The sequence below is a fragment of the Prosthecobacter sp. genome (assembly GCF_044226605.1).
Taxonomy (GTDB): domain Bacteria; phylum Verrucomicrobiota; class Verrucomicrobiia; order Verrucomicrobiales; family Verrucomicrobiaceae; genus Prosthecobacter.
Map to the genome: position 1 here is coordinate 57,672 of NZ_JBGAGS010000005.1, position 57,671 is coordinate 115,342.

23 protein-coding genes and 1 tRNA gene (2 of these 24 cut by a window edge) are annotated in these 57,671 nt (G+C 62.0%); 12 read left to right on the forward strand and 12 right to left on the reverse strand.

Going from position 1 to position 57,671, the window contains the following annotated elements; genetic code table 11:
* On the reverse strand, positions 1-15,955 hold the 5' portion of the coding sequence (locus ACILSO_RS07995) for an autotransporter-associated beta strand repeat-containing protein (protein WP_395736860.1). Its footprint begins 1,520 nt before the window's first position; only the first 15,955 of its 17,475 coding nucleotides appear in the window; the start codon lies at positions 15,953-15,955; its stop codon lies beyond the left edge, outside the window.
* Between the two features lie 359 nt (positions 15,956-16,314).
* On the opposite strand from ACILSO_RS07995, the gene ACILSO_RS08000 reads away from it, so the two are divergent.
* Entirely contained in the window at positions 16,315-17,520 is a 1,206-nt protein-coding gene (locus tag ACILSO_RS08000; RefSeq protein ID WP_395736861.1) for a hypothetical protein, read from the forward strand.
* 84 nt (positions 17,521-17,604) lie between these two features.
* Here the strand turns inward: ACILSO_RS08000 and ACILSO_RS08005 are convergent, their stop codons facing one another.
* The 3 genes from ACILSO_RS08005 to ACILSO_RS08015 are packed head-to-tail and all read right to left on the reverse strand — an operon-like array spanning position 17,605 to position 21,043.
* Positions 17,605-18,294 (reverse strand): response regulator, encoded by a 690-nt coding sequence (locus ACILSO_RS08005; protein WP_395736862.1) that lies wholly within the window; start codon positions 18,292-18,294, stop codon positions 17,605-17,607.
* A gap of 23 nt (positions 18,295-18,317) precedes the next feature.
* A complete protein-coding gene (locus ACILSO_RS08010; protein WP_395736863.1) occupies positions 18,318-20,066 on the reverse strand; it encodes a histidine kinase in 1,749 nt (582 codons plus the stop codon).
* Positions 20,063-21,043 (reverse strand): ABC transporter substrate-binding protein, encoded by a 981-nt coding sequence (locus tag ACILSO_RS08015; RefSeq protein ID WP_395736864.1) that lies wholly within the window; start codon positions 21,041-21,043, stop codon positions 20,063-20,065. Before ACILSO_RS08015 ends, ACILSO_RS08010 begins: the two co-directional genes overlap by 4 nt.
* Positions 21,044-21,586: 543 nt before the next feature.
* On the opposite strand from ACILSO_RS08015, the gene ACILSO_RS08020 reads away from it, so the two are divergent.
* Positions 21,587-25,477, forward strand: coding sequence for a WD40 repeat domain-containing serine/threonine protein kinase (locus ACILSO_RS08020; protein WP_395736865.1), 3,891 nt, complete (start codon positions 21,587-21,589; stop codon positions 25,475-25,477).
* An 82-nt stretch (positions 25,478-25,559) separates the two neighbouring features.
* On the opposite strand, the gene ACILSO_RS08025 is transcribed toward ACILSO_RS08020, so the two are convergent.
* Positions 25,560-26,285, reverse strand: coding sequence for an RNA polymerase sigma factor (locus ACILSO_RS08025; RefSeq protein WP_395736866.1), 726 nt, complete (start codon positions 26,283-26,285; stop codon positions 25,560-25,562).
* A gap of 163 nt (positions 26,286-26,448) precedes the next feature.
* Between ACILSO_RS08025 and ACILSO_RS08030 the strand changes: the two genes are divergently transcribed.
* From ACILSO_RS08030 to ACILSO_RS08040, 3 genes are all read left to right on the forward strand, one after another.
* Positions 26,449-26,709, forward strand: coding sequence for a hypothetical protein (locus ACILSO_RS08030; RefSeq protein ID WP_395736867.1), 261 nt, complete (start codon positions 26,449-26,451; stop codon positions 26,707-26,709).
* 88 nt (positions 26,710-26,797) lie between these two features.
* Positions 26,798-27,232: a hypothetical protein gene (locus ACILSO_RS08035; protein WP_395736868.1), complete on the forward strand. Its 435-nt coding sequence runs from the start codon at positions 26,798-26,800 to the stop codon at positions 27,230-27,232.
* 428 nt (positions 27,233-27,660) lie between these two features.
* A complete protein-coding gene (locus ACILSO_RS08040) occupies positions 27,661-38,301 on the forward strand; it encodes a beta strand repeat-containing protein (RefSeq protein ID WP_395736869.1) in 10,641 nt (3,546 codons plus the stop codon).
* Positions 38,302-38,605: 304 nt separating this feature from the next.
* Here the strand turns inward: ACILSO_RS08040 and ACILSO_RS08045 are convergent.
* Positions 38,606-38,690: transfer RNA gene (locus ACILSO_RS08045), tRNA-Leu, on the reverse strand.
* 145 nt (positions 38,691-38,835) lie between these two features.
* Here ACILSO_RS08045 and ACILSO_RS08050 point away from each other — a divergent pair.
* Positions 38,836-41,178, forward strand: a complete 2,343-nt coding sequence (locus ACILSO_RS08050) for an alpha/beta hydrolase family protein (RefSeq protein WP_395736870.1) — start codon at positions 38,836-38,838, stop codon at positions 41,176-41,178.
* A gap of 138 nt (positions 41,179-41,316) precedes the next feature.
* Here ACILSO_RS08050 and ACILSO_RS08055 read toward each other — a convergent pair whose 3' ends face one another.
* Positions 41,317-41,880 (reverse strand): hypothetical protein, encoded by a 564-nt coding sequence (locus tag ACILSO_RS08055; protein WP_395736871.1) that lies wholly within the window; start codon positions 41,878-41,880, stop codon positions 41,317-41,319.
* A 198-nt stretch (positions 41,881-42,078) separates the two neighbouring features.
* Between ACILSO_RS08055 and ACILSO_RS08060 the strand changes: the two genes are divergently transcribed.
* From ACILSO_RS08060 to ACILSO_RS08070, 3 genes are all read left to right on the forward strand, one after another.
* The gene (locus ACILSO_RS08060; protein ID WP_395736872.1) at positions 42,079-42,369 is read left to right on the forward strand and encodes a hypothetical protein; all 291 of its coding nucleotides are present in this window, start codon (positions 42,079-42,081) and stop codon (positions 42,367-42,369) included.
* A gap of 87 nt (positions 42,370-42,456) precedes the next feature.
* Entirely contained in the window at positions 42,457-43,101 is a 645-nt protein-coding gene (locus ACILSO_RS08065) for a DUF1801 domain-containing protein (protein ID WP_395736873.1), read from the forward strand.
* 128 nt (positions 43,102-43,229) lie between these two features.
* Complete coding sequence (locus ACILSO_RS08070; RefSeq protein WP_395736874.1) at positions 43,230-44,468, forward strand: carboxypeptidase regulatory-like domain-containing protein; 1,239 nt, start codon at positions 43,230-43,232, stop codon at positions 44,466-44,468.
* A gap of 18 nt (positions 44,469-44,486) precedes the next feature.
* Here ACILSO_RS08070 and ACILSO_RS08075 read toward each other — a convergent pair whose 3' ends face one another.
* Positions 44,487-46,787, reverse strand: a complete 2,301-nt coding sequence (locus ACILSO_RS08075) for a hypothetical protein (protein WP_395736875.1) — start codon at positions 46,785-46,787, stop codon at positions 44,487-44,489.
* A gap of 389 nt (positions 46,788-47,176) precedes the next feature.
* Between ACILSO_RS08075 and ACILSO_RS08080 the strand changes: the two genes are divergently transcribed.
* Positions 47,177-47,638, forward strand: a complete 462-nt coding sequence (locus tag ACILSO_RS08080; RefSeq protein ID WP_395736876.1) for a hypothetical protein — start codon at positions 47,177-47,179, stop codon at positions 47,636-47,638.
* 56 nt (positions 47,639-47,694) lie between these two features.
* On the opposite strand, the gene ACILSO_RS08085 is transcribed toward ACILSO_RS08080, so the two are convergent.
* The gene (locus ACILSO_RS08085; protein WP_395736877.1) at positions 47,695-48,165 is read right to left on the reverse strand and encodes a hypothetical protein; all 471 of its coding nucleotides are present in this window, start codon (positions 48,163-48,165) and stop codon (positions 47,695-47,697) included.
* Positions 48,166-48,483: 318 nt separating this feature from the next.
* Between ACILSO_RS08085 and ACILSO_RS08090 the strand changes: the two genes are divergently transcribed.
* A complete protein-coding gene (locus ACILSO_RS08090) occupies positions 48,484-49,758 on the forward strand; it encodes a DUF1552 domain-containing protein (protein WP_395736878.1) in 1,275 nt (424 codons plus the stop codon).
* Positions 49,759-49,791: 33 nt separating this feature from the next.
* The gene (locus tag ACILSO_RS08095) at positions 49,792-53,175 is read left to right on the forward strand and encodes a DUF1592 domain-containing protein (protein WP_395736879.1); all 3,384 of its coding nucleotides are present in this window, start codon (positions 49,792-49,794) and stop codon (positions 53,173-53,175) included.
* Positions 53,176-53,181: 6 nt separating this feature from the next.
* On the opposite strand, the gene ACILSO_RS08100 is transcribed toward ACILSO_RS08095, so the two are convergent.
* The 3 genes in view from ACILSO_RS08100 to ACILSO_RS08110 are tightly spaced (at most 44 nt apart) and all read right to left on the reverse strand, a layout consistent with a single transcriptional unit that may run on beyond the window.
* Positions 53,182-56,622, reverse strand: coding sequence for a DPP IV N-terminal domain-containing protein (locus ACILSO_RS08100; RefSeq protein WP_395736880.1), 3,441 nt, complete (start codon positions 56,620-56,622; stop codon positions 53,182-53,184).
* A gap of 23 nt (positions 56,623-56,645) precedes the next feature.
* Positions 56,646-57,392 (reverse strand): hypothetical protein, encoded by a 747-nt coding sequence (locus ACILSO_RS08105; RefSeq protein ID WP_395736881.1) that lies wholly within the window; start codon positions 57,390-57,392, stop codon positions 56,646-56,648.
* A gap of 44 nt (positions 57,393-57,436) precedes the next feature.
* Positions 57,437-57,671, reverse strand: partial view of a bifunctional proline dehydrogenase/L-glutamate gamma-semialdehyde dehydrogenase gene (locus ACILSO_RS08110; RefSeq protein ID WP_395736882.1) — the end only. Its footprint extends 3,068 nt past the window's final position; only the last 235 of its 3,303 coding nucleotides appear in the window; its start codon lies off the right edge, out of view; it ends in the stop codon at positions 57,437-57,439.

A 57,671-nucleotide genomic window follows, 5' to 3' on the forward strand; every position in this document is an offset into this window, starting at 1 on the left:
CGATGTTCTTGGTGAGCAGGGAGCTGGTGGTGGCGAGGTAGGCGCTGTTGAGGTCATACCGCGTGTCGCCGAGTTCCACGACGGTGGAAGCGAGCGCGCTGCTGTCGAAAACACTCAGCGTACCAGCGCGGATGACGGTGCCGCCGTCAATGGCTGCCCCCGAGCTGCCGGAAATCCCGTAGCTGTTGGCAGCACGCAGCTCCACCGTGCCATCACCAATTTTCACCACGTTGGTCATGGCTGAGAAGCCACCGTTCGTAATGGCATCACCAAACCTGAAGGTGGAGGAGCCCTCGGCTTCAAAAAACACGTTGGTGGAAACGTCCTGATACAAGGAGACCGTACCGCCGGTGCCAAAGCCATAGGTGCCGCTGGTTTCACGCGTGCCGATGACCGTGATGCCCTCGTCGTTGCCGTCAAAGGTGTTCATGGAGACCGCATTGGTCACTGCCGAGGCCGTGCCAGAGAGGAGAAGCTCCACACGCGCATCGACAGGGTGCGTGCCCACAAACGGCTGCCCAGCGAGGAAGATGCCATTGGTCGGATCGCCAAAGGCCGTGTTGCTGGCGCCGATGAGGGCTCCCTTCAGCACGGAGACATCGCCCGTAAAGGTATTGGCTCCGGACAGGGTTTGCGAACCGCCGCCCACTTTCACCAGCCTGCCGTTGCCGCGGATGACGCCGGCGAAGACAGCGTCCAGTGTGGCATCCCCCCCCACGTTGAAGATGGACTGGTCAATGTTGAGCGCCGCGCCCGAACCACCCGCAAGGGAGCCGATGGTGACCTCAAAGCCGGTGCCGGCCTCCGCCCAGTAGGAGCTGAGGGTGGCGCCGTCGCTGATGATGAAACGCGAGTTAGGCGAGAAGGCATTGTTGGATCCGGCATACAAGGTGCCCTGCTGAATGAGGGTGTTGCCAGTGTAGTTGCTGAAGGAGCCCGCAATCGCGCCGCCGCCGGTGCTGGCGCCAAACACCGTCTCACCGGTGCCGGTCTTCACCACCGTCAGCGCAGCCGTGCCGCCGCCGAAGAGCCCGCTGGCCGTGCCATCGCGCAGGCCCACGCCGACATCCTGATAGGTCGGCCCAGTCTTCGCGCCCGAATCAAAGGTGATCGTGGCAGCGGTGTCAGACGCGTTTTCAATGCCCGCAGTCGTGGCCATGCCCGTGCCGCCGGTGAAGACGAAGTTCTTCGTGAACGTCATGCTGTTTCCACCGAGCTGAAGGGTGCCGTAGTTCCGGAAGGCCAGGATGTTGTTGGAGCCCAGCGCATCCACATTGCCGATCCGCAGCGTGGCATTGCGCCCGGGATTGGCGGTGGTGCCATTGTCTCCGCCGATGGTGAGGAGTCCGCTGTAACTGGAGTTGTCCCCACGCATCCACACCGTGAAGAGCGCGCCGTTCCCCAAAGTGCCGCCGGAGTTGTTTCCGTCGATGTACAAGCTGTTGCTGCCGCTGAGCTTTCCAGTGACGTCATACACCGTCTGCTGCACGTGTCCCACCAGGGCGGCGTCCAGGTTGCTGTTGTCCTCATAGTAGAGGCGCACCAGGCTGCTGGAGCCCGAGCCGAGATTGATGTCATTCGTGAAGTGAATGGTGGTGCTCGCAGGCATGTAGCCGGCGGCGATGCGAACTTCCTGTCGCAGGTTGTCGCGCACGACGATGTCACGGTTGAACGTGAGGTCGATGTTCGCGGAATCGATGCCGGTCGTGTTGTTGCCAAAGAAGCGGTTTTCGATCCGCATCTGAATGGTGGAGGTCTGCGCACCGGTGGGGTCGCCGAAGTAAACCTTGCCCGTGGGATTGAAGATGGCGCCGGAGTTCATCTGCATGCCGACGAAGCCATCCTGGATGTCGAGATTCCCGGTCCATTCATGCAGGGAGGAGTAGAAGCGCAGATTGCCGTCTCCCAGCTTGATGATGTTTCCGGAGCCGATGATGCCACCCTCATTCGCATTGATCAGGAATTCCGAGTTGCCCGTGCCACCGGCGTCCGTGTAGCGGTTCCCCTGGGTCTGGAAGGTGAGGTCTCCAATGACGTTGAGCATTCCCTCCAGCGTAGGCTGGCGCTGGGTGCTGCCGTCAAAGAGGATCTGGTCGCCGGCCTTTTCGCCGATCTGGAACCACTCGCGGAAGCGGACCTGGTTGTCGCGGCTGCCATCCCCTCTTTTCATGGAGAACTCGATGGTGACCTTGTCCTTGAGGATGGTGGCGTCCGCCCATGACTGGGTGGTGCCAAAGACGGCATACTGGTCGTTGTCGTTGCCCTGGCCCTGGATGTCCACGCGCACCGCATGGACTCCGTCGCCGATGATGGTGAGGCCGGTGTAGTTGTTGACGACGCCCAGGAGGTCTTGCGCATTGGTGGCGGCGCTGCGGTTGCCAAACTGCACGGTGCCGGAACCCACGATCTGCAGACCGCCGGCGTTCGGGTTGTTGGTGCCGTAGGCGGTGATGATGTTGTTCGTCTCCGAAGAAATCTGGTTGGAGGTGCCTGCACGAATGACCAGCACGCTGCCTGCGTCCGTCACATTGAGGATGCCGTTGCCGCCGCCAAGCGTGATGTGCTGGGTGAGGTCCGCGCTCTTGGTGCCTACCGCCGCATAATCCAGCGTACCGCCATTGAGGAAGAAGCCCGAGGTGGCGCCGAAGCGCGACAGGTCATCCACGGAGACCATGGCCGAACCGGTGATGTGGGTGGCTCCGGTGTAGTTGCTCGTGCCTCCCAGCACCAGGTGTCCTGTGCCTGTGAAGACCACATTCTCAGCGCCCGTGATGCTGGCATTCAGATTCACGAGGCCGCTGGCGTAATTGTGAATGAGAAGGTCCACGCTGGAGCTGCTTGTCGTGAGCGCCACACCGGAGCTGATCGGCGTTCCCGAAGTGTAGTTGCTGGTGATCAGCAGGCCGCCGTCATTAAGCGTGAGCGTGCCGCTGGCGATCGATCCCGCCACAGAGTTGAAGCGCACGGAGTTCGTTGCGGCCGCGGTCAGTCCTGATCCCACCACATCCGTCTGAACCCCTGCACCGAAGATGTTGTTCGAGTATCCGGTATAGGCGATGACATTGCCCGCGGCATCCGTGGCCGCCCAGTCGGTGGCGTAGGAGGTGCTGGTGCCAAAGGTGGCGTAGGAGCCGATGCGGGCCTTGCTCTTCATTCCGGCATTGGAGAAATTGATGACACCGCCATCCACGGACTGGAAGTGAATGGTGCCTGCCGCCGCGCGAGTGATGGATGCCCCGCCGATGCTGAGCGTTCCCACATTGCCGGCGCCATTGCCCAGCGCCACGAGGGCATTTCCACCCTGGTTGAGCTTCAGGCTGCCAAAGTTTTCCGTGAAGGAAGCCCCGCTGCCGTCCATGACCAGCATGCCGCCCGCAAGCGTGAGGCCCGCACCATTGCCCACGCGACGGTTGAGATTCACATCGTAGCCCGTCAGCGCCAGAATGCCGCCCATCACATTCACTCCTTCCACGCTGCTGTCTCCAGCGCTGGAACCGAGCAGATTCACCCGGCCGCCGCCCTGCTTGGTGATGGAGGTGGTCACCAATGCGCCGCCGTCCACAAAGTTCACCTTCAGATCCACCGTGCCGCCGCTTGCGGCAAACAGACCCAGGTCACGCGTATAAGCCGAAGTGGCCTGAGTGAAGATCACGCTGCCGGCGCCCGTGCCAAAGGTCACGGTGCCATCCGTGTTCACTCCGCCGAGCGTGGTGTTGCCGGTGGTGTTGCCGAGACCGTAGTTGCCATTGCCGCTCGCGTTGTTCGGGTCATGCGTTTCCACTCCGACCTCCCAGGTGCTCAAATTGAAGACAGAGCCGCCGTTCAGCAGGAAGAAGCTCAGATTTGCCGCTCCGGTGCCGTTGCCTGAAAGCACATCCCTGCCGCCCATTTGGAAGCCGATCATCGGATTTGAAGCGTAGCCGTTCACCGTGGCGGCGGCGGCATCCGTGTAGAAGTTGCCCGAGCCGCTGTAGTAAAGGCTGCCGCGAATGAGGCGGATGCGCCCCGCGGCGTCATACTGCTGGCCGAGCTGGACCGCCGACTCGTCATTGGTGGCCGTCACCTCCATGCGGAGCACCTGGCTCTGATTGTAGATGTCGACGGGACCGGTGAGCGCGCCTGCCACATTGTCACGGATCTGGCCGGTGAGATAGAGAAGGCCGAAGGCTCCCGTGTAGGTGCTGAACATGCGCGAGTCCGTCAGCGCACCGCTGCCGATGGTGGTGCTACCCCCGTAGATGTTCCCCTCGATGGTGCCAAGACCGGTGGTGTTGTTGAACACGCGCGGCACATAGCTGCGCGCATAGGCGGTGGCTCCGGCGGAGTCCACATTGTCCACGATCACATTGCCGGCCCAGACTGAATTGTTTTCAATCTGCAGCGCAGTGTTGCCACCGGAGATCTTGCCAATGTAGAGATCCGCACCCGAAATGCGAGCACCAAGGCCGATGGCAAAGCCGCCTGCACCGTTGACATTGACCTGCGTGCTGGCACCCAGGGCCTGGTCATGCCGGGCATAAAGGGTGCCCTGGTTCACATTGGTGAGCCCCGTGTAGTAGTTCACAGCATCCAGGAACAGGGAGGCGCCGCCCGTCTTCGTGAGGCCATTGGCGTTCACGATGCTGGAGTTCATGTAAAAGTAGTTGTTGTCGCCGTCGGTGGCCTTGTAGGCGTTGATGGCGTCCGTGGTGTTGTAGTGGGCCCAGAGACCGCCAATGTAGAAGCTGGCCTCCATGCCGTTGAAGTCCGTGGAGCCGCCGTTGAGAGAACTGCGGATGTCCAGGTTGAGGTTCGCATTGTAGGCCGCGCCATTCATGTTCTGCACTCCCAGGTTGGACATCTGGATCATGCCGGAATTGATCTTGAGCGTGCCGCCGTCCGCGATCATGAGGGAGGTCCAGTTACCGCCGCCATTGGTCGCGGAAACATACGATTCCGAAGCAAAGGTCAGGGAGTTGACGGCCATGTTGATGCCGCCCGGCAGCGTGCAGTCCGCGGCCACGGAGCCGAGGGTAAGGATGGAGTTTTGACGGCTGGTGAACTCCCCTGAGCCGAGGCTGTCACTGGTGACACCGACGATTTTGAGATTTTGATCGGCGCTGATATTTTGATCTTCCAGAAGGATGCTGGTGGTCAGCGCGGTGGAGGGATTCGCCACCACCTTGTATTCCGAATCCAGCAGCGGGCGCAAGAAGTGCTCTCCGGCGCTGTTGGTCACGGCGGTCACGAGGCGTGTGGCCACATAGTCTTCATTGAAGATGTTGCCGGTGCCTGCGGCATTGTACCAGTTGGGCCGGACGCCGCCATAAAAGCCGGGAAGCACTGCGGCGTTGCCATTGCTGCCGTCGCCCGTGCCTATGAGAACCGGCAGCACATCCACCTGCACCACAGCGAGGTTGGCATTGGCGTTGGAAGGCACGCTGGCATTGAAGCCTGCGCCAGCGAAGTCGAGCCCGGAATCAAGGAGGCGGAGCTGCACGCTGGTGCCAGGACTGCGCACGATTTCATTGAAATGCCAGCCGATGTACTCGCCCTTCAGCACGGGCGCGCCTCCAGCGAGGGTGGCACCCATGTCAAACTCAATGCCCAGCTGCCCTCCAAGCACTGTGGCGGTGCCAAGTTTTTCGATGCCTGAGTACACGCCTCCGGTGGACTCCATGCGGATGCGCACATAGCCGTCAGTGAAGAGGGGCATGTCATCGCCGAGGCGGCTGCGAGTTTCGTCCGAGGTGGTGCTGTCCCCATTCAGGCCCAGGAAGCTGTTGCGCTCCAGGGTCATGCTGCCCATGCCCAGCACGCGCCCGGCGTCATACACACGGGTGGTGCCGGACGCGGCGATGTAGTCGCCGGTGAAGTTCGCCGCGTTCGAGTAGAAGCGGAATTCGCCATTGCCGATTTTGATGATGTCTCCGGAGCCGTAGGTTTCTCCACCGCCGCTGTTGAGGTAGATGTTGCTGCCGTTGCGCAGATTGAAGACCGCGTCGCTTAGGATGTTGATCTGGCCGCGCAGGTAGTACGAACGCACCGTGCCGGTACCGCTGACGGCCTGGAAGGTGCCGCCGCCCTGGTAGCCCCGTCCATCCAGTGTCAGCCATTCATAGAAGCCCACATCCGCGTTGGTCACGTTCATGAGCAGCGTGCCGTTCGGGCCGATGTAGGTGCTGTCCGCCCAGCCGCCATAGGTTCCCAGCGCATTGGATGCGGAGGAGGCAAGCCCGGCGATCTTGAGGGTGCCGTTGTTGATCATCGTCAGCGAGTTGTAGCCGTTGTACATGTTTTCGCGTGCCGTGTTGTCAGGTGCGCCGGTGAGCACCAATGTGCCGCCGCCTTCCACCGTGAGCCCGCCGATCAAAGGACGGGTGAGATCGATGGGAGTATCATCCGTCGGAGGATCAGTGACGTCGCTGGTGATGTACCCGTTGATGGTGAGCGATGTGCCTGCGGCGACGTTGAAGGTGGCGCCACTGGCACCAATGAAAAGGGTGCGCGCGCCATTCAGAGTGATGTTGTCCGTCACCGCCAGGGTGCCGCCATCGATGTGGAGGTTTCCGCTGTCCAGAATGGCCCAGAGCCCGGCGTTGTTGGTGCCGGCTGCATTGGTGCTCACGTACACTCCGCTGGTATAGCCTGAGCCGCCACTGGTCAGCGATGTGGAAGTAATGTTCTGGGTGCTGTTGGAGGAGTATTTTCCAGCCGCGCCGGAGCCTGCGCCGCCGCCCAGGAAATACAGCGTTGCATTGCTCTGGCTCACTCCCGTGTTGGTGCCGTTATACTCACGCACAAGACGTGTGATGGACCCGCTGATGGCGCCCAGCGCCGACTCGCTGGAAATCTGCAGCGTGCCACCATTGATGTAGGTGTCCCCGGTGTAGCTGTTGTTTCCCGCGAGCACCGTGGTGCCCGCACCGCCAGTCACGAGGTTCACCACGCCCGCGCCGCTGTTGGTGATGGCTGCGGATACCGTGGTGATGCCCGTTCCGTAATTGTGCAGCAGGATGTCCCCTGCCCCGTTGCGTGTGAGAACGCCGTTGCTGATGTTCACCGCACCGCCTGCAGCATGACTGACGAGGATGCCGCCATTCTCCACGGTCAGCGTGTTCCCGCCGAGATCGAGATCTGCTGCCGCACCAAATTTGATGGAGTTTGTAGCCGTCGGTCCGCTGAGCGTGGCGGAGCTTGTGACCAGGGTGTTGTTCCCGCTGGCAAAGGTCGCATCGTAGGCGGTGAATGCCTTCACACCGGTGGCCCCTTCACGCGCGGCCCAGTCCGTGACCTGACCGAGCGCATTGCCATACACAGCCCAGTAACCCAGGCGTGCGCCATCCGTGGTCGTAAGGCCGGGGGCGGAGAGATTGATCACACCGCCACCGCTTTCGATGAAGGCCATGGTGACACCCGAGGCGGGATTCAGCGCGACGGAGGAATCGATGTTCACCGTGGCGCTGCCGATCGCCGCAAGGCGGGAGCCGCCCGAGTTCAAAGTCAGATCACTGAAATTCTCCTGCGCAGCGCCTGCGGTGGCATCCACAATGAGATAGCCGCCGCTGAGAGTCAGTTTTGCGCCATTGCCCACACGGCGTCCGGCATTCACATCATATCCGGTGAAGACAAGGGTGCCACCCAGCATGTTCAGCTCTTCCACGGTGCTGTCTCCTGCGGAGGATCCCAAAAGGCGCACGGTGCCCGCGCCCACCTTGGTGATCGAGGAGTTCACCAGATTCCCGCCATCGAGGAAATTCACCCGCATGTCCACGGTGCCGCCGCGTGCGACATACAGGTTCAGATTGCGGTCATAGAGCGTGGTGCCCTGGGTGAAGCGGATGCTTCCCGTGCCGGTGCCAAAAGTGATGGTGCCGCTGATGTTTTCACCACCGATGCTGGTATTGCCCGTGGTGTTGCCCAGGCCGTAGTTTCCATTGCCCAGGCTGTTGTTCGGGTCGGAGGTGTCCACTCCCACATTCCAGCTGGAAAGATTGAAGGCGGTGCCCGCATTGTGCAGGAAAAAGCTCACGTCCGAGGATCCCGTGCCGTCTCCGGAAATGATGGAGCGTCCGCCCATCTGGAAACCCGAGAAATCATTGTCCGGATTCTGCGCCAATGCGGCCGCATCCGTGTAGAAGTTGCCGGCGCCCATGTAGCGCAGCACACCGCGCACAATGCTGATCCGCCCGGCCGAGTCATACTGCTGATAGAGGTGCACATTGGCCGTGTCCGTGCTCGCAGCCACTTCCATCCGCAGCACATCATTGTAGGTGTCACCCGCGGCGAGATTGATCGCGCCAGTGGCCTTGTCCCGGATCTGACCCATGAAATCCAGCGTGGTCAAGGAGGCAGCCGTGAGCGTGCTGAAGATCCGGGCGGTGGCCTGGGAACCGGTGGCCACAGCCGTGTCACCGCCGTAGATGTTTCCGTCGACCGTGAACACCGTGTTGGAAGTTCCCGCCAGGATGCGCGGCACAAAGTTCCGCGTGTAGCCTCCAGCGCTTCCCGTGGAGTCCACGTTGTCGATGATGATGTTGCCACCCCATTCGGCGGCATCGCCTTCTCCATAGACCGCATAGTTGCTCGCGTTCATCGGGCCGACGTAAATGTCCACGCCCTTGACGAAGGAGTTGTAGCCCAGGACAAGCCCGCCTCCGCCGGTCACATTCAGCCTCGTGCTCTGGCCCAGCGCCTGATCATGGCGCACATAGAGCAGGCCGTAGTTCACGGTGGTGTCTCCGCTGTAGTAGTTCGCCGCTTCCAGCGTCACGCTGGAGGCGCCCGTCTTCGTCATGCCATTGCCGCCGGTGTTGTAGATGCTGCTGCGGATGATGGCCGTGGTGTTGTCACCGTCGGTGTTCGCGTAGGCGCTGTTGCCGGAGATGTTGTACTGCGCCCACTCGCTGCCAGCATAAATAATGGCTTCCTTGCCGTTGAAGTCGAGATTCCCGCCGATGATGTAATTGTTGATGTCGAGATTCACACCTGTGTTCGAGGAATTGCCCAGACGGTCCATCGTCCCGATGTTGGCAAACATGAGCACACCGGAGTTGATCTTCAGTGTGCCGCCCTGCGTCATCATGAGGTTCACGTTGTTGCCGGCGCCGTTCGCGTTGGTCCCCGTGGTGTCGGAAGCAAAGGTGACCGAGTTGGCCTCCAGCGTGGAGTCCAGGGTGAGGATGGAATTGATCCGGGAGGTGAAGCCAGACCCAATGGCATCGGCGGTGATGCCGACGAAACGCAGGTTCTGGTCCGCGCTCGTGCCAGCCGTGGCGAGATCGAGGGGTCCGGCGCTCGCGCTCACGCTTCCCGTGTCGCTGATGATTTTGTAATCCGTCGATCCGGGCGCGTCCGAAAGCGGGCGAAGGTAGTTCACAGCAGCACCGGTGGCAGGATCAATGCCCGCCACGGAAGTCATGAGGTAGCGTGTGGTCCGGTCTTCATCCCAGATGACGCCGGTGGTCGTGTTGAGGAAATTCGCCGGACGAGTGCCGCCGAAGAATCCGGCGATGATCGCGGTGTTGCCATTCGCGCCGTCCCCGGCGCCGATGAGCACCGGCGCATTGTCCACCAGCACCAGCGCACGGTTTGAAAGATCGGTGCTGCCGGTGGAAATGTCCGTGCCCGGGTCAAGATTGCGCACCATCACGGTGGTGCCTTGGTTGCGAACGATGTCGGTAAAGCGCCAGCCGGCGTAGTCTCCCTGCAGCTGCGGAGCTCCGCCCACGATGGTGCCGGACAGGTCATACTCGACGTTGAACACGCCGCTGTTGATCGTTACCGTTCCGACTTTCTCCACGCCGGAGAATACGCCCCCGGTCGCCTCCATGCGTATCTTGGAGTACCCGTTGATCGTCACGTTCAGGCTGTCATTGAGGCGGTCGCGGAATTCATCGATAGTGGTGCTGCCAGCGCCGTAGCCAAAGTAGGTGTTGCGGTCCAGAGTCATGGAGGTCATGCCCTGAACGCTGCCGGCGCCGTACATCCGCGTGTTGCCGCTGCCATTAAGCAGGCGGCCGGTCCAGTCGGGTGCGTTCATGTAGATCTGGAACTCGCCACTGCCCGTGCGGGCGATGTCTCCCGTGCCGTAGAGTGCGCCTCCCTGCTCTCCAAAGCGGATGGTGCTGCCGTTGCTGTTGTTGACGAGCATCGGCGCATCCACATAGATCTGTCCGTTAAGGCGCACGGTGCGCGCGGTGCCGGTGGTGATGATGCTTCCCCGTCCCTGATAGCCACGCCCGCGGAAAGTAATCCATTCGTACAAGGTGGGGTCGGAAGTCGCGGCCAGTTCCAGGGTGCCATTTGCACCGATTATGGTGCCATCAGTCCACGAGCGGTTGGAACCAAGAATGCCCGTGGCTGAAGTCCCTGCGCTGGCAATCTTCAAAGTACCTTCATTGATCCAGGTGATGCCGCCATAGCTGTTCATCATGTTGGAGCGGATCACATTGTCCGGTGCGCCCGTCAGCACCACGGTGCCACCGCCCTGAATCGTGAGGTCGCCGATGTCGGGGTTGCCGTTGATTGCTGGATCATCCGCCACACCGAGGTGATTCGCGGTGAAACCATTGGCCGCATTGATCTGGCTGTATTCGCTGGTGATGTAGCCGTTGATGGTGAGGGTCTTGCCGGCCGTCACATCCAGGGCGGCGCCATTGGCACCCAGGAAGAGAGTGCGCGCGCCATCCAGCGTGACGTCCTGCGTCACCGCGAGTGTGCCGCCATCGATGTGCAGATTGCCACTGTCGAGAATGGCCCACACCCCGGCGGGGTTTTCAGTGGTCCGGGTGCTGTCGTCCAGATTGGCCCACACGCCCGTGGTATAGCCGGAGCCGCCGCTGGTCAGCGAAGTCGCGGTGACGACGGTGCCGTTGGAGTTGAAGGTACCGGTGGCAGCTGTGCCCGGCGCGCTGCCCGTGGTGAATACGATCGGCGCATTCGTCAGGCTGGAGTAGGCCGCGGTGCTGGAGGAGCTGCCGTTGCCGCCATTGTTGACGCGGGACAGAGTGACGATGCTTCCATTGATGGTGCCAAGGTTGCTCTCGCTGGAGATGCTCAGGACGCCGTTGTTAATGTAGATTTCTCCAGTGTTGGTGTTGGCGGCGGTGAGGACGGTGGTGCCCGTTCCACCCAATACGAGGTTCACTTTATTTCCGCCATTGTCCGCCAGCGTCGCGCCAATGGTCAGCACACCTGTGCCATAGTTGTGAATCATGAGGTCATTGGCCGTGCCCGCACCCGTGAGGTCTGCATCAAAACCGCTGGTAAGCACCCCGCCGCTGATGCTGCTGGGGCCGGCATTGGCGGAAGTGATGAGCACCGCGCCGCCTCCGAGCGTCATCGTCTGACCGTCCAGCGTGAGGTTTGCCGGCGCTGTGAAGCGCAGGTTATCCGGCGTGGCCGCAGAGCTGAAGCTGACGTCTCCACCGACGTCCACTGTTTTACCGCTCACGAAATCACTCTCGGTGGCGCCAGTGACATAACCGCTGAAGGCACCGATCGCACCTGCGGTGCCGTTGCTGGCAAAGTCGGTGATCTGCCCCGCGCTGGTGCCATAAGTCGCATAAGGCATGAGGCCGGTGTTGGTAAGACCCGTTCCCTGCAGGGTGATGACGGCTGTGCCAGGTCCACTTTCGATAAAGCTCAAAGTCGCGCCTTCAGCCTTGGAGAATCCAGCCGCGGCAGCGCCAAAGGCGAGCGTGTCTGTGCGGCCTGCACCGGCAATGACGGAGATCGTGGACTCGCCGGCCAGCAGACGGAAGTTGCCGGTGAGACTTTCAGAACGGTTGGCAACGGTGTCGCCGACATAGGTGAGTGAGCCACCACCGAAAAGGGCCTGTGCGGCGGACACACTGAAACGGTTGTTCCCCAGCAGGCTGCCGCTGGTGGAATTTCCCTGCCACACAGCGCTGCCGCCCATGAAGTTCCAGCGCTCCACCGTGGAGGCACCGACTGCGTTGGCATTAAAGACAATCGTTCCCGGCCCTGTGACAGTGGCGATCGAGTTCACGCTCGTTCCGTTGTCCAGCAGGCGTGCATTGATCACCAGCGTGCCGCCCCGTGTCTGCGTGAAGCGCAGGTCGCGGTCTCCACCCTGGTTTTCAAAGATGATGGAGTAATTTGCAGCGCCATCCCTGGAGCCCACGTAAACCGTGCCGCTTTCGTTTTCGCCTCCGAGACTGATCGTGCCATCTCGGTTGTTGTTGTACACATACATTTGGCTGGACCAGTTCAGCACTTGGCCATCACGCGTGAGCATGAGGTGCGCATCATAGGTTCCCGTGCCGGCACCATCCGCTCCCAAGGCCAGACGTGTGAAATAGTCATTGCCCTGGATCAGCGAGTTGGCGCCATCCGTCAGGAAGCCTGTGCCGTCATTTCCCGCAGCGTTTGGATCATACAAAAGGCGGAAATAGCCGCGGTTGAGATCCAGCCGGCCTGTGGCATCCCACTGCTGGAAGACGTTCACATTGCCTTCGTCACTGCCCGTCATCTGGAAACGCAGGGAGTGGTTCGTGTCCAACCGGGTGGCTGAGTCGCCGGTGCGGTAGATGGAGGTGATGGCCGCATTGAGAGGGTCGGTGCCCAGATTGCCGGTCGCCACGTCGCGGAACTGGCCGCGCAGATTCACCGTGTAGTTTTCGCCAAAACTGGTGGTCACAACGGGCGGGTCCGCATACACATCGCTGTCCGTGAAGCTGCGGTTGTTGTCCGTGTAGACATTGCCATAGATGGAAAGGGTGCCGTCGTTGCGGGCGGTAATCGTGTAACTCTGGGACTCCGAACTGCCCGCGGCATCTGCCACGTCCAGAATCACATCTCCACCCCACGTGCTATGGTAGGCGCCCTCCGCGCGGAGCAGCGTGGGAGATCCCTGAAACGTGTTCGTCGCACGCAGATTGATGCCGCTGATGTTCGCGCCGTACTCGATCAAGAATGCCGAGGCCCCGCCAACCTGCACCTCGCGGCCCGCAGCACCGGCCCCCAGGCCCAGCGAATGGCGCACATCCAGCGAGCCCTGGTCGCTGGTGTAAATGTTGCCAGTGAATTTGTTTGAAGTATCCAAGTAAAGCGTTCCCCGGCCGGTGCGCACCAGATCCGTGGCATTGATGATGTGGGAGCGGATGTAGGAGGCATTTCCCACCAGGAAGTCATACCAGTTTGTGGAGTCGCGATCCAGATCATGCCAGCTCGCGCTGGAATTGATCAATGCCGTGCCTCCGTTCATGTCGAGAAAGCCGCCACGGATCACCCCTTCCAGGTTTGCGTTGGTCGACTCAAGGAAGGAGGCAATGTTGATCACACCTGAGTTGATCTTCAAAGTAACGCCCTGGCCAAGGATGATGGTGTCCTTGGTGGAAGTGCCCACGACCTGTGCAGAAGCAGCCGGGTCAAAGGCGATCGTGAGGGAATTGATGGTCGTGTCGGTGATGACATTGCGCGCGGCATAGTTGCTTCGGTCGGCATAATTCTCCACGCCGGTGATGGGTGCAATGTAGCGGTTCACCAGCCAGTTCGTGCCAGCAGCGGGGTTCAGCCCCGTGTCATACTCCGCGGCAGTCAGAGGACGCAGGTACCCGCCGTCCAATGTCATGAGCCCCATGCCGGCGCCCCCCATCATGTAGCTCCCCTGCATCGTTGCCAGCGGTCGTGTGTAAGCCCCGATGGTGGGAGTCTGCAGCGTGGGCAGCACGCCGCCAAACACGCCCACCACAATGTTTTGGGAAGTGGTGCCAGGAGCATTGCCGCCCACCGTGACAAGGCCGGTGGTGTCATGAATCGCAAGCCGGTCATCCGAGACTCCGGTGCCCCAGGTGTGGGCGGGGTTGGTGTCGTAGATCTTGAGCACACCATCGTTGGTGCGCGTAAAGCTCTGCAAGGCACCGTCAAAGCGGCCGCCGGCGCGTGTGTCCAGGTACAGCATGTTGGTGCCGAATCCGGCGACGACATTGCCAAAATTTTCGTGATTGGTCACGGACACGTCTGTCTCCAGCAGGAGATTGCCATCCCGCATGATGATGCTGCCGCTGTCGTTGAGCCGGTTGTCATTGTTTACGCTGGCATACACCGTGTTCGCCGAGTTGTTCAGCAGGGCCAGCGAACCCCAGCGGGTGATGGTGATGGACCCCGCCTGGTTGAAGCCGCCATTGGCACCAGCAAGTGACATGTTGAAATACACGGAGGCCGCCTGGCCGCCATTGCCACGGTCAAAACTGTTGGTGATCCACCGGCCGGTGGACTGCTTGACGAGAATGTCACCATCAAAGGCCCCGTTGCTTCCGGTGATGCGCAGTTCGCGCGACCCGCGCACGGTAAAGCCGGTGCCGTTGTTTCCGGGGCTGGTGTTGTCAATGGATCCCTGGATTTCCATCACGCCGGGATGATCAAACGTTCCCGTGGCCGCATTGTAAACTCCCGAGCCGCCTTGAATGTCAAACAGGTTGCCGCTGCCGTTTGCATCCCGGCCAGGGCCGCCGCCCACGAGATTGATCACCACGCCGGTGCCGAAAATCTGGTCAAAGGTCTGGCCTGCGCCGGTGCTGCCTTCACGGCCCCAGACGCCGTTGTTCAGGTTGACGGTGACGTTGTCAAAGTTGTCCGTGACCTTCACATTGAGCGGGAAGGTGTTGGCGCCGGTCCAGTAGGTGCCGAAGGCCAGGCGCGCGTCGGAGATGGAATTGCCCACGGTGGGACTGGCGGTGCTGTTGACGCCGTAAGGGTCCGAAGTGCGGCTGCCCAGCGTCGGGTCCACGCCGTCATAGGTGTTCTTGTTGTAGGCCACATTGATCGTGAGGCCGTCGAGTTTGTTGCCGTAGGTGGTGCCGCCGATGAGCGCGCCGCCCAGAAGCGCGCCATCGTTTTCAAACTTCAGCTTGCCTTCGTAGATGTTGATCGTGGCGCCGGCGGCGTTTTGAATGTCCGCATTGTGGAAGCGCCATTCGTTGGTGCCTAGCTTGCTCAGCGCGAAGCCGCCGAGATCGAGCACGGGGGCGATCTCCGCAGTGGCCCCGGCGTTCAGGTGGCGCATGAGGGTGGCGGTGCTGTAACCGCCGAGGGTGGCGTCTCCATCGAGCGCGAGGTAGGAGATCACGGAGGTGCCGGCGGTGTTGCGCATGGCGCCGAGTCCGTCCGTGCCGCCGCCGCTGATGCGGAACAGCTCCGTGTCGTCCGACTGCTGGGCGGTATTGATGCCACGAAGATCAATGGTGCCTCCGTTGCGCGCGATGGTTTCATTTCCCAAACCGACCGCGCCCGCGGCGTAGCTGTTCGACTCAAGACGGACCAGGCCGGAGTTTGCCACAAGCTGCCCGAGAAAGGTGTTGTGGTTGTTGAGGATCACCCAGTTCACGCTCGGACTGCCCGGGGAAAGATCATCAAACACCAGCGTCGCTGCGCCATTGGTGCCACCGCTGATGACGCCGCTCAGAGTGATGCCCTGATTGTTTGAGACGTCGAAGATGGAGACATCCAGCTCATTTTTCAGCACGAGCGCGGAAGAGATGGTGTCATTGCCGCCGCCATCCGTTTTGATCAGCGTGGACACACCGCCGGAGGACTCAAAAGTCAGCGTGCCACCCTGAATCGTGTAGCTGTTGTTGCCGGAGGTGTCGCCAATGCTGAGGTCTCCCAGCGTCACCGGCACATCCAGCGTGATCGTGGTCGTGTTGGAGATGTTGATGGTGCTGAAGTTGGCAAACGCATCCACACCGCTCGGGTAGTCCGTTCCGGCATCCAGGTTGCCCCAGTTGGCCGTGGCGCTCCAGTTGCCGCTGGCGTTCTTGGTCCAGTTCCCAATGCTGCTGTGCGTGGCCTGCGCGCTGGCGCTGCTCAAAAGCGCGGAGATGAGAAGAAGTCCGATGAGAAACGCGGCGACAGCTCGCCCTGTCCGCAGGTGTTTCCCTGCCTCAAAAGCTCCCGTGGAAAAGATGTCTCGCGCTGGCAGGTTCGATGACGAAGATAGGATGGTTGGCATGATGGCTGGGGCGGTTTTTAGGGCTGCCGGGAACGGCCCTTTTATTTGCCAGTCATTGTGCCTGAATGAGATTTTCTGCCTATCGGGACGCGGCTTGCATGTTTGTGCAGGTTGCTTGTGCCGCCCCTTACACCTTTTGCAAAAACACCTCTGAACTTTTTGCTTAGCCAGATCTAAGGCCCTTCATTTCTCCTGGGAATTTGGGAAAGATTGAACTCTTGTGCGGCACAGGAGACTGCGCTTTGAAGACTCTCGCGCGTTGCGGGCTTCATTCCATTGGCATCCCCTGTCGTCATCACATGCATTCGTTTATCTCCCGCCGCTGCCCTTGTTCGGTTCGAAAACAACCCGCCCCTTTCTTGAGTAAAATCTCGAGCGTTTTTCTCGCAGCACTGTTTCTCTCCACCTTTCATGCCAGTGCAGGACAGACATCCCACGCCGTGGAGTCCTCCACTTTGGAGCAGAATAAAAATGAACTGCACGAGTGTGCGCCCGGCCCCTGGGGAAAGCTCAGTTACTACTACTTCTTTCTCGAGGCTCCCGATCATGTCGTCGAGCAGTTTCCCCTCCCCAGCACCACCACGAAGTGGGCCTTCAGCCTGAAGGACCTCAGCCACATCGAGACGCTGCTGAAAAACGCCGGCATGTCTCGTGCGCAGACAGAGCGCCTGCTGGCGCCACGACGCGTGGTCAGGGATGAGCACCACGTCTTTCTCTTTCCCACCACCGCCGATGTCGAAGACCTGACCCGCGAGGGGCGCGCCTTGATTTATAACGAACTCGCCCGCGATCCTGCCAACGTGTTTCAGTATTCCCCGGTGTTCTTCCTCTCTGACTCCGTCGAAGAGTGGGCTGCGGAATCCGGGCTTCCTGCGTCCATCGTCACCAAGATTTCCAACTGGGCTTACAAGCAGGGCGGTGCGCTGGTTTTCTCAGACGTCCCTCTGCTGCTCAGCCAGGCGGAGAACGTGGCCCAGGCACGCTTCATCATGCGCAAGCTCACACGCGTCCGCACGCTTATGGCGCAGCTCGAAATTTCGAAGCAGGACTCCATTCCCGATCTCGTCAGCTACTGGTCCACCGGTCTGGGTCTGCGGAGGAAGGAGCTGGAGCCGCTGATGAATGCCATCATTCACACCCGCGGCATCTCACATCTGGACATTCTCCACCTCATGCCTCCGCTGGCACGGAAGGTCCTCTACACCTATCCCGACCTCAGCTACGCCGTGGACGGTCCTCTTCCGGACTGCCACTGGACCAGCCTGAATTTTTTCAATCTCACACCGCAGCCCTGCCTGCTGGACACCCGGCTGGCCACCAGCCTTTTAAAGCAGGACTTTGACAAGACGGAACCGCCCTACCGCTACGGAGATGTCCTCATGTTCATCGATCCCGACGGCCGCGCCGTGCACTCTGCCACCTATCTGGCTGACGATATTTTGTTTACCAAAAACGGCTCCAATCTTCTCACCCCCTGGGTGCTCATGCGCCTCCCGGACTTGTCTATGTTGTATGACATCGGCCCCGGCAAAAACCACATCGTGGGTTTCCGCCACAAGAAGTAGGCCGCTCGTTTAGCGAGGCATGTCCTGCGGAACCGGCACTCCGGCCGGCCGGACATGCCCTCTCGGTCACTGCTGCCATCCGGCTCAGGAGATCCCCAGCTTGCGCGACTCCATCCAGCGGATGGCAAAGCGCGTCACTGCAGCGCCATCCTCGAGTTTGAGCTTCTGCCGGATGTTCATGCGGTGCACGTCCACCGTCTTCGGGCTGATGCGCAAGGCGGCGGCAATCTCATGCGTGCCGCGTCCGTCTCCCATCATCTGGAAGATTTCAAATTCGCGGTCGCTCAGTTCATCCAGCCCGCCTTCCAGCCGCGGCTTGGTCCCGCTGGTGTAGGCCTGGAAGATCTGTTCCGCGATGGTGTCGCTGAGCCAGCGCCCGCCCGCGGCCACTTTGCGCAGCGCCGCTTCATACATGTCATAGCCCATGTTCTTCATCATGTAGCCCTTCGCCCCGGCCTTGAGGGCGCGGTGCGCATAATACGCCTCGTCATGCATGGAGATGACCAGCATGACCAGATTGGGGTGGAGGGAATGCACGTCCTTGATGAATTCCAGACCGTTGCGGTCCGGCAGCGTGATGTCCACCAGCATGATGTCAGGCTGGTCCGTCTCGAGCTTTTCGAGCGCGGTTCTGCAGTCTCCCGCCTCCCAGCAGCATTCGAAATCCGGAAGACTGTCGATAAAGACCTTCATGCCTCCGCGCATCATCGTGTGGTCATCCAGCAGCGCCACACGCTTGCGCTTCGCGGGAGCTTTGGGGTTGTTTGAACTCATGGTTTTTGGAACTTGAATTTGAATCATGATGCAAGCGGCATTTCGCACACTGCGAGTGTCCCGCCTTCCGCCACGTTGCGTGGTTGAAAGGTCAGCGTGGCTCCCAGTGCATCTGCACGCTGCCGCAGCATGAAGAGGCCCATGCCATTTTGCTTCGCCCCTTCTGCAGGAACGAAGCACACCCCGTCATTGGCCACCTCAAGGCGTAGAAAATTCCTGTCGCGGATCAAACTGATCGCGATCCATGTGGCGCGCCCGTGCTTGGCGGCATTGGTGGCCAGCTCCTGCGCTATGCGAAAGATCAGCGCGGCCTCCTCGGTCTTGATCACGTCCGAGACATCTTCGCATGAGACCCGGCACTGCAGTGCAAACGCACGCTCAAGGAATTTGCGCAGGTCATCCAGGGCATCCGGCAGTTCCTGCGGGCCCACCGCCACGGGAGCCAGCCCACGCGCATAGGCGCGCGCCAGTCCGGAGGTCTCCGCCAGCTCACGCGCCACATCCATCGCCAGAGCGGACTGCGGGTGCCCTTCACGCTTCAGGCTGGTGCCCAGCACGCCGCTCTTCAGCTGTGTGGCCGCCAGCCGCTGGCAGACGTCGTCATGCAGATCCTGTCCGATGCGCCTGCGCTCGTTTTCCGCCGCCTCAGTCTGCAGCTTGGCCATTTCCTTTTCCACGGTGATCACACTGGCCATGCCCGCCACCTGCACCTGCCCCGCACGATCGCGGGTGCGCGCGGTGGAAAAGGCGCGGCAGCGCAGCCACTCGATCTTGTCTTTCGCATGCACCCGGATCTCGGCCTCCGCCTCTCCTGGCCCACAGCGCAGGGCCCGCAGCATTTTCAGCGCGGTCCTGCGGTCCTGGCGCACCACTGCACGCAGCCAGTCCCACCGGCGCACGCGCAGCTTCGGTGCTCCGCGCCCAAAGATCTCCTCGTAGGCCCGGTTCACGTAGATCTGCTCCGTCAGATCGGGCGGTGCCACCCAGAAAATGTCCCGCATGTTTGAGGCGATCTGGCGAAACCTCCACTCAGACTCCTGCAGCCGGTGCGCCGCATCCGCGATGCTCTTCGAAATCGTCTCCAGTTCATCGCCACCATCGATCGGTGACGGCACCACTTCCCCCGGCCCGATGTGCCGCGTCTGTTCCACGATCAATGCCACCCGTTCGGTGATAAGCCACCGCAGCAGGCACCACAGCAGCAGGCATATCCCCATCAATACACAAACCTGGGACAGCATTTCATGCACCGCATGGTCCACGGCAGAGGAGATGAACCAGTTCAGGTCATACTCCAGCACCACCAGCCCTTTGCGCGACTCCGCGCTCACATCCATGAAGGGAAAAACCGCCGTGAGGTGCCCTCGTTCCATGTCCTCCTTCATCAGCCCCTCGCTCGTTTCCTTGGCCTGCTGCACCAGCGCCGGCGTCAGCGGCAGCGGACAGTCCCAGATGGAGACGCCGCGCCACTGCTTCCGCGTCGCATTGCGGATGATGTCATTGCCGTCAGAGATCACTCCCAGCTGCAAGTCCGGATTCACCGAGGCGTAGCTGATGGCCAGGTCCGCCGACTGGGCAAGACGCCGCCGCAGGAAATGCTGCGCAAAGCTAGATAGCCGCGTGCCTTCCTCATAGGCCTGCAGGCGCATCTCGCGAAAGCGCCGGTTCACATCGTGCTTGTACTGTCGCGAGATGTTCAGCACGATCATCAGCAGGCTGAAAACCATCACCAGCGCCGACACACGAAACTGCAGCGTGAAAAAGCGCTTCATAAGGCGGCCTCCAGGAATTTCGGGACAAACATCCCCTGAGTTTTGATCTCCTGGTGAAGCAGTCCGGCCTGCAGCATTGTGTGAACCATTTCGTTCACGCATTCTTCCAGGCCGCCGCTGCCGGGCTTCAGCAGCCGCAGGTTTTCCGCCGCATCGGGCAGGTGCACCCTTGTCATGGACTGGAGCCACTGCTCCTGGGTAAACCCTTCCCGCCGCAGGGCGGCGTCCCGCCCCTGGCTTTTCGGCAGGGCGATCTTCGCATTGTGCGCGAGGCAGGCGGACACCAGAAAGCGCAGCTCCCGCTCATAAGTCAGCAGCGCCTCCTCGCGCACCACCAGCACCCGGCAGAACTTCAGGTTCATCTTGCTGCAGTCAAACAGCGTCACGGCGCCTTTGTCCCTCAGCCTCAGGCACCACGGGTCCGCGGTCACCACGGCATCCAGGTCTTTTTCGTCATAGGCATCTTCGGACTCAGCCAGGTTCAGCGGCACCACATGCAGGTCCTTCAATGTCATGCCATGGCTCCGCAGCGCCTCCCACAGCAGGTATTCGCCCGCAGACTTGAGTTCCACTCCCACGTTTCTGCCACGCAGGCTCTGCATGGACTCCAGCCCCGCGTGTCCCATGATCGCGTCCCCGCCGTGGGAAATCCCCAGAGCCAGAATGGCCCTTGGCTTCGCGCCATCTGCCTCCAGGCGGATCATTTCATCCAGCGTCACCACCGCCGCATCCACCACCCGTTTGCGAAAAGCCCCCATCACCGCCGTGGGCCAGGACATCTCCACTGTGTTGATGCGCTGCTTCAGGGTGTTCCCCTCGTCGCAGGCCATCACCAGCCCTTCCGTTCCCGGCCAGATGTTCACTGCCACTGTCAGCGGACGCTGATAGTGAGTCTCCGGCCACATCAGTCCCACGGCACATAGCAGCACCCCCAGCACGATGACCGGAACGAGGCGGATCTGGGTGAATCTGTTCATGGGCCTCTTTGAAATTTCGGGCTGCGTGGCACCAGACCACCGAGGATGAGCCTTCCTCGCTGCCGGATCATCCACTCACATACGTCTCATGTCCCTCCCATGGCCGAGCCTATTTTCGCGCCGTCCGGTTCACCACCGTTCCGCCACGCCAGTTCTGCTCCGCCCACTGCACCTCAAAGCCACCACTGCCTGAGAACACTTGATGGAGACTCCGCTCCTGATTCTGCCTGCATGTAAGCGGCGAAGAAAATCTCATGCTGTGATCACCATCACCTCACCCGCCCTGTCTAACTCTTTGCACTTCAAAGAGTGGTGCTCGGTAATGGACTCGAACCCTTAAGCCTTTCGGCACAAGATCCTAAGTTCTATCTTTGCGAGTTTTCAATTGTTCGCCATGGTTCGCTCATGGTCGCCTCCAGCCAAGGAAAATCAGGGCTTCCTGGGTGACAGAGCACAGGGGGGAATGCCTCCCCTCGTCCCCACCGCCTCACCGCCCACACTGGACATCCGCCATTTCCACACGACCTGTGCCTCCAACTCTCCGTGAGCGACTCCCTCGACAAGTTCATTCGCGACGCCATGCAGGAGCATGACGGCGCGGGCACGTCGGATCTCGCCACCGTCACTACCAGCGAGTCCAGCGCCGCCAATGATCTCGGTGCTTTGCCGGGCCATAACGTGGAGGGCCTCATCGCCCGTGGCGGCATGGGCGCGATTTACCGCGCACGGCAGCAGGCGCTTGAGCGCGAGGTCGCCGTCAAAGTCATGACGCGCCTTGCCGATTCACCCGAGATGGCCACACGCTTCCGCCGTGAGGCCCTCGTGCTCGGTCGCCTCGCGCATCCCAATATCGTGCCCGTCTATGACATCGGCACCGACGATGAAGGCCAGCTCTTCTACACCATGAAGCTGGTCAAAGGCCGCACCCTCCAGGCCATCCTCCACGACCTCCGCAGCGGCGATCCCCACACCCAGCAGCAGCACTCCCTCACCTCCCTTCTCACCGTCTTTCGCAAAGTCTGCGATGCCATCGCCTTCGCCCATTCGCAGGACGTCCTCCATCGCGATCTCAAGCCCGAAAACATCATGGTCGGCGAGTTCGGCGAAGTCCTCGTCATGGACTGGGGCCTCGCCAAGCAGCTCCGAGCGGATGAATGGATCGTCGATACTCCCGGTACCTCCGCCCCATCCACCACCCCCGCTCTCCCATCCGCCACGCTTGCCGGCTCCGTCATGGGGACCCCGCAATACATGTCCCCCGAGCAGGCACTGGGACAGATCGCCGAACTCGACGAGCGCTCAGACATCTTCTCACTGGGTGGTATTTTATATGCGATCCTGACACTTCGCCCGCCCGTGGAAGGAAAGACGCCCGATGAAGTGCTGGTGAAAGTACGCACCGGCACCGTCATCCCGCCCGCCGACATGCAGGTCGGCACTGCCGCCAGGCGCACGCGCCAGAAAGACGGCACCGTGCCGCAGGCCAGGCTCATCCGCCCGCTGCCGCACACACCGGGCGGGCGTGTGCCACCCGCCCTCTCCGCCGTCGTCATGCAGGCGCTGCGTCGCAGCAAATCAGAGCGCTACCAGACCGTGGCGGCACTCAGCGCAGACATCGAGGCCTATCAGGGCGGCTTCGCCACCAGCGCCGAGCAGGCCGGCGCGTGGCGGCAGCTCAAGCTCCTCATGCTGCGGCACAAAATGGTCACCGCTTCGCTGGTCGTCATGCTTTTCCTCACCGCAGGCTTCATCCTCAAGGTGATGTCCAGCGAACGAAAGGCGCTGGCGGAGAAAGAGGCCACCCGTCGTGCCCTGGCGCTCTCCCAGGTGGCCCTGGCGGACGCTGCTTTCCGCAATCGCGACCTCGGAGAAATGCTGCGTGCCCTCGACTCCTGCCCCGAAGATCTGCGCGACCAAAGCTGGCGCTATCTATGGGACAAACGCGATGCCTCATCACGCGACGTGAAGCTGTCCGGCTTCGAAGACCCCAGCGCCGTGCTCGCCGTCTCAGGCAGTCCCGGCCACTTCGCCATGGCCGCGACAGATGGCAGGATCGCCATCATGGACGCGACCTCGGACCGTGTGCTGAAGACCATCGATTCGGGAATCACACAGCTGCATGACATCGTCCTCTCCGGCGATGGCCGCGTCCTCGGTGCGCTGGATCGCGAGGGCAAAGTGTTGCGTCTCTTCGATGTCGAAACCAGTGCCGTCCTCCGAAGTGCGGCCCTCAAAAATGCGCAAGTGGGTGCCATGGCCTTGAGCCACGATGGCTCCCTGCTCGCCTTCATGATCAATCCGACAGCCATCGACGCCGAGCTGCAGCTTTTGGACACACGAGACAACCGCCTGCTGTGGCAGTTTCACTGCGGTTTTATCAGGTCGCTCACCTTCCATCCAGACGGCAGCCGCATTTTCACCTGCGGCAGCGGCAGATGGCGTCATTCCCCCATCTTGCGCACGGCGGATGGCAGCGTCGTGGCTCAGTATGATGGCTATGCTTGGAGTCATGCCCTGAGTCGCGATGGCAGGACACTGGCCTTGGGCACCTGGGCCGGTGAAGTGTGCCTGCTCGATTCCGCCACCGGAAAGGAGCTGCAAAGCAGCCGCCTGCATACCGGCCCTGTTTATCAGATGGAGTGGACGTCAGACGGCCACCTCCTCACAGCGGGCAGCAGCGGCAGGTTTGATGACCAGCGCTGGGTGCTCCGGATTGTGGAGCCGCACCATCTTTTGCCCGTGGAGACCTTGTTTGGACTGCCCCACGGACCAGAGACCTTCTGGAGTCTCAACCCCGAGAGTGGCGATCTTTTGACGCTGGAAACTCCGCCCAGATTGTGGCGTCTTCCCGTGGGGCGCGAACTGATCAAGACGACCCACACTGCCTCCGAGCAAGGTCGCTGCGCCTGTTTCCTGTCCGAGACCATGCTGCTCGCTCGCCTCGATTTCTCCTTGGGCCGCTATGAACTCACGCCCTCGGATAAAACGATGCGTTTGCTCGACAAATCTCCCGCTGGATTTTCCATCGCCGCCAGTCATCCGCCCTCACAAACGTACGCCTACGCCCAGCGCACCGGCTCCAAGAAAGTCAGAGCCGGTTTCAAAATCTTCTCATTCCAGGACGGGCAGGTAAAAGAGACCCTCGATCAACCTCTGGACTCCGTCCTCAATACCCTCACATTCGATGCCGCGGGCAAACGCATCCTCACCGCGGGGCGGCACAAGGAGGGAGCAGGCCCGCTGGAGGTGTTCGATGTCCATTCAGGCGCCTCTCTGCTCAAGATTCCCGGCACCTTTACCAGCGCCGTTTTCTCCGGCCCCTCCGGCAATGTCGCCGCCGTCGATTCACGCTCGCGCACCACTGGATCTGTGGACGAGCGCCTCGTGTTGCTCGACGGCCGCACAGGTGCCTTGCTGCATACCACGATCTATGATTTTCAAATAGACGCCCTCGCGGTCTCTCCCGATGGCAGGTGGGTGGCCCTGGGCGGCACGGACCAGCGCATCCATCTCTACGATGCCGGGACGCTCCACGAAAAGACCTCCTTCCGCGTCCACGATGCCGAGGTGACCGCCGTCACCTTTCACCCCACCGCCCCCTTCATGGCCACGGCCTCCGCAGACATGTCGGTCAAGCTCTGGGACTACGAGACCGCGCGGCAGATCACCCATTTTTCCGGCTTCGGCGGCACGCCCGTCTCACTCGCCTTCAGTCCCGGCGGCAGCCTCCTGGCGGTGGACGGGCAGGAGCGCACCTCTCGCATTTTTGATGTCTCTGCTTACTTCAAGTCCGCTCCCACGCCGCCGCCGCTCGTCGTCTCGAAAGATAAAAACCCGCCTCGGTCCCAGGCCGCAAGCCCTGCGGCACCCGACGGCTGGACGGATCTGCTGGCCTCACTCACCCCCGCCTCCCTCGCGCAATCCGACTCCGGCTGGCTCATGGAAAAAGGCGTGCTCCACGGCCAGGAAAAGACCGCCGCAAAGCTCCCTCTCCCCGGCAACTTCCAGAGCCTCGCTTACCGGCTGCGGCTGAAGCTCCGGCGCAGAGCGATCACCGAGCGCGGGAAAGGCTTCCATCTCGGCCTGCCTTTTGGCGGGCACAGGGCCGGACTGCTCATTGATGGCACGACCGGCGGCGGCTTCCAGACCAGCATCGTCCGCGTGAATGGCCTGTTGGGCAAAGACATCCCTGATGCTCTCCAGGGCCGGCAAGTCACTGACACCGCGCCCCACGACTTCGAAATCTCCGTCCACATCACCGGCGCAGATACCACCGTCATCGTCACCCGCGATCTCCACCCCTTTTACACCTGGACCGGTCCCCTTGCCAGCCTAACCCAGATCCAGGATTGGGCCGTCCCGCCCGGCACCATTGCCCTCTGCACCAAAGACCCCGACTGGGAGGTGCATGCCGTCAGCGTGCGGAGAGAATGATGAAACCCAGAGCCCGAACAGCGGCTCTTAATTCCGAGTTTCATCCTTCATCATTGATTCGCTTCGCTTGGATCATCGTTCATCATTTGCCCACCGCCGTCCTCAGCCACTCCAGCTCCTCTGCGATGTCCTCCGCATTCACCACCGTCTTCGAAATCTCCGCCTCCAGCAGATCGCGGAATTTTTTGCGCAGGCGATGCACCAGCACACGCACCGCGCCTTCGTTCGAGCCCAGGCGTATCGCCAGTTCCGCATGCGGGGCGGGAGAGTCGTCCCAGCCCAAGTAGGCCTCCAGCACTTCGTAATCAGCCAGCCGTTTGTTCTTGATAAAAGACTCGCGCAGTTTTAGTCGCACCGACTCCAGCAGTTGCATCGCCCATGCGCGATCATACAGCCGCTCCGGGTCTTGCAGATCTGCCGGCTCATTCGCGTAGCGATCATCCGCCACCGTTTCATCCAGAGACAGCAGCGTCTCGCCCCCCCCGCGCTTCAGCGCATCATCATGGCGGTCCTGCCTGCTGATCACACGCCGAACCATGCCGATGAGAAAACTCCGCAGCCGCCCGCGCTCCTTGCGCACCTCCTGCAGCGCCTCATCCGCCACCAGTTTTTGAAACAGCATCTGCGTCAGATCCTCCGCATCATGCGCACTCTTGCCCGACCGCCTCAGGAAGGCATAGATCGGATACCAGTAGCTCTCGCACAGATCCTCCAGCGCCACCGCCGCCTGCTTCTTGTCAGCCCCCTGCACGATCTGCACCAGCGTCCAGTGCGTCGTCGGAAACTCAGGATCTCGTGAGGAAGGCATGGATGACGGCGGCGCAAGTGAAGAAGCAAGGCATAGCTCGAAGTTCCGTTTAACGCTCACTTCTAAAAAATTCCATCACTTTCCGTGAAACGAATCAGCTCTCTCCGGCTCAGGAAGGCGCAGGACCTTTCGTCCCACTCACAACACCAACACCGCCACAGCCATGAAAGCCACCCTTGTTCTCCTCCTCACCACCCTCGCCATCCTCGCTCCCGCTCATGCCGAGCAAGGCCCGATGAAAGCCGCCCGTGCCCAGGCCATGTCCGCCCATGCCACGCTGAAAAACAATGCCACCACCGACAAAGGCGGACACCGCCTGGCCGCCATGAAACACCTCGCCGCTGCCATCGCGGAAATCGAAGCTGGCATCGCCTTTGATCAATCCAACGTCAGCGCCAACGAAGGGAAAAAGAGGAAAAACTAGGCTCCTCATCATCCTCCGCATCAACTCTTTGTTGATGCGGAGAGTTCAAACCCCCACGCAACCTGCTTGGTCTCACCGGCACCCGTTCATGAAAACAACGCCCCACCTTGTCCTTCCCATTCTCGCCGCCTTGCTCATCGTCTCATGCGAGACGCCACCACCGTCGCATGCGCTCCCCCACCCATCTCCCGCGCCGCTTTCTGTCTCATCCTCTTCCGCCTCCTCCCCAGCGCCCGTCATGCGGCCTTATCCGCATGTGGCAGGCGTCTGGCAGGGGCCGTATGCGACCATCACCATCGGCCGCAGCACCGGCGCATCGTTTGCCATGAGCATGAAGAGAAAGGGTGGGAAGGTGCACGCCAGCACCGGCCACTGGGGCCAGCCCTACCATCGCCACTTCACCTTCCTTCGCTCGGATGGTCGCACCGCCAAAGCCACGGTTGACTCACCCAATCCCACCACGATCTCCGTCGAAGAAGAAGACGGCCGCATCCGCCCTTGGACGCGTCTCTCGTCCCTGTGAGTCTTCGAGCAAGCCTCATCCATTGGATCACACTGAATACACTCCGCAAGGCCACCGCAAGGGGCCTCCGGCAGCTCTATCAGCCCGCCAGGGAAGTCCCTGCCATTGCTGAAAAGCCCGTGCACGAACGTAGGCTTTCCAGTCTGTTTTGCTGGAAGCGCTCGCTTGATGGGACAGCGGGCGTTTGGGAACTAAAAATGCAAAGGCACTTTTGGGGATGCGACTTTCGGTCCAATTCGCGCCAATTTTTGAATGGATCGCTTCAAACAAGAAGTCGTTCTAAATAAGCAGAACGATAGTGGAGGGCGGGGCGCGCGGAGTATCAAAGGGAACGTCTTTTAGAATTTTTGCCCTCCCACTTTCTCCATCTTTCTCTGTAATGAAATCTCTCCCACCGGCTCAGGACGGCATGAAACCGCCCTCTGCCCATGAAACGTCCTTTTGCCAGCCCCCAGCTTCCTTCGCTTCACTCTCTCGCACTTCTCCTCGCCGGCTTCATCCTCATGCCGCTCTCCACCCAGGCGCAGAACCTGGCGAATTCCACCTTTGAAAGCGGCCTCACCGGCTGGACGCTCACGACCCCTGGCTCCAGCACCATCACCACCGCAGGCGGCACGGTCAAATTGCCCGATGGCACCGCCGTCTCCGACTACGGCACCATCCCCGATGGCATCAAGGTCGCAGTGATCACCTTCACACCTTCCCTCGGGCAGGTGCCCAAGCTCAGCACCCTCATCACCGGGCTCGTGGCGGGCGGGCGTTATCGCGTCGGTTACTTCGTAAATACCACCAGCGAATCCCTCGTCACCGCAAGCCTCCAGGTCGTGCAGGGCGCCACCCCGCTCGGCTCCAATGCCATCACCCTCGTCAAAGTGGGCGCAGGCACGGCCTACAACCGCATCGACTGCTCCTTCACCGCCACCTCAGACACCCACACGCTCGAAATCAGCGCCGGCGGTGTCACCAGCGCGCCGGTCACCGTTTTCGCCGACCTCGTCAACATCGTCCGCATGGACGTCACCAATGCCTTCGACTCCGGCATTGGCTCCCTGCGTCAGGGGCTTGCCGAGGCCGCGCTCAGCCCCGGCCCGGACGTCATCCACTTCGACCCCGCGCTTTCCGGCCAGTCCATCCACCTCCAAAGCAGCATCGTCATCAACGACAAAGCCGACGTCACGGTGGATGCCTCCGGACTCGCCGCCGGCATCACCATCGATGACGGCGGGCATTCGACCTATGGCCTCTTCAGACTGATGCTAGGCACCCTGGGCGTCACCTTCCGCGGCATCACCTTCGCGGACGGCGGGGACGCGACAGCGGGAAATACTTCGATCGGCGGAGCGATCAATTCCGCCTCGACCGCCCTCACGCTCGACTCCTGCACCTTCACCCGCAACCAGGCTTACCGAGGCGGCGGCATCGGGCACATCCTGGGAGCCTTGACCCTGACGAACTGCACCTTCGCCAACAACTCGGCCGCCCTCGGCGGTGCCATCTGGTGCGGCACCCTTGCGGGAGCGTCCGGCACTGCGCGGCTCATTCATTGCACCCTCAGTCAAAACGGTGCCGACACAGGCGGCGGGCTGTGCAGCGATCATCTCAATGTGGAGCTGGTCAACAGCATCGTCGCTGACAACGACGCCAGCAGTGGCGCTGACATCTGCCTCTATGGCTCGGCCACCATCCTCACCTACACCGGCGCCAATCTCGTCATCGATCTGGCCAACACCGACAACGGCCCCATCATCGGTTCCAGCAAGCTCAGTGCCGCTGACCATTTTTCCCTCCAGCCCCTCGCTGACAACGGCGGCCCCACCCAGACCATGCTGCCATTTGCTGGCAGCATGGCCATCGATGCCGCCGAGGGCAGCACCCTTGCCACCGACCAGCGCGGCTTCCCCCGCAGCCGCCAAGGCACCGGCAATGGCACGGGCACCTCAGACAGCGGTGCGGTCGAGGTGCAGAGTGCCACCGCAGGCATCGTCGTCACCACCACGGCGGATGAAGACGATCCCACCGGCACACCCGGCACCGGCCTCTCCCTGCGCGAGGCGCTGCGTGAAGTGCCCACAGGCGGCGTCATCGGCTTCGATCCCGCGCTCAGCGGCGCCGTGCTCACCCTCACCCGCGGCCTTGACCTGACCTTTGGCAGATCCGCCACCGTAGATGCCAGCGCACTCGCCGCCGTCCCCACCATCAGCGGCGGCAGCGGCACCAATCGCATCTTCACCATCCCGCTGGGAAAAACAGTCCGCCTCGTCGCATTGAAGCTCACCGGCGGGCATGGCTACGGCTCCAATGATGCAGTCATCACGGTGGATGGCGGTGCCATCGCCAACTTTGGCACGCTCACATTGGAAAAGTGCACCGTGGAATCCGCCACCTGCAGCAGGCATGGCGGCGCGATCTACAATGAAGGCACGCTCTCGCTGCTGCAATGTTCCCTCGGGCTCAGTCACTCGGCCGCGCTGGGTGGTGCCATCTGCAATCAAGGGCCGCTCACCATGGACAAATGCACCCTGTCTGTCTGCGATGCCGGCAGCAACGGCGGAGCCATCTACAATGCCAATACCCTCACTCTGACAAACTGCCTCCTAGTCAGCAACTCCGCCGTGCTTCACGGCGGTGCCATCGAGTCCCAGGCCGGCACCGCCACCCTGACCAACTGCACCCTCACAGCCAACCGCTCCGCCAGCGGCTTCGTCATCGGCAGCACCGCCACCGGAGACGGCGGCGCCATCCACAACAGCGCCTCGCTCACCCTCACCCACTGCACCCTCACCGCCAACAGGACCGGCCTCATCTCCGGCCAGGGCGGAGAGGGCGGCGCCATCGCCCTCAATGGCGGCAGCCTCACCCTGGCCAACTCCATCGTCGCGGAGAACACCTCCATCAACAGCCCGGACCTGTACCTGCCCGCCACCGCTGGCGGCACCCTCACCGCCTCGGGCAGCAATCTCATTGGCAAAAACACCACCGTCACCGCCGCCTTCCCCGCAGGCCCGCTCGTGGGTACTGCGGGCAGCCCCGTCCTCGCCAAGCTGGGCGCTCTTGCCAGCTATGGCGGCCCCACGCAGACCATGCCGCCGCTGCCCGGCAGTCTGGCCATCGATGCCGCCTCGGGAAGTACCACCACCACCGATCAGCGCGGCTACTCCCGCCCTCAGGATGGCGATGGCAATGGCCTCGCCAGTCCAGACCTCGGTGCGGCAGAGCGCTCCGCCGCGGCCCTGTTCATCATCACCAGCACGGCCGATTCCGGCCCCGGCTCCCTCCGCAGCATCCTCACCGCCGTCCCGCAGGAAGTTTCCGCCCCCATCACCTTTGCCGCCAGCTTCACCACCAGCTACATCGGCTCCGTCATCCTCAGCACCCCGGTCGTCATTCCCGCGGGCATCAGCGCCACGCTGGATGCCAGCAGCATCCCCGGCGGACTCACCCTCTCCGGCGGCGGTGTCACCTCGATCTTCACGGTCAGCAGCGGCGCTTCACTCTCGCTCACCGGCATCACCCTCACCGGCGCACGCGGTGGCCCCGGCGCGGCGATCTACAATCAGGGCACAGTGGCGCTGACACGCTGCACCCTCTCCGGCAATTCAGCGGGCACGAACAGCTTCGGCGGTGCGGTTTGCAGCACCGGATCACTGTCGCTGACGCAATGCACCCTCTCAGGCAATTCCGCCACCTATGGCGGCGCGATTTTCATCCAGAATGACACCGCCGTGCTGACCCAGTGCACCCTCTCGGGCAATTCCGCCGACAGCAGCGGTGGCTTTGGCGGGGCCATCTGCGTGAATGCCGGCACCCTGACGCTGGCAGGCTGCATTGTAGCTGGAAACCAGGCTCCCACCGGGCCGGACATTTACAGTCTTCCCGGCAGTTCCGTCGTCACCGCCACCGGCCAGAACCTCATCGGCAGCAACGACACCGTGTCTGCCACCTTCCCCGTCAGCGCCCTCGTGGGCACCACGGCCAGTCCGGTGGCGGCCGGTCTCTCCCCGCTCGGCAGCTACGGTGGCGCCACGCAGACCATGCTGCCGCTGGCGGGCAGCCCCGCCCGCAATCCGGCAGGCGGCGCCACCACCTCAGCCTTCAGCACCGACCAGCGCGGCTCCCCGCGCGTCTATGGCGCGGCGGTGGATCTCGGTGCCGTCGAGGTCGGCGTCACCGTCACCAGCACCGCCAGCTCCGGTGCCGGCTCCCTCCGCCAGGCCCTGCTGGATGCCCCCGCCGGCATGATCATCAATGTGGACCCCGCCCTCAGCGGCACCACGATCACTCTGCTCTCCGCAGATGGCTCCCTCACGCTCAGCAAGAGCGTCGAGCTCAATGCCACCGGCCTCTCCTCCGGCCTCACGCTCGACGGCGGCTCGCAGAATTTCCGCCTCTTCGCCATCAGCTCCGGCACCACCGTCACCATGAACAACCTCAAGCTCACCAACGGCGGCGGCTCCTCCTTCGCCAGCTTTGGCGCAGCCATCACCAATGCGGGCGTCCTTTCCCTCACCCGCTGTGAGTTCTCCGGCAACATCGCGGGCGCCGGGCAGAGCGGCGGCGCCATCTCCACCAGCGGCTCCGGCAGCTCCCTCACGCTCACCGAATGCACGCTCAAAAACAACGCCGCTGATTTCGGCGGTGCCATCGTCTCGGCCAGTTCCAGCACCACCACGCTGCACCGCTGCACCTTGAACAACAACAGCGCCCGCAATGGCAACGGCGGCGCTCTTTGCATCACCGCCGCCACCGCTGTCCTGAACCAGTGTACTGTGGCACAAAATACCAGCGCCGCCACCTCCCAGTCGCAGTCCCTGGGCGGCGGCATCGTCCTCGTCTCGGGCAGCCTCACGCTGAACGCCTGCACCATCGCCGGCAACAGCATCTCCGCCTCGGGTCATCAGGCCTACGGCGGCGGCGTGTTTTATGACGGCAGCCTTTCCATCGCCAACACCATCATCACCGGCAACACCGTCACCGGCGCCACCACCGGCGGACCCGACCTGTTTGACAACCACGACGTCAACTTCTCGTGGACCGGCAGCGTCTTCATCGGCAACCTCGCCAATTCAGGCTTCACCACCGGGGGCAATGTCCGCACCGGCAATGCCATGCTCTCGGCTCTGGCCAGCAATGGCGGCCCCACGCAGACCATGCTGCCGCAGGCCGGCAGCCCCGTGCTCGACTTCGCCACCACCACCGTCAATTTTGGCACCGCCATGGGCAGCTTCGTCACCGACCAGCGCGGTGCCCAGCGCCTCCTGGATGGCGATGCCAATGGCAGCCTGCTCTCCGATCTCGGGGCCGTGGAGTATGCCCCCGCACGCAATCTCATCGTCAGCAACACCGGCGACTCCGGTCCAGGCTCTCTGCGCCAGGCCATTTTGGATTTAGGCTTCTCCGGCGGCCAGGACACCATCACCTTCTCTCCGAGCCTCAACGGCAAGGTCATCCTGATCAGCAGCGGAGAAATCACCATCCCTGCCAAAAGCGTGACGCTCGATGCCAGCGCCCTGACGAACGGCCTTGCCCTTTTCGGCACCAGTTACAACCGCATCTTCACGGTTCCCAGCAGCGGCAGCCTGACGCTGCGCTCTCTCATCCTGGCCAATAACGTCAGCACCCCCTACGGCGCCGGCCCGCAGGCCCCCGGGTATGGCGGGGCCATTTATAACAATGGATTGCTGACGCTGGAGTACTGCAGCTTTGTCCTCAGCGCAGCCGGGACTGCTGGCGGAGCCATCGCGAATGAGAACGGCACCCTCACTGCGCTGCAGTGTACCTTCGCTAAAAATCTCACCCTTGGGAACGGTGGCGCACTGGCCTGCCTCAGCGGCACGGCCACGCTCACCCACTGCACCATCGCCGGCAACGCGGCCTACGGCCCAGTCTCCCAGGGCGGCGGCCTCTACCGCAGCGGGGGCACGCTTACCCTCACCAACTGCCTGGTGTCTGACAACGGCGCATCCAGCAGCGCCACGAACAACATCTCCGGCAGCATCACCACCACGGGGGCCAATTTCGTTCCCGCTGGCACCGGCGGCACCTTCAGCGGCCCGGCGCCCATCTCCACCGGTGTGGCGGCCTTCGCCTCGTTCACCGGGATAGGAATGCTGACGACTCAGCTCGGCAGCGTGGCCATCGATGCGGCTGCCACCCTTTCTCCGGCCATCACCCGCGACCAGCTCGGGCAGGCCATCGTCGGCACGCCCGATCTCGGCGCTTATGAGCTGCCTTACGCTCCCACGCTCTCCGTCACCACCCTGGCAGATGAAAACGATCCCGTGGGCACTGTCGGGACCGGTCGCTCCCTGCGCGAGGCCCTGCGCGATCTCCCCGCGGGCTCCACCCTCACCGTCAACCTCGATCCCTCCTTCAGCGGCAGCACCCTGACCCTCACCGCCGGTGAAATCGCCGTGACCAAGAGCCTCATCCTCGATGGCAGCAGCCTGCCTGCCGGCATCACGTTTTCGGGGGGCGGTGCCAGTCGCATTTTCACCGTCAGCGCCGGTCGCAGCCTCACGCTGCGTGCGGTCACCCTCGCCAATGGCAGCGCCACCGGCTCCGGCGGTGCCATCAGCAATCTCGGTGCCCTGGCGCTGGAGCGCTGTACCCTCAGTGGCAACCACGCCAGCGCTGCCGGCGGTGCCATCTCCAATGTGACCGCCGGGGCCACTCTCTCCGCGCGGCAGTGCACCTTTGCCGGCAATTCCTGCGCCACCACCACAACCGGTGGCGGTGCGGTGGCCATCACCAGCACGGCCACCGCCACCTTCACCCACTGCACCCTTTACGGCAACGATTCCCCCGGCACAGGCTCATCAGGCGGCGGCCTGTACGTCGGCAGCGCCAGTCCCACCACTCTGACCAACTGCATCGTCGCAGGCAACACCTGCAGCAGCGCCTCCCAAGCCAATGCCTCGGGCCCGATCACCGCCAGCGGGGCCAATTTCGTCCCCGCAGGCACCGGCGGCACCTTCACCGGCACCACCCCCATCTCCACCGGTGTGGCGGGCCTCGCCCCGCTGGCCGGCAATGGCGGCCCCACCCAGACGATGGCCGTGCTGCTCGGCAGCGTGGCCATCGATGCCGCCACCGCCGTGGTTCCCCCCATCACCACCGACCAGCGCGGCATCGCCATCGTCGGCACCCCGGACCTCGGCGCTTACGATCTCGACTACTCCCATATCGCCGTCAGCATCCTCGCGGATGAAAACGACCCCGTGGGCACCCTCGGCACCGGCCTCTCCCTCCGCGAAGCTTTGCGCGATGCCCCCGCTGGCAGCACCATCACCTTCGCCCCCTCCCTCAGCGGCGGCACGCTGGCCCTCACCGGCGGTGAAATCGTGATGACGAAAAACATGACGCTCGATGGCAGCAGCGTGGTGCCCGGCGTCACGCTCTCTGGCAGCAATGCCAGCCGCATCCTCTCCGTCGGCAGCGGCAGGAGCCTCACCGTCCGGGGCCTGACCTTCACCCGGGGCAATGCCGTGGGTGCCGCGAACCTCAACAGCGGCGGTGCCATCCTCAACAGCGGCACCCTCACCGCCGAACGCTGCACCTTCACCGGCAATCAGGTGCTCAATGCCGGTGCGGGCATCCACAACCAGGGCGGCACCCTCACGGTGACTCAGTGCACCTTCAGCAACAACACGGCCCCCGGCGGTGGCGGGGCCGTCTCCACCTTCGTCGCTGTGCAGGCCACGCTGACGCATTGCACCCTCAGCGGCAACTCCGGCAGCTTCGGCGGTGGCGGCCTCTACAACTTCAACGGCCCCCTCAAGCTGACCAACTGCATCGTCGCTGGCAACACCTCCAGCGGCAACAGTGGCGCGGACATCCGCAATGAAGGCAATGCCACCGCCATCGTCACCCGCACCGGCCAGAACATCGTGCAGACCCATGTCAACTTCGGCGGCAGCGACACCGGCCCCGTCATCTCAGCCGCGCCGCTCCTCGCCCCCCTCGCCACGCACGGCGGCTCCACGCAAACCATGGCCCTGCTGGAAGGCAGCCCCGCGCGCGATGCCGCTCCAGTGATCAGCCCCGCGATCACCAGCGATCAGCGCGGCTCTTCTATTTTCGGCTCTCTGCCAGACATCGGCGCTTATGAAGGGCAGATCGCAGCCCTCGCCAACATCACCGTGTATGAAGGCATCACCATTGCTCCCGTTTCCTTTGCCGTGGGCGGCATCGGGACGCTTTCAGTCACCTCAAGCAACACCGCACTGGTATCAAATACCAGCCTCAGCGGCGCCGGCGGCACCCGCAGCCTCACCATCACTCCCACGCTCGCCCAGTCCGGCAGCACCACCATCACCGTGACCGATGGCACCAATGGCGAGACACGCGTCTTCACGCTCCTCATCAATGCCTTCCCCGCCATCACCGTCAGCAGCACCAGTGACTCCGGTGCAGGTTCGCTCCGTCAGGCGCTGCTGGATGCAGCCAGCCACGCCGGGCCGGACACCATCAGCCTGCCCGCCGGTTTCTCCGGTGCCGTCACCCTGAGCAGTCATATCATGGTCAGCGATCCCCAGGGCGTGACCATTGACGCCACCGCCATCCCCGGCGGCCTCACCGTGCAGGGCGGCGGTGCCGCTGGCAGCAACCGCCTCTTCTACGTGGCCGCAGGCAGCAGCCTCACTTTGCGGCGGGTTGTGCTCACTCAGGGGGGGGGCAGCAACTTCACGGAATCGGGGGCCGCGGTGTATTGTGCGGGGGCTCTTTCGCTGTTTGAATGTACACTATCTGGCAATGCCGCGCCTTTGGCCGCCGCCGGCGGTGTTTACCTTTTTGGCACCGCGACTCTGACCGCGACGAACAGCACTTTCTCCAACAACAGCGCCGAAGGCGGGGGTGCGCTCAATGTGTTTCCCGGCTGCACCGCCCAGCTCACGCGCTGCACCTTGTCTGGAAACACGGCGGCCACCTATCTGACTCCGGGCGGTGTTTATGCCGTGGGTGTCGGCGGAGCCATCGCCAACTCCGGCAGCCTCACGCTCACCCATTGCACCGTGGCGGCCAACAAGGCTCTGCCGCTGATGAGCGGCGGCAGCTACGTCGGTGGCAATGGCGGCGGCATCTTCAATGCCGGCCTGCTGACTCTGGAGGACACCATCATCGCCGCAAACACCAGCAGTCCTGTGGCAGGTGCGGACATTGAATGCTCGGCCACCGTCTCCTCCACCATCACCCGCATCGGGCTGAACATTGTGCAGGCTCCGGTCATCGGCGCTTATGCCTCTGCGGGGGCAGGTGTGATGATGATGGCAGACCCGCTGCTCTCACCGCTGGCCAGCAATGGCGGAGTCACGCAGACGATGATGCCGAAGTTTGGCAGTCCGGCGATCAACTCCGCCGGGACTGGCATCACGACCGCGGACCAGCGCGGGTGTTTGATCGTCAGCAGTGCGGACATCGGTGCGGTGGAGGTCAGCATCATCAATCCCAGCCCGGATCAAAATGCGCCCTCGGCGCGTCTGCCCGAATTTGCCTGGACGGGGCCTGCGGGAGCCAGCTTCCAGGTTTATCTCGGCACGGTGTCGGGTTCTCTGACGGCGATAGGCTCTCCCACCACGCTCTCCGCTTTGACTTCGCCCCTGCCCTGCACGCGTGGCACCACCTGCCTGTGGCGTGTCGATGCCACCGTGAACGGTGTGACGTTCCGAGGGCCGGAGCATGCCTTCATCCCCGCAGCGCCGGTGGTGACGAATGGGGCCTCCACCGGCACCGGCACGCTGAGCCAGGCTTTTGCAGATGCGGCCAGCGCCGAGTATCCCGGCGCGGACACCATCACCTTCTCCGCGAGCTTTACCGGCACGGTCAGCGTCAGCAGTGAAATCTCCTTTGCCGACAGCGGCGGCGTCACGCTGGACGGCAGCAGCACAAGTACGCCGGTGATCATTGATGGGGTGACCAACACCAACCGCATCCTCAACCTCAGCACCGGATCACGTCTCACGCTGAAAAATCTGACCTTCACCCGTGGCGGTGGTGTGAGCAGCATCAACACCGGCAACGGCGGCGCCATCTACAATCTCGGCACGCTGATCGTCACCGGCTGCACCTTTACCAAGAACACCGCCGTCAACCTCGGCGGTGCCTTCGTCAATGGCGCCGCTGGGGATGCCACCTTCACCAGCTGCACTTTCTACGACAACCAGCAGACTGCGGGCGGCGGCTCAGGCGGCGGCGTGCTCAACTGCGCCAGCACCGCCACGCGGCTGACGCTGATCCACTGCACCCTCACGGGCAACACCGCCGCTGGCAGCGCCGGCGGCGGGGCGATCCGCAACCGCCTCACGCCCGCGGCCTTCACCATCGCCAACTGCATCATCGCCGGCAACACCATCACGGGAAGCGGCGCCACCGGCACTGACATCAACAACACCAACACGATCAACTTTGTGGGCGTGAATCTCATCCCCACCGCCGTGGCGGGCACGCTGGATACAAGCCAGGGCTCCATCAACACCGCCGCACCACAGCTCGCGCCTTTCGGCAGTTACGGCGGCCCCACCAAGACGATTGCGCTGCTGCCCGCCAGCCCTGCGCGCAATGCCGCCGCGGTGCTTTCGCCCGCCATCACGCAGGACCAGCGCGGCTTCCCGCTCGTGGGCCAGCCCGACATCGGCGCGTATGAAAACGGCACCGCCGGGAGCTTTGCCTCCTTCATCGTGGATGCCACCGGTGCCGCCCCCAATGCCACCGCCGACGCCGATCACGACGGCAACCCCGACCTCCTCGAGTACGCCACCCGTGGCAACACCGACGTCTGGAACGGCAACCCCGTGGAGAAACCCCAGCCCATCAACCAAGTCGGCCAGGTCGCCTCCGTCGAGTTCGCCTTTCCCTATCGCGCCGCCGCCCGCGACATCATCTACGTCGTCAGCCGCAGTGGCGACCTGCTCAACTGGGCCGAGATCTACCGCCTGGACATGCGCACCCTGCAGCCCACCCGCGCCAACGGCATCGCCAGCCAGGAAGACCCGCTCCTGCAAACCATCAACGTGAACGATCCCTACTTCATCCCCATGCACACCTTCTACAAACTCAGCATCCTGCAGCCGTAAAAGCCCGGGGGCAGGATGGCCGAAAGCGGGGAAGAAGGAAATTCTGGCAGTGTGCGCGCCTCGGCCGCGCTACATCTCCACGTGTACCTGCTTGATGGCTTCGAGCACAGGCCTGTCCTTCTTCGCCCCCCCTTGCGATTGCTTTTGAGCCCGCGCTGTTTGACGACGTGCATGAGCACACAAATGTGAAGCCGAGGGGCCTTGGGCAGCCCACTCAAAAGTGCACATCCAGTGCACACACGAAAAATGAGCTTCGCAAAAACTCACACTGCTTAACCCACTGAACTCTTTGTACTTCAAAGAGTGGTGCTCGGGAAGGGACTCGAACCCTTAAGCCTTTCGGCACAAGATCCTTAGTCTTGCGCGTATACCAATTCCGCCACCCGAGCAGGTGCTGAAAATCAGGGGCCGCGAATATAGACGAGTCTGTTTTTATGCAACCAATGTTTTACGTTTTTCTGCACTTCTTTTACTCCAGCGCAAAAGGCGGATCACTCTTGCCTTTGCGCTCCGTTTTCGCTGTCATCCTTTCTCATGCGCTCCTCCCTGTTCTTGTGCCTGCTGCCTTCCCTCGTGTTTGCGGCCTCTCCCTACCCCGAAAAGACCCCGGACACCCCAGGGAACAAGCTCCTCGACCGCTACTTCGCCGAGCAAACCCGCGAGATCACCGCTGAAAACGGTCTCGCCCACATCGCGACCGCGGAGGACTGGAAAGCCCAGGCCCCCGAGTACCGCCGCCAGATGTTTGAAATGCTCGGCCTCGATCCCCTGCCGGAGAAAACACCCCTGCAGGCCACCAAGACCGGCGAACTCAAAGGCGAGGGCTACGTGGTGGAAAAAATGCACTTCCAGTCCATGCCTGGGCTGTATGTCACCGCCAATCTTTATCTGCCCGACAAAGTTGAAAAGCCCCTGCCCACCATTCTCTACGTCTGCGGCCATGCCAATGTGGTCAAGGAAGGCATCAGCCTTGGCAACAAGACCGGCTACGAGCACCACGGCGTCTGGTACGCCCGCCACGGCTACGCCTGCCTCATCATAGACACCGTGCAGCTCGGCGAGATCCGCGGCGAGCACCACGGCACCTACAGCAAAGGACGCTGGTGGTGGTTCTCCCGCGGCTACACCCCCGCCGGGCTGGAGGCCTGGAGCTGCATCCGTGCGTTGGACTACCTCGAAACCCGCAAGGAAGTGGACAAGACCCGCTTCGGCGTCACCGGCCGCAGCGGCGGCGGTGCCTACTCCTGGTGGATCACCGCGCTCGACGACCGCATCAAAGCCAGCGCCCCCACCGCCGGCGTCACCGACATGCAGAACCAGGTCATCGACGGCTGCGTGGAAGGCCACTGCGACTGCATGTTCTTCGTGAACACCTACCGCTGGAATTTCGAGCGCATGGTCGCCCTTGCCGCACCACGCCCTCTGCTCATCGTCAATACCGACAAAGACAGCATCTTCCCCATCGATGGCGTCTTCCGCATCTACCAAAACGTGCGCCGCATTTACTCCCTTCTCGGCAAGGAGGGAAACATCGGCCTGCAAGTCGCCGAGGGTCCGCACAAAGACCTGCAGCCGCTGAACATCGGCGCCTTCCACTGGTTTGAGCGCTTCCTCAAAGGCGCGGACTCCATGGCCGTGCTTGATGAAGGCGCCAAGAAAACCATCGAGCCCGCCTCACTCCGCGTGTTCACCGCAGGCATCCCGAAGGACGAGATCAATACCAAGGCCGATGAAACTTTCGTCCCCATGGCCAAGGCCCCCGCACCTGCCACCAATGCCGACGATTGGAACAAACAAAACGAAAGCTGGATGCAGAGTCTCAAGGACAAAGTCTTCGCCGGCTGGCCCAAGGACATTGCTTCGGTCAATCCGCAGAAGGAAAACAGCGCGGAGGTCGATGGCATCCGCATGACCGCCTACGACTTCGAAAGCCAGTCCCCTTTCCGCCTGCGCCTCTACATCGTCCATCGCGATGGTCTCCGCGCGGAGGACCTCCAGCTCGTCGCGCTCAACGTACTCGATGAGCCCGGCTGGGACGAATTCTGCGCCGCCTATCACTCACGCTTCGGCAAGCTCATCGAAGTCTTCCCCGGCTCGCCCAAGGACGACGCCGCCTTTGAGCAGGAAAAGAAGATGTTCACGAACTTCAAGTGGGGCATGGCTTACATCTGCCCGCGTGGCATTGGCCCTACCGCATGGACCGGCAGCCCCAAAGCGCAGACGCAGCGCCTGCGCCGCTTCTACCTTCTCGGCCAGACCCTCGATGGCATGCGCGTGTGGGACATCCGCCGCACCGTGCAGACCTTCCGCGCCATCCCCGGCTTCGGTGAAACACCGCTGTGGATCCAGGCCCATCGCGACATGGCGGTCGATTCCCTCTACGCCTCCCTCTTTGAAGACGGCATCAAGCGCCTCGACCTCCACGACATGCCCCTGACTCAAAATGGCACCGTCGGCGGCGATCCCGAGGCCACCGGCCCCGCCATGCTCAATGTCCTCAAATACCTCGACATCCCTCAAGCCGCCGCCATGGCCGCCATGCGCACCCGCACCATCATCTACGCCCCCGACAAAGCCGCCTGGGACTACCCCGCCACTGTCACCAAAAACCTCGGCAAAGAAACCCAGTTCCAAGTCCGCGTGCCAGTGAAACCCGAGGACGGCAAAGAGGAGGAGAAGAAACCCGAGAAGCCCAAGGCCGAGGCCAAGAAAAAGTCCGCCTCAGCCGATCCAGCCGCGCCTGCGATCATCCACGCCACCCTTCCCCAAAAGATCCTCTCCAGCACCCCGCCCAAACCACGCCCCAAAAAAGACAGCGTCAAAAAAGACACCGTCCCAAAGCCCCGCCCCAAGAAGGACAGTCCGAAGAAAAGATGATGCCCCAGTGCGATCAGCACTCCTGCCCCGTCGACCAGCGCTCTCGCATCCTCCACTCAATACTAAACGGCCCATCCCATGCTTGCTCCGTAGCTGATCACCTGCCTCGTGATCTGATCCTTCTCCTGCCTTTCGCCGTCACCGATAGGCATCAGGCATAGCGAGCATCGATTCCAGCAGCTTCGAATTGGGAGGAACGTGGCCTTCAAACGTTTTTCCAAGCGCTGCATATTCAAACCCGAAACGATCCGGAATACTGATAAAAGTTTTAACCCCCACCCCTCGTGGCATGTTAATGAAAGATGAAACAACACCAAATTTTTTCATCAGATGCATTCGAATGCGGCGTTGCCCTGTTTCATCAAGATGAATTTGATTTAATAAGTGAATGAGTGTGTTTTGTTCGGAGAACCAATAGGGAACATCACCTTCCAGGTCAGCACCGCCCGCCATTTTATCTGCAAACGAAATGAACGCTTTCACGTCGGGGAGATTGTATTGATTCTCCAAAACAAACACTTTTTGATAGGCTGCCTCCAAACTGAGCAACATGCCGGGATCGACGCCCAAAGACGGACGGGAAACACAACTTGCGATACAGACAGCAAAAGACGCAAACATCGCCATCAATGAGTGCAAACCCAGAGCGACCTTGTCTTGATTGATGAAAAATGGTTTCAGGAGGATGGCAATACGCTTCACAGTAGCTACATAGGCCCACACTTCATTTCCTGCATTTCGAATCCTCCCAGACCATCAAAAACTCCAGACATTTAGCCCGTCCGGTTCTTCGTATTGTAGTACCGGCTTCAGCCGGTCCGGCACCACATCTTCAGTTCAGGCTTTAGGTCACTTGGATTCTGTGTTTTGATTTTTTCGGCACCCCTCAAAACACCCCTCATGAAAATGGCCTTCTTCGACTTCTTCTTCCTCTTCCTCGCCGCGGCCTTCCTCTTCTTCCGTTGCCGCCCGCAGTACGTGCACGATGTCACTCACCACCGCAAAGCCCTCAACCTCTTCCTCTGGTCGCTCGTGCTGTTCTATCCGGTGTCCGCCATTTTCATGATCAGCGTTTACCTCAGCATCGTCACGAACCCCATCGCCATGATCCTCAGCATCCTCTGCTTCCGCTTCCTCTGGCTCTCTCTCAACACACCGGCACAAGCAGCTCTTCCTCCCACCGCCTCATAGGACTCTGCTCAATTTTCAGTTCTCAATTCTCAGTTCTCAGTTTGCAGTGCCCCACATCCGCAAACTCCAGCAACACGATCACCCAGCATGCCCCCCACCAACCCCAAGGTCGACGCCCACATCGCCAACGCCAAAAAATGGCAGGCCGAGCTTACAGCACTCCGCCGCATCGTCCTCGGCTGCGATCTCACCGAAGAGCTCAAGTGGGGCCAGCCCTGCTACACCTATGACGGGGCCAACATCATCATCCTCGGCAGTTTCAAAGAGCATTGCAGGCTCATGTTCGTCAACGGCTCCCTCCTCAAAGATCCGAAAGGCCTCTTGCAGAAACCCGGCGAGCACACCCAGGCCGGGCGCTTCATCCCCTTCACCAGCGTCAAGGAGATCACCGCGCTGAAGCCCGTTCTGAAGGACTACATTCTCGAAGCCGTCGCCGCCGAAAAGGCCGGTGTAAAACCCGTCTATAAAACCACTTCCGAACCCTACCCCGAAGAACTGGAAGCCAAGCTCGACAAAGACCCCGCACTCGCAGAAGCCTTCGCAGCCCTCACGCCCGGCCGTCAGCGTGCCTACCTCCTGCACTTCAACGCCGCCAAACAATCCGCCACCCGCACCTCCCGCATCGAAGCCTGCAAGTCCCGCATCCTCTGCGGCAAAGGCCTCCAGGACTGCATCTGCGGCCACTCCAAAAAAATGCCCATCTGCGACGGCTCGCATAAGTTCATCTGCTGAAGATCAGCCACGCACTCAGCAGCGCTCCCGATTCACCGCGCACGCTTCAAATCTCCAGCGGGCACCACGAGCAACATGCACCATTTCATTCTCGCCCACCGCCTTTCCTCCCGCTTAAAATCCGCTGCGTGAAAAGATCGCTCCCCTTCATCGCCATCCTCATGGCCATGGCTCGTCTCCTCATGGCAGAAGAAGCCGCGGCCGAAAAAATGCGCAGCCTCACCGTCCGCGTCGTCGATCAATCAGGCGCTCCCATCCCCGGCGCCAACGTCCAACGCAGCCTTTGGACGGATGCCAAGGTCCCGCCCAGTGCCGACGCCCCCACCGACGCCGAGGGCACCGTCACCTTTCAGATCCCCGCGAAGGTGCACGTCCTCCGTCTGTGGGCCAGCCACAAAGGCCGGGTGCCTATGTTTGCCAATTTCGATGTCCAGCAGATGGGCGGCGATCCCGTGCCCAAGGACTACACCTTCACTCTCGCCGAAGGCACCCCCATCGGCGGCTTCGTGCACGATGACATCGGCGCTCCCATCCCCGGAGCCCGGGTCGAGGTCAGCATTGATTCCCGCGAGCACGTCATGGATGGCCAAGGTATAGCTGTGGTCAACCGATGGCTGGCGTATGGGAAAGACAGCTGCGTCACCGACGAGCATGGCTTCTGGGCGCTCAACAATGTCCCCGCAGGCCCCGACTGGCGCATCGGCCTCCGCCTTCAGCACCCCGATCATGTGGGAGACGTGGACTGGCGCGGCACAGGCGGCGCACCTTTTTCCCTGCAGCAGTTTCGCGATCAAACCGCCATCTCCATCATGCAGACCGGGGTGCGCCTCACCGGCACCATCACCGGCCCGGATGGCAGGCCCGTTCCAAAGGCCCTCGTCATCTGGGGAGACAAGCCCTACTACAACAGCAACGTGCAGGAGACCTTCACCGATGAGTCAGGCCGCTATCGCGTGCCCCCGCTTATGCCAGGCCCCACCCTGCTGACCGTCGTCGCCAAAGGCCACGCGCCCGTGCTCAAAGAGATTCAGCTCAAAGCCACGCCGCAGGTGGAAGACGTGCAGCTCCAGCCCGGCAAGACCATCACTTTTCGTTTTGTCGATCCCGCAGGCAAACCCGTGCCCCGCACCCGCGTCTACATCCTCGGCTGGCGCGGCAAAGAAACGCTCTTCAACTGGAAACACTCCAACGTCCCGTACAGCCAGATCCCCGACGTGGCCGATGACCAGGGCGTGTACACCTGGACCTGGGCGCCTGACGACGCCGTCGAGTACCTCTTTGAAGCCAGAAAATCCAACTGGCGCCAAACCCCCACCTATGGCCCGGGCGAATACAAAATCACCGTCGATGATGCCGACGGTCTGTAACCTTCTTCATCCCCTCACTCACGCCGCCCGCGTCACCCGCTTCCAGAAAAAATCCAGCTCACGTGCCAGCACGCTCATCACCTGCGCAGGCGTGGCCTGCAGGCTGCCGCTCTCAGATTCCTTGATGATGCGCTGCATGGCATACAGAGACGCCACGTTCTGCGTGTCCAGGTGGATCGCATCCACATGAGATTTCAGTTCGGGTGGAAACGCGGTGCTGTGCTGCAATATCGCCCAGCTCTGCTGCTCCCGCTCCGTTTTAAAGGTCGTGATCTTGAGCCGCGCCGCGGATGCCCCTGTGCTCTGTGCGTCCAGATTCAGCTCCGCCAGACGCCCTGCGGCAAAACCTGACAGCGTGCGCCAGTAGGAGCCGTCCGCGAAGTTCGCCAGCCCAAACACGATCTCCAGCCCCTGCAAAGACCAGCACATGGCAAAGCGGCCCGTCATCCCGGGCAGTTCATGCTCGCTGAAACGCACCAAGGGGAAGCGCTTGCCTGCCAGCCGGATCAAATCCGCCAGCTTTGTAAAATCGAGGGGCATCGACACAGCCTCCGCGGCCATTTGCAGCCGCAGCGCCTCGTAGCGCCCCAGCAGCGCATCACGTTCCGCATTCGGTGGCGCCAGCGCCGTGGCAGGAGCGGCAGGAGCCGCGGCAAAGGAAGGCGGAGGCGGCAAGGAAACAGGCGCAGATGCAGGTGCCGGAGCAGGCAGTGGCGCGCCAGCCTTCGCTGCCGCTGGCGCCGCGGTGGCGCTCATCACATCCGCCAGACGTTCCGCGACCACATGCGCGCCTTTATCCTCGCCGGGCGGGTGCGGCACGCTCGGCTGGCGCAGCTTGCCCAGCATCTCGCGCAGGTTTTCAAAGGCGCCCGCGGAGCTCGGAGAGAACTGGGGTGGTGCCGCGCCGTTTTCAGCAGCCTCCTCGCGCGCCAGTCCTGGCGCCGGCAGGTGCTTGCCATTGCCATTGATGACTCCGGGCGGGTGCGGAGCCAGGGGCAGCAGCGGCGCTTCATTTTGCTGCGGCAGTGCGGGCCTGGGTTCCGCCAGGCCTTCCGCCATCAGCTTCATCTGCGTCGAGGTCTGCGTGTCAAAGATCGAGGGCTCCTCCGGCTCCTGCGTTTCCGCCACTTCACTTTCCGGCACGGCGTCCGTCATCAATGGCAGCACACGCCCCTCCTCGGGTGCCTGCGGGTGCTGCGCCACCGGGGGCTGTGGTGGCGGGGACGCCAGGGTTTGCTGGAAAAAATCCCACTGCTTGGCCGCATGCCGCAAAAACGTTCGCGCAGACACGCTGCCCAGCGGCCTGCCCAGAAAGTAGCGCTTCACATCCAGAAACGCCGTGAAATCCCGCGCCTGCTCCGCCGAGATGGCCGGGTGCCGCAGTCGCAGCTCCAGCAGCGTGGCCGCCTCGCTCTCGCCGATGCCGCGCAGCAGCATCTGGGAGGCCGTCAGCCGGTCCTCCATCGCACTCGGCAGATGGTGCCCAAACGTCGCCTGCCACACATCCTGGTTCAGGCTCAGCACCACGTGCACGCCATCCATTTCAGACATGTCCAGCAGCAGCGAGGCGATGCGCAGCCCCGCCTCCGGATTGCGGTAGTACGCATCCAGGTGATCCACCAGCAGCACCACCGGGCGCCACAGGCCCAGCAGCCGCAGCCACGTCACCGGCCCCTCATTGGACTCATCTGCCGCCAGCATGCGCAGCACCGCCACATGGCTCATGCCGCCGTCCAGGGCGTGGTTCAGCATCGCATTCACCCAGGACTCCAGCGCCGCAGGGATCGCCGGCACCCGCTTCATCGCCTGCTCCGTCATCGGCCTGCGCAGCTGGCCTTCAAAACGCCGCACCCATTCGCCGATCAGGCGCGCCGAGCCCTTCTCATCAAAGACCTCCACCGGATTTCCGCTCAGCACCCGCAGGGCCTGTTCCGGGTTTGCACAGGGCAGCGTGCCATTTTCGATCAAGCGCCGCACCAGCACCGCACACACTCCGGCGCAGGCTTCGCGCAGCTTCGTCCAGCCTTCACGCGTCGCATCCGCCCGCGCCATGGACTCCAGCCCGCGCACCGCCACTGCAGAGATACCTATCTGATCCTCAAGCCGAAACGCCAGCGGCACCAGCACCACCTGCCCGTTTGCCGCCGCAGCCAGGCGCCCTAGCAGGTGCGTCTTGCCATAGCCGGCGCGGGGAGCCGTCAGCAGCAGCAGCGGCTGCCCTCCGGCACGCCCCGTGCTCGTCTGGCGCTCATCGATCGTCGCCGTCAGCTGCCCCAGAATGTCCACATTCAGCCCCGGCACGGAGCGATGTTCCTCCACGCCAAATGGTCCCGCACAGACATCGTCAGTGAACGGATTCAGCCTCTCCCCCTGCGGCACAGATGGAGGCAGGCCCAAAGCAGGTGGCAGCGGTGTTGGCGATGTTGATTCTGGACTTTCCACAATGAATCCGGTTTCAGGGTTCTGATTCAGATCAGATTCAATGATATTTATGCCAAATCATACTCCACAGAAAGTAAGTTTTTTGCTTTTGATGTTATTCTCTAAAACGAGAATAACCGAAGATACGGTTAAAACGTCTCAGCCCGTCCGGATGGCTGGATAAAAGGGGCACATTCCTCCTCAGGCAAGCCCCGCCAGCGCGCCCTTTTTGCCAAATCAGTGCGGCTCTTGCCCCCCTTCCCCTCCCGCTTGCTTCCTTCCCCGGCATGCACTACCCAGTAATCATGGGTGATCCGGCACACATTCCCTTCCCTGTGTTCCGGCGTTACCGGATCCGCGAGTCACTGCCTCTCTGCGCCCTCCTCACCGTGGCCGCCGTGCTGCTCTATCCCTACTGGAGAATTCCCGCCCTGTTTTGCGCCGCCGGTGCCGTCTGGATCATGATCCCCCGGCTCCTGACCGATATTCGCAATGCCCTCATGCGCCGCCGTTGGCTGCGCCAGTTTCAGCGCCGGATTGCCGAAATCGAGATTGTCCCTCTCATTTCACAGCATCCCGGGCGCTACGCCGCCCACGTGTGCCGCTACTCCGGGTTTGACCTCAATGCCGTCAAGCCCCTCGCCTACCTCGAAGACCTGTCCAGTGGCGAATGCACCGTCGTGTCCCCCAGTTCCTGGCAGCTCCCAGGAACCCTCTACGCCACCGCCCTTCCTTGCACCAATCACTAGCACAGTTCCCGAAGTGAACATCCGATTGCACCGGCAGGCATCGTGAAAAGGGACGCTTACTCCGCCAGAGCGCTGCGCAGCTTCTTCAGAATCCACACCCGGGTGGAAATCACAAGACGCGAAACCCCATCGCTCACGCTCAGCTCTGCCGAGGCGCGGTCACTCCGCAGCCAGCTCTGCGTCACCACCCGCCCGGCCTCAGCATTCGGAGTGCTGCTTTCCGGCTTCCACGCCTTGCCCTGTGCATTCGCCGCCAGCAGCACCGCGATCTCCGAAGCGTCAAACGTCCCTTTCTTCACAAACGTGATGCGCTGCGTGGCGTCGTCGATGAAATCCGCCGTCACCTCCACCGCTCCTTGCGCATGCTTCAGCGTGTTCGTCGCAGGCGCCACCGCATCCATGACCTGACCCTCGCCATGATGTTTCACCGACAGTCCCCGCGTGTCTCCGAGATGCGCCGCTGCAGGAGTGCTCCAACTCATCGCCAGGAGAAGAAGAAGAAAAGCCGTTCCGTGTTTGTTGATCATGATCGCAAACTATCACACCTCAGCCGAGCAGGCAAATCCCGCCCGGTGAACGAAATAGACCAGTTCTCGAAAAGATTGTCATATTGATCCGGCGAGCGCAGCGGCCCCAGTGGCAAGGCGGGAGCGCCGCCTGCTATTTGAAAATAACAGGCAAGCGACCAACGCAGCCAATGGGGCCGCTCCGCCGTCCGGGCAATGTGACAAGATTTTTGAGAGTTGGTCTAAACCACGCATGTTCGAAAGAGGAAGTCCGCCACCACTCCTTTTCCCTTCTTCACTTCGTCTCAAGACCGCCCCAAAACATCCCGTAATCTCCCAATGGAAAAACGCCGCCAATTTCTTCGCCGTGCCGGGTCCCTTATCGCGCTGCCAGCGCTGGAGTCCTTCGGTTTCCGCGCCTTTTCCGCTCCCAAGTCCGTCACGCCGCCCAAGCGCATGGTGTTTCTCGGTTTCGGCTGGGGTGTCACGAATGAAACATGGTTCCCCGATGTGAAACAGACCGGCGCGGACTGGCAGCTTTCTCCAGGCCTCCAACCGTTGGCACGGCACCAGAAGGACATCACGGTCGTGCAGGGCTGCTCCAATAAATTCAGCAACGAGGCGCACTGGGGCAGCACCTTCTGGCTGACCGGGGCAAACCGTTACTCGGAGCCGGGCCAGAGCTTTCACAACAGCGTTAGTGCCGACCAGGTCGCCGCCGCGCATCTCGGCGCGGACACGCGCTTTGCCTCCATCCAGCTCAACTCCGCCGACGTGCCAAACTCCGGGCACGGTCCGGGACTCTCGCTGGCCTGGGACATGCGTGGCAAGCCGATGTCCGGCCTGGAAACACCCGTGGCCGCCTTCCACCGCCTCTTTTCAGACGACAGCACCCCGCTCACCGAGCGCCAGGCCCAGCTCGCCCAGCAGCGCAGCGTGCTGGACGCCGTGATGGAGGACGCAAAGAGCGTTCAGAAGGGCCTCACCAAAACGGACACCGACAAGCTGGACGAATATTTCCAAAGCATCCGCGACATCGAAGTTCGCCTCGGCAAGGACGAGCAGTGGCTCAGCGTGCCCAAGTCCAAAGCGCAGATCGCCGAGCCCAAGCCCGGCCTCGCGGGCAAGGAGGAGATCGAAATGATGTACGCCCTCATCGTCGCCGCACTGCAGACGGACACCACCCGCGTGCTCACCTACCGCCAGCCCGTGGGCGCGCTGATCCAGAGCCTCGGGCTCAAGGTGGCCGCGCACGACATGAGCCACTACACCACCGGCCCCCGCATGGAAGCCTCCCAGAAGCGCGATACCACGCAGAGCCAGCTTCTGGCAGGACTTCTCGACAAACTGAAAGCCACCAAGGAAACCGACGGCAGCTCTCTCTTCGACCACACCTGCCTCGCCTACGGCAGCAACATCCGCTCCGTCCACTTTCTCGACAACTGCCCCACCGTCCTCACCGGCGGCGGCGCGGGGATCAAGCTGGGCCAGCACCTCGTCCTCCCCAAAGACACCCCTCTCGCCAACGTCTGGCTCACCCTCCTCCACGGCATCGGCGCCACCCCCGAACGCCACGGCGACAGCACGGGCACCATCTCCCAGCTCAAAGCCTGAGGCGCATTGGCATTCATTTTCGGTTTTCCTAGCATGTTCGTTTTTCGTTCCTCCGCTTTCCTCTTGTTGCTGGCTACATTCGCGTTTGCAGATCCACCTCAGGCACAACTGGACTCCAAGCACCGCGCCTTCCTCAAGGACTACTGCATCGACTGCCACCGTGCTGGCAAGGAGAAGGGCAAGGTGCGGCTGGATGACATCGCATTCACGCTGGACTCGGTGGCGCGGGCGGACCTGTGGCAGAAAGTGCTCAACCAGGTGAACTCTGGCGAGATGCCACCAGAAGATGAAAAGCAGCCGGACAAACTCGCGAAAACAGACTTCCTGGAGGCTCTTTCCGGCACGCTCGTCACCGCGCGCAAGTCTCTCGGCGATGTGCAGGGAAAGATCACCATGCGCCGCCTGAACCGCCGCGAATACCAGAACACAATCCGCGATCTTCTGGGTGTGGACCTGCGCGTGAACGACCTGCCCGCCGACGGCGGCGCAGGCACCTTTGACACCGTCGGCTCGTCCCTCTTCATGTCGAGCGACCAGTTCGAGCAATACCTCACACTGGGCCGTCAGGCGCTGGACGAGTACTTTGCGCGCATGGACACCGCCGCCGCCTCTGCCACCCCCGCCGCGGCAAAAACCTACAAGGCCCGCACTGAGGCCGAGACCTTTGGCAACCGGCGCATGAACAGCCTCTTCAAGAAAACCGGGGAGAGCCATGAGAGCTACGCGCGCTGGGCCGCCGCCGTGGATGCCGCCGCCGCGCGCCCGGAGAACCTGAAAACCGCCGCCGCGCTGCGGGAGCAGGCCAAAAAACCGCGCCCCGCCTCCGGCATTCCTTACGCTTCCCCGCTGTTCTTCTACTACGGCTGGGACCAGATCAAGGGCGCCCCGCCGCCTTCGGACTACGGCTTCAAGGACGCGCAGCAGGCCTTCTTTGAGGAGAACCAGCACCAGAACTTCTTCCCCTACTACGCCGACTACCAAAAGCTACCAGCACGTGACACCGGTGCCTGGCTGCTCTTCTACCAGGCCTACCGGGAGGAATACGTCTCCGCCGCGGAGAAGTGGCCCGCCGGGAACTACACGCTGCGCCTTCGCGTGGCGGCCAGTCCGGACGCACCCAAGCAGCGTCATTTCGTCGAGATCGGCCAGCGCGGGGAGGACGTCAGCGCCTTCACCGTGCTGGGCGCGCACCAGGTCACCGGCACCCTGGCGCAGCCGCAGATCATCGAGACCACCGTGGAGGTGAAGGCTGGCGGCAGCCGCGAGTTTGCCGTGCGCGAGAAGCGGCCAAACTCCCGGCAGGCGGAGATACGCCTCTACCACGACGAGTTTGAAAAAACCGGCCACGGCCCGCCCCCCGCCATATGGGTAGACTGGCTGGAAATCGAAGGCCCTGCGCACGCCACCCCTCCGCCCCCTGTAGCAGGTCATACCATTAAAGAGCACCGCGAGGTGGAGCTGCACGCCAATGCCATGGTGGGCGGCACGTATAAAGGCTACTACGTCGGCGGAGAAAAGGCGGCGCAAGAGTTTCTCGCCACCGGAAAGCCGCAGAAAGGCATCCCGGACATCAATGAGGCGAAGTTCCGCATCCGCACCTTTCAGGAGCACGCGCCCAGCTTTGAGAGATACCTCAAGGACCCGCTCACACAGACCGGTGCCTTCCTCACCATCTACAATGTGCACGCGGAGGAAGTCATCACCCTGCCACCGGACCAGCCCTCCGGCTGGCTGCGCACCAAGCACGAGCAGCCCACCGCTGCGCCCGGAGACTACCTGCTGCGCTTCCGCATCGGCGCTGTGCAGGGCACGCCGAAAGAGCGCCACTTTGTGGAGCTGGGCAGCCGCATTGAGAAAGAGGACTTCACCTTGTTGAAGACCTTTCAAATCAGCGCCAGCACCGACTCTCCGCAAACCCTCGAGTTTCCCGTCACACTCGACGCGCAGGGGCCGCGCACCTTTGTGCTGCGGGAAAAGCGCGATGTGAAACTGGACCACGATATCTATGAGGCCGAGCGCAAGACGACCGGCATGGGTCCGCCACCCGCGCTGTGGATCGACTGGGTGGAGTGGGAAGGCCCCCTGCACTCAGCGCCAGAGATTCCGCCCGTCATCAGCGCAAGCACACCCGGCATGAGTGAGAGCGCACACGCCCGCGCCTGCATCCAGGCCTTCGCCCTGCGTGCCTTCCGTGGACGGGAACCCACCACGGCGCTTCTCGACAAACTCTGCGCGCTTTATGAAACACGCCGCAAGTCAGGAGACACGCAGCAGAATGCGCTGAAGCTCCCGCTCAGCGCCGTCCTGGCCTCTCCGCATTTCCTCTACCTCGTGGAGCCAGGCCAGGAGCAAAAGCCGCGCATGCTCGATGCCACGGAGCTTGCCACGCGCCTCTCCTATTTTCTATGGAGTGCACCTCCTGACGACAAACTGCTCGCCCATGCGCGTAGCGGGGATTTGTCCAAACCGGAGGTGCTTGCCCGGGAAGTGGACCGCATGCTCGCCAGCACCAAGGCGGATGAATTTGTCAGCGGCTTTGTACATCAGTGGCTGGACATGGACCGTCTGGACTTCTTCCAGTTCGACACCAAGCAGTTCCGCGACTTTGACGAAAGCGCAAAGGCCGCCGCACGGCAGGAGGTGTACCACACCTTTGCCCACCTGCTCAGAAACCACGGCAGCCTCTCCCGCCTGCTGAAGAGCGATGAGATCTTCATCAACGGCCTCCTCGCCACCTACTATGGCATCGAAGGCATCAGCGGAGACGAGTTTCAAAAGGTGAAGCTGCAGCCCAGCTCCCCGCGCGGCGGCCTGCTCGGCATGGCTGCCATCCTCGCCATGGGTAGCAATGGCGAGCGCACCAGCCCCGTCGAACGTGGCGCCTGGGTGCTGCGCAAGCTCCTGCACTCCCCGCCACCGCCCGCACCGCCAAACGTGCCGCAGCTCACGCGGCTGGAAGGCAAGGTCCTTTCCACCCGAGAGCGCCTGCTGGCCCACCAGGAGGAAGCACAGTGCCTGCAGTGCCATCGCAAGATCGACCCCATCGGCTTCGGCCTGGAAAACTTCAACGCCGCCGGCAAATGGCGCACCGAGGAGAGCCAGGAAAAGAAAGGCAGCGGCGGCAAAGGTAAGCCCCCCGTCGTACTCAAGACTTGGACCATTGATCCCGGCGGTGCCTTCCACAACGGCCCTGCCTTCAAAGATTACATCCAGCTCCGCGACCTCATCTCCACACACAGCGCCGACTTTGCCCAAGGCTTCACCGAATCGCTCATCGAATATGCACTCGGGCGTCCCTATGGCTTCACGGACCAGGAACTCGCCGCCGATATCATGAAGAGGGCCAAGGACAAAGACTACGCCATGAGCGAGTTCATCACAGCCCTGGTCACCAGCGTGGCATTTCAGCGCAAATAAGCGCACCTAGTGCACCGGCAGGCGCTGCTCCAGATACTTCGTCATCAGCTCATACAAATGACGCGTGGTGCCCTTGCCGCTGTTGATGGCATGATCACGGTTCGGGTAGGGCATCACGCTGAAGTGCTTGTTCTTGCCAACGAGTTCATTGATGAGCTTTTCGGTGCCCTGATAGTGCACATTGTCGTCTCCGGTGCCATGGACGATGAGCAGATTTCCCTTCAGCGCTGCTGCATGCGTGATGGGGGAGCCCAGGCGGTAGCCGTCCGCGTTGTCCTTTGGCAGGCCCATGTAGCGCTCTTCATAGATGGTGTCGTACAGCTTGCGATCCGGCACCGGAGCCACCGCCATCGCGGTTTGATAGAGATCGGGGTAGCGGAAGATCGCGTCCAAGCTGCTGCTGCCACCACCGCTCCAGCCCCAGATGCCGACGCGCTTGGGGTCGAGATAGGAGAAGCGTTTCAACAGGGCGCGCGTTCCTGCCGCTTCATCCGCAGAGTTCATGATGCCGAGCTTGAGGTAGATGGCGCGCCGCCATTCGCGACCACGCGGGCTGGGGGTGCCACGAGTATCCACACTGGCCACCACGTAGCCCTGCTGCGCCAGCATCCAGTGCCAGAGCCCCTTCTGGCCACCCCAGGCATCTTTTACGGTCTGTCCGGCAGGCTCTCCATACACATTCATGAGGAGCGGATGTTTGACGGAGGCGTCCATATCCTGCGCGGTGATGCAAAAGGCGTCAAAGCTGAGACCGCCGTCTGCGTCCACGCGGAGGAACTCCGTCTTCGGCATCTTCAGTTTTCCAAGTTTTTCGATGAGCTTGGTCTGCGCCTTCAGCACACGCACCGCTGCATGATCTGGCAACGAGATGAGCTGGATGACCGGAGGTGACGTAAAGCTGGAACGGGTGTGCACGGCCCACTGCGCATCTTCCGAGATGTCGTACCCGTGCGTGCCCGGCTGGTCTGCTGGAGAAAGCCACTGCGGTTCACCGCCTTTGACACTGACGCGAAAGAGATAGCGCTGAGTGGCATTCTGTGGCGAGGCGTAGAAATACAGCCAGCCGCCTTTCTCATCGAGATGCGCCACATCGATGAGGTCGAACTCGCCCTGAGTGATGGAAGTCACCTCACCAGCCGGATTCACGCGGTAGGCATGACGCCAGCCGCTGCGCTCGCTGAGCCACAGGAAGTCATCACCGATCCACTCGATTTTGTTGTTGTTCTCCACCCAGGCCTTGTCCGTTTCCGTGAGGACGATCTTTGTGGTGCCGGTGGCGGGATCGGCACGCATGACCTTGAGCGTGTTTTGCAGGCGGTTAAACTGCTGGAGAAGCACCGACTTGCCATCGGGGGTCCATTCGGCCTTGGGCAGGTAGTGCTCGCGCGGATCTCCAGGCACTTTAAGCCACGTCACGGCACCTCCGGTAACCGGTATGACGCCCAGACGTGCGGCTGAGTTCTTCTCTCCGGCCTTGGGATAGGGGAAGGTGCTGACGCTGGGATACATGCCCTCGGTCTGATTCACCAGGGTGAAGTTTTTGACGTCCTTGGTATCGAACTGCCAGAAGAGCAGTCGGGTGCCATCAGGGCTCCAGACGAAGCCATCGCGCAGGCCGAGTTCTTCTTCGTTTACCCAGTCGGAGCTGCCATTGATGAGGGTGTCGGAGCCATCGGTGGTGAGTGAGGTGATCTTGAGGTCGGCAAGCTTCTGCACCTTGAGGTTGTTCTTCTGCACATAGGCCACGCGGGTGCCATCAGGGGAGAACTTGGCGAACATCATGGTGGCGGCAGGAGTATCGCCACCGAGCTTGCGCAGGGTCTGGGTCTTGACGTTGAGCACCCAGTAGTCACCTCGGGTGTTCTTGCGCCACACTTTCTTGGTGTTGGCAAAGAGCAGCACCTGGGATTCGTCTTTGGAGAACTCGTAGCTGTCCACGCTGAGCGGCTTTTTCTCGCCTTTGGGTGTGAGGATCTTCGCGGAGGCGATGATGGTTTTCTCGCCGGTTTTCACCTCGTTGCGCACCAGATCCTTTCCTTTCTTCTTTTCGTCGTCCTTGTTTTCTGCCGCCTCGTTTTCGTCGGGCTTTTCGGTGGTTTCGTCGAGGGTGAAGTAATAGGAGCCGAGCTTGCTCCAGCGGATGGCTTCCAGCTTTTCCTCCTGGAATTCCTTGGCGGTGAAGATGCGGTCGAGGGTGAGCAGCGCGGGGTCGGTCTTGGGTTTGGCGGCTTCTTCGAGGAGGAGTTTCATCATCTCCTCGGCAGCGCCGCTGGTGGTCTCCTTGATCAGCTTGCGATCGGTGCTGTAACCGAGCTCATAGGTGATTCCAGGGCAGCCGAAGGTGTCATAGGCCCATGCTTTGGAGGTGGGGATGCCGACGTTGTGGGCGTTGTTCAGCTCCAGCTTGTAGTCGGGGAAGCGGGCGGTGATGGAGTTGTACCACTGGGTGGCAAAGTTTGGCGGGAAGGTTTCGGCATCTTCGGGGGGCGTGTAGAGGACGTCGCCGCCGGTGGAATGGAAGTCCACGAAGAGGAATACTCGCGCATCGGGTGCCTTGCCGAGCTTGAGGAGGGCATCGCGCACCACGCGGGTTTCCTGCTGGGAGAAGTCTTTCCAGTCGCGGTTGGTGTCCACGCCGCCGAGGTTGTGACGCCAGTGGCCGTGCTCGATGCCATCGGGGTTCACGACGGGAATGAGGACCGTTTGGAAGGACTTTCGATACTTTTGCGACAGTTCGCTGTCGTTGGCGAGAACATCGATGAAATGCTGCATGGCCAGGGTGCCGGTGATTTCCGGGGGGTGCTGGCGGCAGATGATGAAGACGTAGTCGGGCTTGGTGGTCTCGGAGAAGATGAACTGGCGGATCGGGCGGTGCTCGATGGACTCGCCAATGACGCTTTCTTTGACGAATGGGAGGCGTGCTTTTTCGCTGACATATGTGTCGGATTCGGCAAGTCCGACCATTTCCTGGGCGGCCACCCAAAGCGTTTCGGGACCCACTTTCAGGGTGGCCACGGCGCGTTCGGGCTGGAGTGCTTCACGCGATTTGGGGACCGGGGTGAAGGCCGCCTTGTCGATGAGGGCCCAGGTCTTGCCATCGTGGCTCAGGCGGGGAGTGATGACGGCGCCTTTGGCGGTGACGTTGAAGCGGAGGGTGACTGACTGAGGCTTTTTGGAGGTGATTTTAAAGGCATACCATGGGCTGGGATTTACTGGCACATTTTCCGGAGCGATGGTGATGCGGTATTCCTGAGGGCTGACACGCTCGCAGTCGGAGAGGCGGGCGCCGGAGAATTCGTTGCTGAAGGTGACGCCGTCTTCGGTGAAGTCCCAGGAGCGTTTGGTTTGAAGGGTGACTTTGGTGGTCTCGCCGAGACAGTGCAGAGCTGAAAGCAGGACGAAGAGGCAAAGGGGGGCGAGGTGCTTCATGGCAGGACGCGGGATCATGGAGGGCTGGCGTGGGGCGTGCATCAGTTTTCTGAGGCGGGCTGGCGCAGGGAGAGAAACCATTCCCGGGTGAAGAAGGGATCGAGCTTCTGGTAGAAGGCGATCGCCAGCGCGGCCTTGGCCTGGACCTTGGGATACTTGTCGATGGCGCGCCAGAGGGCTGCGTCTCCCATGAAGAGTCGGGCGGCATAGGAATTAAAGTCTTCCTCGATGCTGGCCTTGCCATACTCATTGAGGAAGCCTTCCTCGTGCAGGGTGTCTGTGAGGGTCAGGGATGCCTGCTTGTTTTTGATGGCCTGCACGCCGCTGTGGCGGTAGGCGAAGCCGGGCGGATTGAGCTGCTGCCATGGGGCGGAGTCGAGATGGCGTGGGAAGTTGCGCAGGAGGATGCTGGAAAACTCCGCGTGGAAATTGTTTTCCAGCCGTGTGGTGGAGATGCGTTCGTTTTTGACGAGGTAAACGGCGTCCTTGGAATTGGTGCCACCGGCAGAGACGCCGCTGTAGCCGAGGCGGCCGAGGAGATAGACGCCTTTCAAACTGGCGCGCAAAACCGCTGGCGGGTATTTGGCGAGAGCCTTGCGCGTGATGCTGATGCAGGGCTGCTGCTGGGAGGCCTCCAACGGAACTGCGGTGGCGTTGATGGCCGGAGTGAGCCAGGACTTTGGGAAGATGGCAGGGCTGGCGTCATCGACGATGATCGGCGGACCGGCATCTGAGTGGGCGAGAGCGAGGGTGCAAAGGGAGAGAAAGAGAAGCGCGGCGGCGTGCATGAGACGTCAGAGGAGATGGATGGAATACGGTGCGATCATGCAAGTCAACCCTGCTTGCCGCGGCGGAGGTGGGTGGGGTCGGGAAGCTGGCCGTAGCGGTGGCGGGTTTCGGAGACGCTTTGCTCGCGGAGCCAGCGGGTGAGCTCGATGCGGCCGGTGGCGAGGAGGGGGGCGTTGATCCAGTTGAGGCCGGATTCGTGGGCGGCGTGGAGGAGGGCGTCGGACGGTGTGTGGGTGGTGCGGAGGAACTCGGCGCGCTGGGAGAGCGTTGGGAGGCGG

What these genes read in the sequence shown, in the direction of transcription:
- ACILSO_RS08060 (WP_395736872.1), top strand. Translation starts at nt 42,079, where the DNA reads ATGAAAATGGCCTTCTTCGACTTCTTCTTCCTCTTCCTCGCCGCGGCC.
- ACILSO_RS08090 (WP_395736878.1), top strand. Translation starts at nt 48,484, where the DNA reads ATGGAAAAACGCCGCCAATTTCTTCGCCGTGCCGGGTCCCTTATCGCG.
- ACILSO_RS08025 (WP_395736866.1), bottom strand. Translation starts at nt 26,285, where the DNA reads ATGCCTTCCTCACGAGATCCTGAGTTTCCGACGACGCACTGGACGCTG.
- ACILSO_RS08015 (WP_395736864.1), bottom strand. Translation starts at nt 21,043, where the DNA reads ATGAACAGATTCACCCAGATCCGCCTCGTTCCGGTCATCGTGCTGGGG.
- ACILSO_RS08035 (WP_395736868.1), top strand. Translation starts at nt 26,798, where the DNA reads ATGAAAACAACGCCCCACCTTGTCCTTCCCATTCTCGCCGCCTTGCTC.
- ACILSO_RS08085 (WP_395736877.1), bottom strand. Translation starts at nt 48,165, where the DNA reads ATGATCAACAAACACGGAACGGCTTTTCTTCTTCTTCTCCTGGCGATG.
- ACILSO_RS08100 (WP_395736880.1), bottom strand. Translation starts at nt 56,622, where the DNA reads ATGATCCCGCGTCCTGCCATGAAGCACCTCGCCCCCCTTTGCCTCTTC.
- ACILSO_RS08005 (WP_395736862.1), bottom strand. Translation starts at nt 18,294, where the DNA reads ATGAGTTCAAACAACCCCAAAGCTCCCGCGAAGCGCAAGCGTGTGGCG.
- ACILSO_RS08065 (WP_395736873.1), top strand. Translation starts at nt 42,457, where the DNA reads ATGCCCCCCACCAACCCCAAGGTCGACGCCCACATCGCCAACGCCAAA.
- ACILSO_RS08105 (WP_395736881.1), bottom strand. Translation starts at nt 57,392, where the DNA reads ATGCACGCCGCCGCGCTTCTCTTTCTCTCCCTTTGCACCCTCGCTCTC.
- ACILSO_RS08095 (WP_395736879.1), top strand. Translation starts at nt 49,792, where the DNA reads ATGTTCGTTTTTCGTTCCTCCGCTTTCCTCTTGTTGCTGGCTACATTC.
- ACILSO_RS08030 (WP_395736867.1), top strand. Translation starts at nt 26,449, where the DNA reads ATGAAAGCCACCCTTGTTCTCCTCCTCACCACCCTCGCCATCCTCGCT.
- ACILSO_RS08010 (WP_395736863.1), bottom strand. Translation starts at nt 20,066, where the DNA reads ATGAAGCGCTTTTTCACGCTGCAGTTTCGTGTGTCGGCGCTGGTGATG.
- ACILSO_RS08080 (WP_395736876.1), top strand. Translation starts at nt 47,177, where the DNA reads ATGCACTACCCAGTAATCATGGGTGATCCGGCACACATTCCCTTCCCT.
- ACILSO_RS08040 (WP_395736869.1), top strand. Translation starts at nt 27,661, where the DNA reads ATGAAACGTCCTTTTGCCAGCCCCCAGCTTCCTTCGCTTCACTCTCTC.
- ACILSO_RS08050 (WP_395736870.1), top strand. Translation starts at nt 38,836, where the DNA reads ATGCGCTCCTCCCTGTTCTTGTGCCTGCTGCCTTCCCTCGTGTTTGCG.